Below are 57,671 nucleotides of genomic sequence, written 5' to 3'. Positions count from 1 at the left end.
GCTCGCTATTAGTTAGTTTTTGAGCACCTTCTAATTTTAAAATGTTCTTTAACATAATATGGTTTTTTGAATTTGTTAATATTATTAATTGATAGAAATCAATTAACTATAGCATACAAGCTGTTCCTTTAGGAACACATGAGCATCCTGTATCTGGACAACAAAGGATAACACATGCGCCACCATTAATACTTTTTTGCTCGCTATTAGTTAATTTTTGAGCACCTTCTAATTTTAAAATTGATTTTAACATAATTTGGTTTTTTGAATTTGTTAATACCTCAATCATTTCAAGACACTTGAGGATTATGTCCTTTTATATAAAATTGTATTATAAAACTTGAGCAGAATATTCTTCTTATATAACTATAAATAAAAAGATTATTGATAACAACAACCTCCTGAAGAAATAGGATACAATACAGGACATGGCTTACCACCTTTAAATATGGCTTCTCCACTAGCGATAGCATTAGCACACTCTTCAGTAATACCTCCTTTAATACTTTTTTGCTCATTATTTGTCAATTCTTGAGCACCTTCTAATTTTAAAATATTTTTTAACATAATTGATATTTTTAAAATTTAATTATTACATGGATATCAGTCCAAAATTTTAATTATACTGGTCTGCAATCTCCATCATTACCACTTGCAACATCTCTACCAACGCATACTGTATTACGAGGACAATACCCATCTGCACTACAACGTAATCCTCCCTTAACAACTTTTTGCTCGTTTTTAGACAATTCTTGAGCACCTTCCAGGTTTAAAATCTTCTTTAACATAATATGGTTTTTTTGAATTTGTTACTACCTCAATAACTTTAAGACACTTGAAGTTTTATGTCCAAACTATTATCTAAGTCAGCATACATGGTGTCCCTGCTGGAGCACATGCACATATACCATCAGGGCAGCAAATAAGGATATCAATACCATTACATACTATCCCTGATCCGTTAATAGATTTTTGTTCTTTTGCTGTAAGTTGTTGAGCGCCTTCTAATTTTAAAATATTCTTTAACATAATATGGTTTTTTTGATTTTGTTACTACTTCAAAATTTTTAAGACACTTGAAGTTTGTGTCTATATTTTAGAGCATTTCTACTTCTTAATCTTATTAAGATGTTAGTACATTAGCACTCAACATAACTAGATGGTCTGCACATACCTGAAAACCTACAATCTGTCACGCATTTACTAGTACCTGGACAATATCCATCAACACCACAGGCTAATCCGCCTTTAATGATTTTTTGCTCACTTCTGGTTAATTGCTGAGCACCTTCAAGTTTTAAAATTTTCTTTAACATAATTGGGGGATTTTTAATTTTGTTAATACTTCAATCATTTTAAGACACTCGAAGTTTTATGTCTAATTACTTAACAGAATTAAATACATTGATCAGATACTTTTCTGCAAGGCCCACCTTCATAATATTGACATGTTCCATTCGGGCAAAATCTACCTTCAGGTGGAATCCAAGATCCTTTAATTTCTTTTTGCTGTTTTTTTGTCAACTCTTCTGCGCCTTTTAGGCTTAAAATGCTTTTTAACATAATACGGTTTTTTGAATTTGTTAATACTTCAATCATTTTAAGACACTTGAAGCTTATGTCTATTCATACTAAAAATCGATTTTAAACTTGAGCTTCGATTTTTATATACTTTTATTTTATTAATTAGGTAAAGTCCTAAATGAGTTTACGGTTTTGTTTTAATCTGCAAAACAACAACCTCCACCAGCTAAAGGATATTCAGGAGGACATGGAGCCGATCCTTTTAATATTGCATATCCTGCAGCCAATGCTTTAGCACAAACTTCGGTAACGCCACCATTAATACCTTTTTGCTCTTTTTGGGTAAGTTTTTGAGCTCCTTTCAGACTTAAAATGTTTTTTAACATAATTAGGGGATTTTTTTATTAAGTTATTACTCCAATCATTTTAAGACACTTGAAGCTTATGTCTAAATACTTACCTAAATCGCCATACATATCGTATTTTTTGGGGCACACACGCATATTCCTTGATCTGGGCAGCAAACAATACTTTCTCCAGCTTGACATGTTGCTGCTCCTCCATTAATCGATTTTTGCTCTTTTTGCGTTAACACTTGAGCACCTTCTAATTTTAAAATTTTACTTAACATAATATGGTTTTTTGGTTTTATTAATCTTAAATTGAGCTATTAGTAAACTAACACTCAATGTAACTGTTTGGTCTACAAATCTCATCAAACCTACAATCAGATACACATTTACTTCCTGTTGGACACCATCCACCTTGATCACAAGCTCTTCCACCTTGGATAGTTTTTTGCTCACTTCTTGTTAATTCCTGAGCACCTTCTAGCTTTAAAATTTTCTTTAACATAATTGGGAAATTTTAATTTGGTTATTACTCCAATCATTTTAAGACACTTGAAGCTTATGTCTACTCTTGCAAGAATTTTATAAATACTTTACATATAGACAAGAGAATCCCTCTCTAACGTTTCGTTGCTTTCTAAAATATCATTAATAAAATATTTTAGTTCGCTTAATTCGTACTCGGTAGGATACAGCTTATTGTTAACAATTTTAACTGGTGTGTAATTAAATCCGTTTTGTGAGCACCAATCATATTGCTGCTGAATTTGTAAATTAACTTTCATAGAAATAGAATCAACTTTCCATTTTTCCTGCCATACTTCTAATGTCATTTTTTTAATATGCCAGTCAGATATTGCTTCTACAATGTTTTCAGGATTAGTATCATTAATCATCAACATTCTTTCTACGACAATTTTATAAGGATTTTGATTGTTATCTGGATTGATATTGAACAATACATTCAAAGATATTTTTTCGGGAAATTTCCAAACTAATTCAAAAGCTTCTTCAAAAGCTTTATGGCAATGTCCACAACTCGGGCTTATGATAATAGAAAGCTTGACAGCAGCAGCAGTATTTCCAAAATGCAATCCTGCCAATTTATCAAACCCTTCTTGTACAGTAACATCCTTAGATAAGAATTCAAAAAGAGTATAGTTTCTTCTGAACTTGGTTAAGTTCTTCACAGAACTTTCTGCTTTTAATTTATCCTCAATAACAGGTTTTATAGTAAACCATAACGAAGAAATAAGAATCAAAGAGAATAAATACTGAAAAAGGCTAGCCAACGTAATGCTTAACTTTAATTCAGATTCAAAAGCCCAACCTATTCCTTGAACTATCATTAAAAAAGAAATAACCAAACACAATACGCACCATTTTTTTATCTGGAATTTCTGAACCCAAATAGAATAGACAATTATTGGTATAGCTGCCAGACTAAGCAATCCTACAAGATTAGAATTTGCTGGTCCTATTAACATTGCCAGAACTGCTGTAACGAAGAAAATTAATGGTAAATCAGAAAAGCCAAACCACTTATTAACATCTACATTATCTGATTTAATAACTGATTCGCATGAAGTATTTGGATTGATATTACAAAACTTAGACACCATTTGGTTATCTATACCTAACTTTTCCTGAATTATGAAAACACTTACTATTAATCCCAATAAGGAGGTGATTAAAAAAGCATAATCGAATATCTTATAATCGTTATAAAAACTAGATAAGACAATTAGCGCCAAAAACAAAATACCATACTTAAGCCATTTTGGATTTTCACTTAAAACTTCTTCTTCCTGAGCTTCATTAGGCTCTATTGCAAGTACAACCCCACTCCAGTCTTTGGAGAAATCATCAACTGATAAAGTAACCTTCTTACTTTTTTCAGTCTCAATTGTAATTGAAGATTCTGTTTTTTGAACCAAAACTAAATCCTGATTATAAATTGCCAGGAAAGATTCAGGCAATTCGGGCAATTGTTCTTTTGGGACTTTTATTACAATATTCTCTATTGATAATGTATTCAATGAATCTGTAATAGCAAATAGACTTGGATAATTAGGATGAGAAAGGAATAACTCTTCGAACTCCTTTTTAGCATTTAAATAATTGTTTAAGTCAAGGTACTTGTTAACTAATTTAATCATAGGGACAATCTTAATTATTATGAAAAGGATTATCACAAATATTGATAATCTTTCACATAAAAAAAGTTAATTTTTTGGATTTTTAAAAAAAATGAATATATAATTTATAAATAGTTTAGCTCTTTTTCATATCGCAAAGCACTATTTATCAGCTGATTAAAAAAAACAACCAGTAAAAATATATTTCAAAATCGCAATCCAAATTATCGGTATTCCTTTTCTATAATTTTGGCATTCTAACAAATACAACTTATGAAAAAGACCTCGTTAACGCTCGAAGATTTTAAAAAAAATGAGCTCCCGAAAAAACATTACAAAATGATCATGGGAGGAGATGAACCAATAATAGATCCTAATACAGATCCTAAAATTATAGCAAATATTATCCCGCCAGGAACAGTAAGGCCACCTGGTCAGACTTAGTAGAGAAATAAATTAGAAACTACAGCTTTACCCTCAGAATTCTGTAGTTTCTAATTTTTTAGTAAACTGAGTTGGAGTTACTCCTGTTCTTTTGCTAAAGGATTTTGTAAAAGAAACAGCATTTTTAAAACCCACACTCTCGGCAAGTGCCTGAGTTGAGTACTTACGATATTTTGAATTCGTTATTAATTCGTTAATCACGTAATTAATCTTTAATTCATTAGAGTATTCGCTAAAAGTTTTACCAAATCTCTTATTTACAACATAAGACAAATAACTGGTATTTGTTTTAATTTTCTTAGCTACAGATTGTTGAGTGAAATCTGAATTTAGATAGTAATGCTTCTTTTCTAATTGCTTTAATTTTTCGAATATTTCTTCTTCCTTCTCTAAATCTAAATTCATTTTAACAGCCATTTTAGGCACACTGTCTACTACAACTGCTTCTTCATTTACTGTTTCTGGAATTGCATTGTTTAACGCTAATCTTTGTTTATACTCTTCAATTAAAGTATTCACTTTCTTATCCGTTTCTCTTTTTTTCTTAATGCTTTTTACATACAAAACAACCAAAACCACAACCAACCCAACAAGAATAAAAATCATCAAATTCCAAAATCTAATTTTATTCTGATTTTTAGACTGAAGGTCCTCCATCTCTTTTTTGACATTCACATTACCCAATCGAAAATTAACTTCTAAAGCTTCATTATCAATTTTTGACTGAATTGTCTCGAACTTATCAAAGTATTTTTCAGAATATTTTAATGCCTCTTGAGGTTCATTTTTGATGGTATAAATCTTGGCTAAATAATAATTAGAGTTGATATAATACAGATCATCAACCTTGGTAATGTTATATATAGAATCTACTTTTTTAAAAAAATACAATGACTTATCATATTCTTTCGTTTTAAAGAACAAACTTCCCAAATTATAACTAGCAGAAAACAACTCGGGAAGCAATTTATTCTCTTCACTAAACAACAAAACATCATAATATATTTTTTCGGCATTAGCCAAATCATTCTTCATATAATAAATATTCCCTAAACTCATTTTAGAGTTTAGTTTTGTATTTAAGTAATTATTAGAATATAAAATTGCTTTTGTATAGTAGTGTTTTGCAGAATCTAAAAGTTTAGGATTAGAATAGTTTTTCCCGTAAGCTTTCTCAAAGGCTCGTCCTAAATTAAAATTAATATTACTCTTATAATTGGTAAATTTCTCTTCAGAAAACGAGTATTTGATTCTATCCGTTATTTTATTTGACTCTTGCAGAGATAAAATTGCCGATTTATAATTACCTACTTCTATATTAATTAAAGAAATATTCATATAGAATTTCACCATTCTAATCTGGTCATTCTCCTTCTTAACAATGGTTAATCCTTTTTCGAATTTATCGAAAGCTGCAGTTAGATTGTTTTTTCTCCAATCAATAAGCCCACCATAATTTAACAGATCAGCATGTAGTATTCTTTTTTCTTTTGAATTTTTTACTTTCTCTAAAAAACTAAAAGCCTGATCATAAAACATTTTTGCTTTAATACTATCATCCTTAAGCTGATATAAATATGCTTTTGCACCACAAGCAAACGTTTTATGCAAATAATCTCTCGATTGCTCCATTTTGTTTACAAAAATAAAAGCGCTATCTACATTAGAATTTGTACACACTCTTATTTTATCTTGTAATAGAACATACTCTTTATCGCTTAATTGCGAATTTTTCTGAGAGAAAACAGTACTTGCAATAAAAAAAAATAGGAGGCATTTAACAAATTTCATTAACGATATAGTTTTGAATTATCCCAAATTTAGTTCATTAATACCAATAAGCAAACAATAATTTGCAATAGAAATCTTAACATTATCACAATTTAATTCTGATTATTATTTTTAAATCAATAAAAATTATAACAATTTACTTTTGTTTTGTTATATCTATATTGTGTAAATTTGTTCTAGAAAAAAAACATAAATTATGAAACCAGACCTATTTCAAGCACCAGATTATTATAACCTAGACGACTTATTAAGCGACGAGCACAAACTCGTTAGAGATTCTGCCCGAGCATGGGTAAAAAGAGAAGTTTCTCCTATTATTGAAGAGTATGCTCAAAAAGCAGAATTCCCAAAACAAATCATAAAAGGCTTAGGAGAAATAGGTGGTTTTGGCCCTTATATACCTGTTGAATACGGCGGAGCTGGATTAGATCAAATTTCTTATGGTTTAATCATGCAAGAAATCGAACGTGGAGATTCAGGAGTTCGCTCTACATCATCTGTTCAATCTTCATTAGTAATGTACCCAATATGGAAATACGGAAATGAAGAACAAAGAATGAAATATTTACCTAAGCTTGCTACTGGTGAGTTTATCGGATGTTTCGGTTTAACTGAACCAAATCATGGTTCTGACCCAGGCAGTATGATTACCAACTTTAAAGACATGGGAGATCATTACTTATTGAATGGAGCAAAAATGTGGATTTCGAATGCGCCATTTGCTGACATTGCAGTAGTTTGGGCTAAAAATGAAGAAGGAAGAATACACGGTTTAATCGTAGAGCGCGGTATGGAAGGCTTTACAACTCCAGAAACTCATAATAAATGGTCGCTTCGTGCATCATCTACAGGAGAATTGATTTTTGATAATGTAAAAATTCCTAAAGAAAATTTATTACCTAACAAATCTGGATTAGGAGCACCACTTGGTTGCTTAGATTCTGCTCGTTACGGAATCGCTTGGGGTGCAATTGGCGCTGCAATGGATTGTTACGATACAGCTTTAAGATATGCAAAAGAGAGAATTCAGTTTGACAAACCTATTGCAGGAACTCAATTGCAACAAAAAAAATTGGCCGAAATGATTACCGAAATCACAAAAGCACAATTATTAACTTGGCGTTTAGGAGTTTTAAGAAACGAAGGAAGAGCAACAACTGCTCAAATTTCGATGGCAAAAAGAAACAATGTCGATATGGCTATTAACATTGCTCGTGAAGCCAGACAAATATTAGGCGGAATGGGAATTACTGGTGAATACTCTATCATGCGCCACATGATGAACCTTGAAAGTGTAATCACTTATGAAGGAACTCACGATATTCATTTACTAATTACAGGAATGGATATTACTGGAATTCCAGCTTTTAAATAGAAATCATCTATTAAAATATTTATAAAAACGATTTAAAAGCTTCTTGTTACCAAGAAGCTTTTTTATATTTGCAAAAAAAATACCACCATGAATATTGAAACTATAAACAATAGCATTCAACCTCAGAAAGATCTTTTATTACAACACCCCCTATATAAAAAAATCCAAAACATCGATGATTTACATTGCTTCCTGGAAAGCCATGTTTACGCCGTTTGGGATTTTATGTCTTTACTAAAAGCTTTACAAGCAAAACTTACCTGTACAACTACACCATGGTTTGCTAGTAAAAACCCAGAGACTAGATATTTAATTAACGAAATTGTACTAGCCGAAGAAACTGATTTAAGTATTGATGGTCGTCGCCAAAGTCATTACGAAATGTATCTTGAGGCAATGGAAGATTGTGGAGCAAGCACAAAAAACATTCAAGGTTTTTTAAACGAAGTAAACTCTTTACAAAACATTTTTGTTGCAATAAAACAAAGTCAATTACACCCAAACATTAAAGCTTTTCTGGATTTTACTTTTAGAGTAATCGAAGAAGGAAAACCACATGAAATTGCAGCAGCTTTTACTTTTGGAAGAGAAGATTTGATTCCGAATATGTTTACTGCGATATTGAAAAATTTTCAAGAAAACTTACCTGATACAGATTTAAGAAAACTGATATATTATTTTGAACGTCATATAGAACTAGATGCAGATGAACATGGTCCTATGGCAATGAAAATGATTACCGATTTATGTGAAGACGACGCACAAAAATGGTCTGATGTTCAAGAAATTTCCATTCTGGCATTAGAAAAAAGAATTGGATTATGGGATGCTATCGAAGAAGAAATCAGCATAAAAATAGAAATGGTATAAAAACCAAAATTCTATTTTTAACGTAAGTATTATTGGGGAGATTACTAATGCCTTAATTATATATTATGAAACGTAAATTCAAAATAATACTTACATTTTTATTCGCAATTTCTACGATTAGTTGTAGTTCGGAAAACGAAACAAATGCACCAACTAAAACTATTGTTCCCCCAGTTACAATTACTCCTCCTCTTACTGCAAAAACGATAAACTACCTAGCTCTTGGCGATAGTTACACTATTGGACAAAGTGTATGTGAAACTTGCCGTTTTCCAGAGCAATTAAGACGCAACTTATCTAGCACCTATCCTGCAACCTCATTTTCGCTAAAAATCATCGCAAAAACAGGCTGGACAACATCTAACCTATTGTCAGCGATAAAAGCCGAAAATCCAGATTCTAATTATGACTTAGTGACATTGCTAATAGGAGTCAATAATCAATTTCAGAACGCACCTTTCACCTTATACGAAAATGAATTCCCGCAATTGGTAAACAATGCAATTTCTTTAGCAAAAGGAAAAAAATCAAATGTTATTGTAGTTTCCATACCAGATTATGCTTATACTCCTTTTGGTCAATCGGCTGTATACAATAGCAAAACAATTTCATCAGAGATAGATAAATACAATGCTTATGCAGAAAACTATTGCAAAGCAAATAATATCGAATTTATAACAATAACCGATATCACGCGACAAGGATTATCGAATCCGAGTTTGGTTACACAAGACGGATTACATCCATCAGAATCAGCATATTCTTTATTTGTACAGCGTATTTTACCAAAAGTGAAGTTTCAAGAATAAAAAAAAGCGAGAAAAATTTCTCGCTTTATACTTTATATTAATATTCTGGAGCTAATTCCAGTTCCAAACCTTCTAAACCTTCTGTGATAGGAATCTGACATCCTAAACGACTATTAGACATAACGTAAAACGCCTCCGAAAGCATTGCTTCTTCTTCGTCTCCCATTTCTGGTAACTCAACATCATTTAGCACGTAACACTGACAAGAAGCACACATTGCCATTCCGCCACAAGTTCCTTCTACAGGAAGCTCATAAGCTTTACACAACTCCATTACATTCATTGCCATATCAGTTGGAGCTTGTAGTTCATGAACAACTCCCTCTCTATCTTTAATCTTTATTAATACATCCATTTTTAACTTATCGGAATTTTGATTATTAACGCATTTTCAGATAGCAAAAATACATTATCTTTTACAAAATACTAATTGCTAGGTTTAAAACTAAATGCATATTCTTTTAAATTATCCTTTAAGTGCATTTTTAAGCCTATAATATTTCCTTTATCTAATATAGTAACCACTGCAATAACTGAATAATAATCATTCCCATTCTGAAAGATTAATGTTCCTTCATAAGTTGAATTCACAATACCTTGCTTATCCGTAGTAGTTTTAATTTTTCTTGGATGAGAAAACTCAGCAGTTGCGTAACTTTGTCTGTTTGAAAATTTGGCTCTTCCTTCTGAAAAATCATACAAAAAATCATAATTTGCAATTCTCAGACTTCCTTCTTCAGGTGTCGGTGAAATAATAATCTGACCTGTAAATTTAAAATCTGACCATTCTTCGAATTCATTCACCCATGCTTTATCAACATATAGATTATCTGTAGCCTGCTGACCATAGGTGGCAGAAGTAAAAAGCAACAAAACAATTAGCTTGTAAAAATTATTCATAAATGTAAGGTTTGAGGTTATATGGCAAATTTAAGTTAAATTTATATTAAATACCATTGCAAAACCCCTAATTCTTAACACTTTTTTTTGTCAAAATTACTTTATTAAGTTATTTTTCTGAATATTTGCTAATTTTAACACTATTTTCTTATTAATAAATTTAAATTCAAAAACAAAACAAGCGCATTTTTAACAATACAACATTCAGCATCCAAATTATCTAAACAAATACTAAAAAATTTTAATTAGCATTAGTAATAATTTTGTTTAATTCACAAAAAACAAATATTTCTCACCATAGCAAATCGCTATAATTACATAATGTTAACCACAGTTTCGATCTGCGGTGCAAACTTTTTAATTGTAGTTTCAACTCCTGCTTTAAGCGTCATTTGATTTACACTACAACTTGTACACGCTCCTTCAAGGCGAACCTTAACGTGTTTATCATCTTCTATAGAAACTAATGTTATATCACCTCCATCTGAATTCAGAAACGGTCTGATTTCATCTAGCGCCTTTAAAACATTGCTTGTTAATTCTTCTGTTGTCATAATTTTTATATTCAATTAGAGAATGTGTCGATTAGAGAATGTGTCAATTAGATAATTAGATAATTAAAGACTGTACAGATTGAAGCATAAATGCTTCGTTTTTACACAAACTACAATTATCTAATTATCTAATTTCCTAATTATCTAATTTGAATCATTATCTCAATTATCTAATTTATTTTTTCTTTACTGCAGAACATCCTGCCATTGTTGTAATTTTTATTGCTTCGGTAGCAGGCAAACTTTCGTTACGACTTACTACTTCCTGTACTACGTTTCTAGTAATTTCTTCAAAAACAGTTTCGATTGCCGATGCTGTTTGCAAAGCTGCCGGACGACCATAATCCCCTGCTTCACGAATAGACTGTACAATTGGAACTTCTCCTAAAAACGGAACTCCTAAATCTTCAGCTAAGTTCTTAGCACCTTCTTTACCAAAGATATAATATTTATTATCAGGCAACTCTTCAGGTGTAAAGTACGCCATATTTTCTATAATTCCTAAAACTGGTACATTGATGTTATCTTGCATAAACATCGAAACTCCTTTTTTAGCATCAGCCAAAGCTACTGCCTGTGGAGTACTTACTACAACTGCTCCAGTTATAGGAAGTGACTGCATGATTGAAAGATGAATATCTCCTGTTCCTGGAGGTAAATCAATTAACATGAAATCTAATTCTCCCCAATCAGCATCAAAAATCATTTGATTCAAAGCTTTAGAAGCCATTGGTCCTCTCCAGATTACTGCCTGACTGGGCGCTGTAAAAAATCCTATAGAAAGTATTTTAACTTCATAACTTTCAATAGGTTTCATTTTTGACTTTCCGTCAACTAATATCGAAACAGGCTTTTCTGCTTCTACATCAAACATAATTGGCATAGATGGTCCATAAATATCGGCATCTAAAACTCCAACTGCAAAACCCATTTTAGCTAATGTTACAGCTAAGTTTGCTGTAACAGTCGATTTACCAACTCCTCCCTTTCCAGAGGCTACAGCAATAATATTTTTAATTCCTGGAATTGCACGACCTTTAATTTCGTTTTTCTCCGGAGTTTCAACTTTAATATTTACTTTAATTTTAGCTTCTGGAGAAACTAACTCAAGTATTGTTTTTTTAATATCGTCTTCAGCACGTTTTTTTATGTGCATTGCAGGAGTATGCAAAACTAAATCTACTACAACTTCATCACCAAAAGTAATAACGTTTGCTACTGCTCCGCTTTCAACCATATTCTTACCTTCACCAGCTATAGTAATCGTTTCTAAAGCTTTAAGGATTTCTTTTCTGTCTAATTTCATTTTAACTTTACTATTTTCTATTGACAATAATCGCTTCAAAAACTATATTAATTTAAACCGATTTTAGATTACAAAGATAACTGATTAAGTTAAGATTCAAACTCTTTTAAATTGTATTTATTGATATTGAGATTACTCAAAATGATTCTAACTGTTAACATTCGCTTTTTAGACACAAAAACACAAACAATATTTTTGTCCCGATTACAATCTTAAAATGCTTTTTCAATTAAAATATACAAGTTTTGAGATGTTTTTTTTAGGATAATACACCATAAGTATCAATAATACTAACTATATTTGAGTACCTCAAACTTATACTTCCTACTACGCAAATAGAACTTAAAAACTTGATTTTAAGAAAATTATAAATATTTTTTATATGTTTTTCAATCGAATTCTATTTTTAAATTTAAATCTAAAAATATGCGGAATTTTACTTTATCATCTGTAATCATTGTTATTAGTTTTTTAATGGTTTCTTTTAAATCTTCATCTAAAGAAATCAATGCAAAAAACAAAACAATCGCTTTAGAGAACGTTTTTGTATCCAAAACCTCTATTGCCCCTGAGTTAATTAACGAGTTTTACAAAAAATATCCAAAATTAAAAAAATACCAAAGTGACGTTTTAGATCTTTATAAAAAGAAAGAATATAATTCAATTTGGTATGATGACAAGAACATTACCGAATTTGGATTTTTATTGTATCATAAAGTACAATTATTAAATGACCGTGATGGCATCAAAGCTACAATGCCTTATATGGATTTGGTAAATGATGTTTTTAATGAAAATGTATCCAATAAACTCCCTCAGATAGACACAGAACTTTTACTATCTAATATGTATGTCTTTTACGCAAGCAATGTCTATTCTGGTGTTGACCCTGCAACTTTAAAAAAGATTGGTTGGTTTTTACCTGCCAAAAGCGTTTCGTACACAAAAATACTAGATTCTCTAATGGTAGATCCCGGCCGATTAAACAAAGACGAGAACCTTTTATTTGCACAATATTACAAGCTTAAGGTGGTTTTAAAAAAATACCGAACAATCGAAAAAAACAATTTATGGACAAAAATAGATATCGATAGCGCCAATTTCAAAGATATAAGACCGCTTGATAGTGGTACTGTTATAAAACAAATTAGAGAGCGTTTATTTGTAGTTGGAGATTTAGCACAAAATTCTAATAGAGAAGTCTATGATCAAGAGATGATGGACGCCGTTTTAAAGTATAAAAAAAGATATGGTCTTAAATTAAACTATGCTTTGACTCTACAGCACATCAATCAAATGAATGAACCTATTGCTAAAAGAATCAAAACGATAATGCTAAACATGGAACGTTGTCGATGGATCCCTACAGATTTAGTACAGGCGAGTGAATACATAATGGTGAATATCCCGTCTTTCAAGCTAGTTTATGTTAAAAATGGTAAATACGAATTAGTATCAGATGTTTTTGTGGGAACACGTATGACCGAAACAGTAATTTTTAGTGGTAATATGGACAGAATTGTATTTAGCCCATACTGGTATGTTCCGCAGAGCATCATTAAAAATGAATTAAAATCTGAAATAGCCAGGGATAAAAACTATTTGGCTGATCATAATATGGAATGGAACGGAGGCAATGTAAGACAAAAACCCGGACCTCAAAACTCTCTAGGATTAGTTAAGTTTATGTTTCCAAACCCCAATGATATCTATTTACATGATACTCCAGCCAAAAGTTTGTTTGAATTTGAAAAACGCACTTTTAGTCACGGCTGTATAAACGTAAAAGAAGCTAAAGGGCTGGCACTTGCAATTTTAAAAGATGACCCTGACTGGCCAGTTGACAAAATAGACCAAGCAATGAGTGGTAAAAAAGAAACGCCTTGTAAATTAAAAACCAAAATCCCAATCTATATTGGCTATTTTACCGCTTGGGTAAACGAAGATGGAGAAATTGGTTTTTACCCAGATGTATATGACAGAGATCAAAAACTAGACAAATTACTTTATTCAGATTCTATCGTTGAACAATAAAAAAGGTTCTATATAAAAAGACCCGACTAGCTAATCGCTTGTCGGGTCTGGAACCAAAACTCAATTTTAATTAATTGCTCAGATTAATTATTCGTATTTAAGATATTTAAGAATATCGATTTTTGTTACTTGATATGCTTTTGCCAAAACAATTACCAAAGTTAAGAAAAGTAACACAAACAATGCAACAATAAATGGCAAGACTGGTACATCTATCCTAAAGGCAAAATTCTCCAGCCATTTGTTAAGCAAAATATAAGCTGGAAATATTCCGATTACAAAGCCTAGCAAACAAAATCCAACATATTGTTTCGACAATTCTTTAAGTAAAGCGTCTGTTTCTGCACCAAGTGTTTTTCTGATAGCAATTTCTTTTAATCTTCTTTCCATCGAAAATGATGCTAATGCAAACAATCCAAAAATAGCAATTACAATCACAACAATATTAAGTACAAAAAACAAATTCTTCTGTTTTACCTGTTCGCTATATGTTTTTGCAAAACTTTTATCTACAAATTCATAAGAAAAAGGAAAATCAGCATTGATGTTCTTTTTCCAATATGCTTCTAACTTCGGAATAGTTGTGGCAAGATCTTTCGGGTTTACCTTTACAAACACGTTATTAAAATTATTCCATTTCAATGTTTTAATACTAATAAAAATCATTGGCGGAACCTTGTTTTGTAATCCTGTAATATGAAAATCTTTTACTACACCTACAATTTTAAATTTCATATTCCCTTTTTCATTCCCCCAACCTGAACTGATTATTGTATTTATCGGATTTTTAAGATTTAACATCTTAGCACAAGTTTCATTTATCAACCAGTTACTTACCGTATCCGATGCATATTTAGGCGATAAATCACGCCCTTGAACAATTTTAATTTTCATCATTTCAAGAAAACCAAAATCCATATCAACATTACGAGGCTGTACAAAAACTCCTTTGTGTGTAAAGCCTGAACTAGAATTAGTCCCGTTACCAAAAGAACCTGCAAAAGTCGAAACGTTCTGAACGCCTTCTATTTTTAGTAATTCTTGTTTTGTTGTAAAATACTTTTCTAATCTTTTTTCACGATTTTTATGATTAAAAGAAATCTTAAGAACCTGATCTCCGCTAAAACCTAAGTCTTTATTCATCATGTAATTTACCTGAGAATACACAATCAGCGCACCAATAATAAAGAATGCTGCAATGGTAAACTGAAAAATCAACATCGAATTTCGTATCCAGATTCCGCTTTTACTTCTGGAGAAATTCCCCTTTAAAACCTTCAACGTTTCGAAATTAGCGATATAAACTGCAGGAAATATTCCGGCAAGAACGATTACAATAACAAAAATAATAATGATTTGTAGGTAAAACTCAGTCCCATTCATAGTTAAGTTTTTATCTAAAAACTCATTATAAAAAGGCAAAGAAAGCTCTACGATTGCCAATGCAAAAAGAATCGCCAGAACAACAATTATTGCTGTTTCTAATATAAACTGAGACACAATTTGCGATTTATTAGCTCCTACAATTTTTCGTACACCAACTTCTTTAGCTCTCTTAATTGCCGATGCTGTTGCCAGATTAATGTAGTTTACCAAAGACAAAGCAAGAATAAGAATAGATAATCCTACCATAATGTACAACAACTGTAAATTTCCTTTTCCTTCAGGATAACTACTTCCTGCGGTGGATTTTGTACCATGAAGTCGCCCTAATTTTAACTGATCTAAGATAACTTCCGTTTCTCCATTTTCTTTAATGTACTCTTCAACAGTTTGCCCACTTCCTTTAGCATCTTTCAGCGTTCTATTTACAAAATTCACATTTTGCATTTTCTTTAAAACACTTGCTGCGTCTGCTCCTTTTTTTAGTTTTACAAACAATCCATAATTAAAGTTCCCCCAACTACCCTCATCATTTTCCTTTAAAAGTCCGCCAAAAACATAATTAGGTTCAATAGACGATGGCTTGATAACTTTATAAACCGCTTTAATGATATACGATTTATCATCATTTGTAATGGTTTTACCAATAGGATCTTCATTTTTAAAAATCTTTTTAGCCTCATCTTCAGATATGGCTGCACTATTTTTCTCTTTCAGAATATCTTTTTTAGCTCCTTTAATAATTGGAAATGGAAAGGATTCAAAAAAATCACCATCGGCAACTAATATTTTTTTACCAATCCATTTTTGACCGTCAGACTTAATCACATCATCATAATACCAACTATCAATATAACAGATAGATTCTATTTCAGGAATTGTAGCTTTACATGTCTTTGCAAAAGGAATAGAACTCGAAGCCCAGATATCTCCTGTTGCACCTATTTTATTAAGAACCTGATATACATTCTCTTTTTCGGGATTCCACTGATCATAAGAGTTCTCATTGTTCCAATATAAAATCGCAAAAATAACACCTGCAATTCCTATGCTTAATCCTAAAACATTTAAAAACGAAAACAGTTTGTTTTGCTTTAAATGGTAAATAAATATTTTTATCCAGTTAAGTATCATTATCTTAATTTTTTAATTATAATTTGGTTTGGTTAGTTTGAGTACTATTTTATAAAAAAAGTGTTTTACAAAACTCTACTATCTCTATAATTACTATTGTTATCAAATTTATCATGACTCCTATACTTTAAAAACATCTACATTTCTTTGATTTAATCTTTCCGAAAAAATAACCCCATCTTTCATATGGATTGTTTTTTGCGAGAAAGATGCGTCGTAATCCGAATGCGTTACCATAAGTATCGTTGCACCTTTGGCATGCAAATCGGTTAAAAGTTCCATAACCTCATTTCCGTTTTTACTATCTAAATTTCCAGTTGGCTCATCGGCCAAAATGATTTTTGGATCATTAACTAAAGCTCTTGCTACAGCAACACGTTGTTGTTGTCCTCCAGAAAGCTGTTGCGGAAAATGTTTTAATCGATGAGAAATATTAAGTTTTTCGGCAATTGCCTCCACTTTCTGCTTTCTATCAGATGCCTTTACATTATTATAAATTAATGGCAACTCTATATTATCATAAACAGAAAGCTCATCGATAAGATTAAAATTCTGAAAAATAAAACCGATATTTTCTTTACGAACATTAGCTCTGCCTTTTTCCTTAAGACCAATCATTTCGTTATCTAGTAATTTATAACTTCCACCACTGGCACTATCTAAAAGTCCGATTATATTAAGCAAAGTAGATTTACCACAACCAGAAGGCCCCATTATAGTTAAAAAATCTCCTTTTTTTATTTTCAAATTAATACCACTTAATGCTGCAGTTTCTACTTCTTCTGTTCTAAAAACTCTAGTTAAATCTTGTATTGTTATCATATTTTTAAATATTAATTGTGTTGTTGATTGTGATTTTTTGATTGATGATTGAAACATTATTCTTTTGTGAAATGTGAAATGTGAATTGTAAAACGTAAACTAAAAACTGTTACTGCTACTGAACACTATTGCTTACTACTAATCGACAATTCCTCTACATCTTTATAATCTAAATAAGAAGATGTTATTACCGATTCTCCTTCTTTTAATCCTCCAAGAACCTCATAATATGCCGGATTTTCTCTTCCCAATTTAATTACTCTTTTCTCTGCTTTATTTCCGTTAACGACAAAAATCCATTTTCCTGCTGTTTCCTGATTAAAGGCTCCTTTAGATAAAACAAGAATTTTATTTCTTTCGGATAAAATTAATTTCACACCAAAACTTAATCCGTCTTGCAAAACTATTTTTTCTTTTGGATCAAAATTCAATTCAATAGAAAAACGACCACCTTTTACCTCAGGAATTACTTTGGTTACAAGCACATTTAGGATTTTTCCCTGATATTCGATTTCTCCTTTTAAACCTTCTCGCATTTTCTCCAAATAAAACTCATCTACTTCGGCCATTAATTTATAACCTTGTTTAGAATCTATTCTCCCTATGCTTTCTCCCGCCTGAAAAGTCTTTCCTAAAACGGGCTGAAAAGAAGTAAGTCTTCCTGATTCAGGTGCAGTTATCAAAAAGTTTTTCTTGTTGTTTCTCAAAATATCCAAACTCATTTCCATGGTCTGAATCGAACGATTAATTTGTGAAATTTGCAATTGATTCGTTTGCTTCTCCTTCTGGATACTTTGCTGAATCGTTTTTCTTCGTTCATCCTGAAAACGCAAACTCTCCTTAAATGTATTCCAATCATTTCTTGAGATTACATCTTTTTCATATAATTTAGAGTTCATATCATACAATCTTTTTGCATCATTATAATCGTGTTCTATTGCAACTAAATCTTTAGTCAAATTCAACTCTTGATTTCTAATGTTTAACTTACCCGTATTTAGATTATTTATCTGTTCGATAATTGCTGTTTCCTGTGTAAGGTAATTAAGTTCCGTATTCGGATTGTACAATCTTGCCAAAGGCTGCCCTTTTACAACTGTAGCTCCGTTCTCAACAAAAATCTCTTTAACCGAACCCCCTTCGGTTACGTTAACCAACATCACATTAAGAGGTTCTACTTTAGCCTGAAAAACCATAAAATCTTCAAAGAAAGCCATCTCAACTTTCTTTACGATTAATTCGTCTCCCTTTACATTCAGACTTCTTTTTTTATTGAAAGAAAAAAATACTACAATTGCCAAAGCTAAAAAAGCTACTATTCCTATTGTCAGATACCTAATTTTTTTACTTTTACGAGGAATTACTTTATCCATGTGTTCTAATAATTTACTGATAACCAATAGGTAAATATTGTGCCAAAAGAATTATAATTCATAAAGCATTGATTTATATAGCAGTTTCAAAACCACCAAAAAAAAGTAGTGTTCGATAATGAACAGTTGACCGTTCACAATCGAACAAAAAAATAGCTCATGCGAAAAAAACAAGCCAATATACTAGTTGTTGATGATCAGGAAGAAATTCTTTTTTCGGTAAAAATGATTCTGAAAAAGCATTTCGAATCCATTTTTACCACAAACGATCCAAAAAAAATCATCTCGCTTTTGTCCGAAAACCCCATTGATGTTGTTTTATTAGACATGAATTATCGCATTGGATTTGAAGATGGACGCGAAGGAATACATTGGCTCAAAGAAATCAAAACGTTATCTCCACAAACAATCGTTATTTTAATGACTGCTTTTGGCAAAATAGAAACTGCTGTAGAAGGCATAAAAATTGGCGCTTTTGATTACGTTCTGAAACCTTGGAACAATGAAAAATTACTAGCAACAATAGACAATGCTGTTGAAGAAAGCCGAAAAAAATCTAAAAAAGTAATTGCAAAACCCGAAGAAAAGAAATATTTCACTGGAACTTCAGCCAAAATAAAACAAGCTTATTCTATTGCCGAAAAGGTTGCCAAAACTGATGCTAACGTACTTATTTTAGGAGAAAACGGAACTGGTAAATTTGTCTTCGCACAACATATTCATCAAAACTCGCAACGAAAAGACAAACCTTTTGTACATGTCGATTTAGGTTCCTTAAGTGATAATTTATTCGAAAGTGAATTATTTGGCTATGCCAAAGGTGCCTTTACCGATGCTAAAACGGATACTCCGGGACGTTTTGAAGCTGCAACCAGCGGAACTATTTTTCTGGACGAAATTGGGAATATTCCGTTGCATTTACAATCGAAACTACTACATGTTTTACAAACAAAATCAGTAACACGCTTAGGCGAAAGCAAAGCAAGACCACTAAACGTAAGGATAATTTCCGCTACAAATAGTGATATAAAAGCCGAAGTAAAAAACAAAACATTCCGCGAAGATTTGCTATACCGAATCAACACTATGGAAATCACTTTGCCATCTTTACGAGAACGAAAAGATGATATTGTGCCAATGGCTGAATTCCTCCTTAACGAAATTGGAGAAAAATACAATCAAACCGATTTAACTTTCGATAGCAATGTTGCCAAACATCTGGAAAAATATCCTTGGAAAGGTAACGTTCGCGAAATGGAAAATAAGATTGAAAGAGCTTTAATCCTATCCGAAAACAACACCATTACTATAACTGATCTCGACATCCTGGATTTTGAAGATTTCCAGATTAATGACGAAAATCCTTTATCAGAGATAGAAAAGAGTGCTGTAGAGAAATCTTTACTTAAAAACAACGGAAACATTAGTAAAACAGCCGAAGAACTAGGATTATCAAGAGCTTCTTTATACAGAAGAATTGAAAAATACGGTTTAAAAAATATCGAATAATGAAAAACTGGAAATTTTATAACGCCTTATTTTTACGTGTTTTTATTGTCATAATAATTCTTTTTTCTTCATTATATCTTGCGCAAAAGGGATTATACTATAATAGCATTTTAGTAGCTGCTGTAGTTATTATTGCTTTGGCTGAAATGTATTTTTTCATCAAAAGTAAAATGAGTTTTTACGACAAAACCATTCTTTCTATTCTTCAGAATGATTACTCAACCAACTTTCCTGAAGAACAAAGAAAAGGCAGTTTTAAAAATCTCTCGCTTTTGTATGATACATTAAAAGAAAAGCAACAGGAACAAACATCCAAAGAGTTAATTTATCGCTCTATTTTAAACAATATCGACACTGCTATTTTAATTCTGGAAAAAGACAATGACAATTGGAATATATTCCTAATGAATGATTGTTTCTCTAGCACATTTGCGGTTCCTAAGGTAAGCCATTGGAATTATCTTAAAAATTATCTTCCATCACTTTGCGAAGAAATTGAGAATACCCAATTTAGCGAATTAAAAACTGCTATTGATGTCAAAATCGAGCAACAGGATTTACAAACTTTCATGCTTCAGACTTCATTAACAAAATCATTAAACAAAGAATATTTCATCATTTTATTAGATAGTATTCAGCGTGTAATTGATAAAAAAGAAAAAGAAGCCTGGATTACTTTAATGAAAATAATTTCGCATGAGCTGATGAATTCGTTGACGCCAATTCGTTCGCTTTCGCAAAATTTACTTCAGATAATAGATCAGGAAAAATTAGAAGAAGATGATTTTGATGATATAAAAAGTAGCATTTCGACTATTATAAACCGAAGCGACCATTTGCAAATTTTTGTAGAAAACTACCGAAAACTAGCCATGCTTCCTACACCAGACAAAAAACCGGTATCGATTAATGCTCTTTTTGAAGATTGCTTAAAGGTTATGGCACCAATCTTAAAAGAACAAGGTATTGAACTGATAAACAACATTAATAGTTCGCGTTCTATCCTAATTGATAAAAGCCAAATAGAACAGGTTATCATCAACTTGATTACCAATAGTATTTTTGCATTGAAAGAAAAACAGGAAAAGAGAATATACTTATCGACTCTGACTGAAAACAATCGTTTTTTTATCACAATTTCTGACACAGGAAAAGGAATTGAACCTGAAATAAGAGATAAAATATTCCTTCCTTTTTTCACAACCCGAAAAGAGGGTGCGGGAATCGGACTTACGCTTTCTAAGAATATTATCGAGGCTCACGGAGGTTATTTAAGCTACCAAACCGATGAAAACAGAACTAATTTTGTTATTTGCCTGATTTAAGTTTGTCGTTTTATCTTTGTCAAAGTTCGAACTTTGACAAAGATTACAGAATCTATAATTCTATTTCTGGTTGCCAAAAATGTTTTTCGAAATCTACAACCTGATTGTCTTTAACCTCTATTCCTTCGTTTTCAAGTAATTGTTGCATTAGGTTTGTACCATCAAAATGATGCTTACCGCTAAGTAAACCTTTTCTGTTTACCACACGATGCGCAGGAACATCATCCATATTATGGCACGCATTCATTGCCCAACCAACCATTCTTGCTGAACGTGCCGTACCCAATGCTTTTGCAATAGCGCCATACGAGGTAACTTTCCCATACGGAATCTGTCTTGCAATCACATAAACCCTTTCGAAAAAATTATCTTCTGCCATGGCTTTATTTTCAAGTAAAAATTAAGCGAAATAATATCGTATGATATTAAAAAGTGTGATTATCGAAATTACTCCTGTAATGCTTCCGATAATGATATTCATGTTCTTAAGTATGTAATCAGTTTTCTGTTCTATCTTCTGAAAAAAAGCGATATAACAGTAAAAAACGGTAAACGATCCCAAAACTGATCCTGCTACAAACACGGATATAAAATGGTTTTCGAATAAAAATAATTTATAAGAAGCCAGCGTAACACTGACAAAAACGTAATATGGGATTGGAAAAAAATTAAGTGCAGAAAGTAGCATTCCTAAAAAGAAACGGCTTTTCTTGCTCTGATTTTTAATCTTGTTTTTTTTCTTTTTTGGCTCTTTTGCAATCCACAGAAAGTAAACCGTTAAGACTGCAAAAATTCCAAAGCCAATTTCTCGTAATAAAATGACAACATCTGGTCGTTGATCAATAATCCTAGCCGACAAAATCGCCAAATATACCTGACAGAATATAATAAGTACTGCTCCGGCAACAAACCATAACGCATTCTTTTTCCCTTCTTTTAAGTTCACTTTGGCTGCCGTCATGTTGATTAATCCTGGCGGAATAATACCAATAAAAGCCGTAATAAAGCCTAAAAGCAAAGGAATAATAAATGTCATGCGCTGCGAATCATGTATTAAAGAATGGGGAAACTGGAATTAAAGAGAAAACTACGCTTTAATTTTAAAACGAATATACGTAATTGCCTTATTAATTTCTAAATATTGTTTCTCGTAAAATGTCTGAAAAGCAGTAACCTCTTCTGGGCTTCCTTCATTTACATACACATTATGATTGGCATATAAAACCTCATGGCCTTCACCATGCAACAATCCTAGTGTATAACCGTGCATAAATTCGCTATCAGTCTTTAAGTTTACAACACCATCTTTCTTAAGGATTTTTTTATACAATTGTAAAAATTCCGAATTGGTCATACGGTGTTTAGTACGTTTGTATTTTATTTGCGGATCTGGAAAAGTAATCCAGATTTCATCTACTTCATTCTCAGCAAAAATATGGTTGATTAATTCGATTTGAGTACGAATAAAAGCAACGTTATGTAATCCTGTTTCAACAGCAGTTTTGGCACCTCGCCAAAAACGAGCCCCTTTAATATCGATTCCAATAAAGTTTTTATTTGGATATCTTTCAGCCAATCCTACAGAATACTCTCCTTTTCCACAACCTAGTTCAAGTACCAACGGATTATCATTCTTAAAGAAGTCTTTGTTCCATTTCCCTTTATGCGGAAATAAATCGCCTACAACTTCTTCTCTCGTTGGTTGAAAAACGTTATCAAATGTTTCGTTTTCCTTGAATCTCTTTAGTTTATTTTTACTTCCCACTTTTTTACAAATATTTCGGCAAAATTAAGGAATATATACGAATGAATGGCATCGGATTTCAAAAATGAAAAAAACCATCTCTAATAGCTTTTTTCCACCAAAATATTGAGTGTGGTTTTCTGTATAAAAGAGAACTAAACTTTGCGTTCTTTGCGTATTCCTTTGCGAACTTTGCGGTTAATTTTTCTACCACAAATTACTCAAATTAGCACAAATTTTAAAACTTTGCGCCCTTTGCGTAAACCCTTGCGCTCTTCGCGGTTAATCTTTCTACCACAAATTTTAAAAGCTTCGTGCCCTTTGCGTATCCCGACGCTTCGGGATTGCGACCTTTGCGGTTAAATCCGTGTTTCTTTATAGCCAATTTTAATTAGCCAATTTTAATTAGCCGTTTTTATTTTAGGCTCTAGAGTTTCGTCATGTTGCGATAAATCTAACCCAATGTGTTCAGACTCCTCTGACACTCGCATTGGGATAATTACATTGGTAAGTTTAAATAAAAGATAAGCTCCGAAAAAAGTAAATATCGAAACCAGAACTAAAGCCATCATATGGTGTGCAAAAACCATCCATCCGCCATGAAGCAAACTCGCTTTATCGCCATGTGCAAATATTGCAGTAAGAATCATTCCCATAATTCCGCCAACTCCATGGCAGGCAAAAACATCTAATGTATCATCAATCTTCTTTAAGAAATTAGCATTTACAACCATGTTCGAAACCAAAGCAGCACTAAATCCAAAGAACATACTTTCTGGTACAGACACAAATCCCGCAGCTGGCGTAATCGAAACCAATCCTACAACAGCACCGATACAAGCTCCTAAAGCAGAAACCTTACGTCCGTTGATTCTATCATAAAACACCCAAGTTAACATCGCTGCCGCAGATGCTGTCGTTGTCGTAGCAAAAGCCATTGCCGCAACACCATTAGCTGCCAAAGCTGAACCTGCATTAAAGCCAAACCAACCAAACCATAACATTCCTGTTCCTAATAATACAAACGGAATATTGGTTGGTATATGTCGGCTATTTTTTCTTTTTCCTAAAACTAGTACTCCTGCCAGTGCTGCAAAACCTGCACTCATATGTACTACTGTTCCTCCTGCAAAATCTTTAACGCCAAAATAAGTTCCTAAAATTCCTGTAGGATACCAAACTGCGTGGCATAAAGGCGCGTAGATAAATATCGTGAACAAACATATAAAAAGCAGATAGGAAATAAATCGAACTCGTTCGGCAAATGAACCTGTAATTATCGCTGGCGCTATAACTGCAAACTTCATCTGGAATAATGCAAACAACATAAACGGAACTGTATTTGCTAATTGTTTGTGAGGCAAAACACCCACATAATCCATAAAAGCAAACGTAGTTGGATTACCTACGAAACTATAAAAATTTCCTCCCGAATGAATTCCTATTGGTTCACCAAAAGCAAGACTAAAACCAAGTACAACCCATAAAAGTGTTACTACACCAAGGCAGATAAAACTTTGGAGCATGGTCGAAATCACATTCTTTTTCCCAACCATTCCGCCATAAAAAAAGGAAAGTCCAGGCGTCATAATCAGAACCAAGCAACAAGAAGTAAGCATCCAGGCAACATCGGCAGGAACAATTTGTTCTGTAGTTCCAAATTCCGAAAGAATATAATCTGTACTGTTAACAGCTGGCCAAAATGCACCCGTTATACACACAATACTTATAACAATAAAGGATATAATCCAGCGCTTTTCTATTTTCATTTTTAAAATACTTTACTTTAACCCTATTTTTATAGGGGTCAAAGTTATAAAAAAATGAATCTTTTAATTTTCAAGGGTTAAAAAAATAGCACTTAACATTAAATTATCATCGATATTGCATTTTTCAGCACTCTTTTTTGAGAGTATACCATTTTGAGGTTCCAATTAAGTTATGAATTTGCCAATTATATTATAACGAAATTGAAACCTCAACTTTTAAAAGACTAAAAACAAAGTCTTTACTTACTTTTTCTTAAGTTTAGTAATTATAACATCCTCTAATGGTGCTTTTATTTTAACAACTTCATCTACATTGTGGTTTGGAACAGTCATAGACAAAACATAGTGCTTTACTTTCCATTCTTTTCCTACTTTTACCATAACTCCAGATCCACGGCAAATTTTCATTTGTGTATCAAGTAATTCATCAAACCAAGCTGTTTTTCCAGTTGCATCAAAAAAGATGTGACGTTCTAATGCTGTAAAATTCCAAGCTTTCCCTTTATCAAAAAATGGCTTCGCCCAAACTTTAAAATCGGCTTTGTTCCAATTTTCTGTAGCGTCAGTTCCAATAAAAATAGCGTCATCGGCCATTAAAGCGAAGTACGGTTCAAAACTAGCATCGGCTGCAGCTTTATGCCAAGCGTCAAGCGTTTTATTAATTTTATCTTTATCAGATGTTTGTGCTTGCGCAAAAGAAGTAATGAATAACAGCAATAAGATTGATTTTTTCATGGTATATGGTTATTTGTTTTTTAAAGCAGAAATATAGAGAATTTACCGCAAAATGCATAAAATTTGTGCTAATTCGAGAAATCTGTGACAGAAAAAAATTAACCGCAAAGAGTGCAAAGATTTACGCAAAGAACGCAAAGTTTTGAAATCTGTCTAATCCTTTTAATCTGTGGCGATAATTTAACCGCAAAGTTTCTCCAACTCTTTGCCAAAGGAACGCGGATTAAACAGATTCGCTAAAGCGAAAACACAGATTAAACGGATTTTCTCCCTTTCCGACGGTTCGAGGTTTGAATTATTTTTTAAAATCCGTTTTCAATCCGCGTCTTTACTTTTGTAAATCCGTATCATCCGCCTCCCATTGCGGTAAAAAGGCAAGCTAAAAACCCCTTTTAACAAATATGGACTACAAAAATCAATCAAAAACGAGTATATTTGAGAACTTTAAAATTATGCAACCATGAATCCGAAAATCCTTATAAGTTCGTTAGTTATTTCCTCAATCCTTTTTATTTCTTGCAAAAAAGAATTAGAACCTCAGGAAAGTACACCAGCCTCAGAATTGGTAAAATTAGGATTAGCACAAGATACTACCAAAGCAAATTCGACAGTTCAAACCCCAGCACCTGCTGCAAACCCAAATACAGTAATGGGCGCTACAGGAGGAGTTAATCCTGCACACGGGCAACCTGGTCATCGTTGCGATGTTGCAGTTGGAGCGCCTTTAAATTCACCTTCTTCTCAGCCTGTACAACAAGTTACAACACAAACGCAAGCCGCACCTACAACTGCCGTAGTTACAAATACTACACCACAGCCAACAACTAAAACTCCTAAAGGAATGAATCCTCCTCACGGACAAGCAGGACATCGTTGTGATATTGCTGTTGGAGCACCATTAAATTCTGCAGCTGCAAAAACAACTACAACACAAACTACTACTGCACAACCTGCATCGGGCACCGTTAGTCAGCAAGTAACTGTACCTCCTCCTCCAGCAGGTTCAACTAATTATGCTGTAACTGCTCCTGGAATGAATCCACCACACGGACAAGAAGGGCACCGTTGCGATATTGCTGTTGGTGCAGCATTACCAAAATCATAAAACCAACGAATTCGTTCGATTAACATAAAATAAAAACCCGAATACATTCAGAATGTATTCGGGTTTTTGTTTTTTTAGTATAGGAGATACTTTATTCTATTTCAAAAATAGCTTGAATTTCCACAACCGAGTTTATTGGTAACGAAGCCGCTCCAATTGTAGCTCTTGCATGTTTTCCTTTTTCTCCAAAAACCAATGCCGTTAAATTAGAAGCTGAGTTCATAATCCCTGCGTGTTGTGTATAATCTGGAGTTGTATTAAAATATCCTGTTAACTGAACGCATTGCTTTACTTTATTCAAATCACCACCACAAGCTTCTTTTAAAACTGCAATAACATTAAGCATCGTCTGATAAGTTGCTTCTTTAGCTTGCTCCTCTGTAACCGTTGCGCCAACTTTACCTGGATTTAATATTTTACCATCTTTTAAAGCTACCTGATTAATGTATACTTTATTGTTCGAAATTGTATAAGGCACATAGTTCCCAACTGGTTTAGGAGCTTCTGGAAGCACAATATTATTATCTTTTAATGTTTTATTGACATCGATATTCCCTTTACTTTCTACCAAAGTTGTTTTTACCTCTTTTGCACTTTCTGTATTTTTTAATCCCGAAGCCACTCTTGCCAAGGCTTTTCCTTGTTCTTTAGCTAAATTCAATTCGCTGGCAGATGGTCGTGCACCAACAGAACCGGCCAATGAAGTTGCTCCAAAAGGAGTATTTCCTTGAGGAACTGATTTATCCAACGTAGCTGTACCCATAATTCCTGTAGGTACAATTACCATTCCGTGGGAAGCAAGGATATTCCAAAAAGATAATATTGCTGCTTCTTTTCCTGCACCTGATCCTGCTGACATAAAAACAGTTGCTGGTTTTCCCTCTAAAGCTCTTGAAGTCCAAAGCGGAATACTCTTGCTGAAAAAGTAGTTCATATCGGCACTTATATTAGCAAAATGAACTGGACTCCCGAATGCGATTCCATCATAATTTGCTAATTCCTCAATAGTTGCTATTGGTAATTTCTCAACCTCAGCATTCAATTTTTCTTTCGAATTAATAGAAGCAACACGTTTTATTGTCGCTTTTGTATTTGGATATTCTTGGATTCCCTCTGCCATAGCTTTCGCCATTTTATATGTTCCTCCATTTTGAGAATGAATAAGAACCAGAACATTAGTTTCTGATGATTTTACTTGCGCATTTACACCAAAACCTATAAGAACTGCGGTTAAGAATGCGAGTAGTTGATTTTTCATGAATTTATTTTAAATGATTTATTATTTGATAACCCAAATCAAGTTCCTTTTCTTTTCATAAAGAACTAGTTTTTTGGGACTGCAAAATTACTTTTTACAATAGCGAAAAGAGTTATTATTATCTTAATTTTATTTTTTGGGGTTTCACAGAGATTCACAAAGAATCTGCAGAGTTCCACAAAGAGTCATGTACAAGAAAATCAAAAACACACACCAACAGAACCCCCATCGGGCTGACATATCGAATCGTGGTAAAAATCATATGTCGCTTTGCTGGAGCTCTAGATTAGAAAAAAATCAGCTCAATCTGCAAAATCTGCGTGAAACAAAAATACAAACCCTTATAAACATATAGTTATGTTGCTGGAGCTTTATATAAAAGCTAGAGAGTTATTTTTTTGCCACAGATTAAGGGATTAAAAAAGATTAATCATTCTAATCTGTGAAATCTGTGGCAAAAATTTCTAACTTACACAAAACAAATCACTCAATGTCATGAAAAAAGCAATTGTTTATGGAGCAAGCGGATTAGTTGGTTCTTATATTCTCGAAAACTTATTGAGTAATACTAATTACGAACAGATAATAATCGTTGTTCGGAAAGAGTTAGACATTAAACATCCAAAACTAAAAACTCTTATTGGTGATTTTCAATCTTTACCCAATGTCGTTAAAGATATCGCCATAGACGAAGTTTACATTGCCCTAGGAACTACACAAAAGAAAACGCCTGACAAAAAAATCTATTACCAAATAGACCATGATTATCCTGTATTGGCAGCAAAACTAGCTAAAGAAAATGGAGCAAAATCTGTCTTTTTAGTTTCTGCCGTTGGAGCAAGCTCAAGTTCATCGGTTTTTTACGTTAAAACAAAAGGAGAAACGGAACAAGATATTATTAACTTGAATTTTGACCATACTTATATCGTTCGCCCTTCGATGATTTTAGGAAACAGAAAAGAAAGCCGACCTCTGGAAAAAATATTCATAGAAATATTTAAATTAATCAATCCGTTATTCATAGGAAACCTAAGTAAATACAAAGGTATTGAAGCAAGTGATATAGCCAAGGCAATGGTTAACGCTGCTAATAACAGCAACGACAAAATCAAAATATTGCATTGGGAAGAAATGACTACTTTACTAAAATAAAAAAAGGCATTATCTCAAATTAGATAATGCCTTTTACATTTATTAGTATTTAGATTAATACTCTTTCATTTTTTCGAAAGTAGTAGTAAGTGATTTTTTGATTTTACCTAAAGCACCTTGGAAAGCTTTTTCAAGCGTATCGGCGTGGTCAGTAACTGTAATAGGTTGTAGTTTTACTGGACGAACTTCAATCACACACTTTTTATCGTTTACGCTGAATTTCTCTCCGTTTTCATCTCCAAAATGCACTTCGATACGAGTAATTTTGTTATCAAAACGTGCTAAAGACTTTTCTAATTCTCCAGAGAAATAAGCTTCTAATCTTTCGTGTCCATCAATGTTTTTGTCGGTGTTGATTTGAATTTTCATCTTACTATATGTTTAATGTTTGTTTCTCAAAGCTATCAAAAATTGAATTAAGAAACGAATAAGTTAATAAAACATTATGAAAATAATTGAGGCTATTTTTGATGCTTTTTGTCAGACTGAGCGAAGTCGAAGTCCAGCGACCATAAGCAACCCAAAATTATCCATAACTTTTTAGATTGATAAAGAAACTGTACTAATCGCAAGTGTTTTTTGGTATCTTTGCAATCCTAAACTTTAAGATTATGTACTTGACAAAACTTTTGCCCGTGTGGTATGCTGGCGGTATTGGAAACAACCGCAACGCTCTTAAAGGCGTAGGACAGCTAACCTATACGGGTTTTATATTTCCCTAAACTTTAAGATTATGAGTACAAACACACTTACAAAAGAAACCCAATTGCGGTTGACCGATTTCTTCAACAAATCAATCGACCCAATAAGTATGGCAAAAACAATTAGACAAGTAAATTACATACTTGCTTTAAGCCTAATGCGAGAATCAGAAACAGTGAAATTTGATAAAATAAGCCTTGAAAATGGTTTTTATTGGTTAAATGAATTAGCTGAAACTTTAAATCCTTATTTGGATGTTGAATAATTAAAAGATGAAAAGCCACTGTAATAGTGGCTTTTCAAGTTTATAAGATTATTTGTTTGTTGAAAATTGTGTCTAAATGATATTCAAGGAATTCTTTTCTAGGTAAATATTTTTGAGCAACATTAATTTTTTGATTTTCAAGTGAAGAAAAATATCTAATGTAAAATTCAGTTTCTTTTTTCTTTTTGATTGAATCAGAAAACATTATTTCATGGTTCGTATTTATTCCGATTAATCCTTTGTCAAAAGCTTTATCGTAAAGTGCAGAAAAACAAATTCCATTTTCAGGATTTAATCGATGCTCTTCACTTTTAGACCAAGGCATTATATGACTAGCTAACAAAAGTTCAGGAATATCAATTCCTGTGATTGCGCATTTATAATTATAATTAGACAAAACCATTTGCCTAAAAGCAGATTGATTTACTCTCGTCTTTACTGCTCTAATAACATCTTGTCCTTTTAAGTCTTTTATATCAAAAAGTACATCTTCAAATTTCTTTTCAATTGAAGTGTTCTCTTTTTGAGCAAGAATTTGTTCACTTAAAAAAATTAATTCTTCTTGGTTATTGAAAAACTCATCCCAAATAGGCTTAACTTGATTCATCCCGTTTTTCAAGCCACCAATTCCTCTGTTAATATGAAATGGGTCTACACTTGCAAAATTTCCCAATCTAAAGGATATTGAGTCTGGTGTTCTATCAATAAGACTAGCTAAGTCAATAATATCCTTATTTCTACTATGCATTTTCCCAAAAGGAATTTTTAAGTATAAATTAAATGTAAGTATTAGTTCTTCACGAGTCCAAAGTCTTATTGATGCCATATTATTATTTAGAAGATTACGTTCAAATATAAATATTTAAAATAAACCCTACTTATTCTTTTCTTCTTTCTTTCCCCATTTAATTTTAATTTTTCCGCCATCATCGACGGCTAATAAATGTAAAACGATTCCTCGGTTACGAACGGCATCTCGCTCGGCTTTGGAAGCTAGTTTTACATCATTTTTAGAGTTTCGGAGTGGAATCGTCAGGGCTAAATTGGTTTCATGACCTAGGGAATAGATTCCGGCAACGTCAAAATTAAGAACGCTTGAACTTACTCTTAAACTATTCACATCTATATTCTGCCCTCTCAAGATAACATCGCCAGATAAATTGCTAAACGTAATATTCTTTACATCACGAAACGGAAATGCAAATTTCCCGATTTTTACAATTGGTTCAAAATTAATTAAAGCCCCATTATTGACTTTGAAATTGACATTACCTGTCACAGAATTTTTAATTAAGTCTCCTTTGGAATCCATTATTCCGGCAACACTTGCTTTGGATGTTAGCTTTCCTTTAATGTCTTTGGCGTCAAATGATTTAATATCAAAATTATTGAATGAGGTTAAGAACTTTGTAATATCTACATTGGTAACCTCTGCATCTGATTTAAAATTATACTTATTCCCATTTGGGTTTAATACAGCCGAGAAAGCAATTGTTCCTCCTGCGGTTTGCAAGAATCCGTTTTGTACGGTTACATTAGAATTTGTTAACCTAATAGTTGCTTTTGCATTTGTCGCCGCTAGTTTGGCATAAACAAGCTTATCCATATTAAGCTGTAAGACTACTTGACATTTATTTATTACGGTATGAAGCTGATCTGAAAAACTCTGATGATTTGCTGGCTTTTTACTGACTTGCTTATTTTTTTGGGTTGCAGCAATAACTCCCAGAAATTGTTTTATATCAATACTTGGACTATAAATTTTCCAATCTACAAGCATTTTTTCTGGTGCATCATAATACAGATTCAGGAAATTATCGACTCTTCCTTCTACAAAAACAGTATTACGACGATCCTTGAATGCAAATTTTTTAATTACCAATGCCTGTTCGGTAAAGTCTAGCTGAATATCAGTTTTCTCGAAAGTAAGCCCTTTAGGAATATATTTTAAACTGGTGTTTGCAACCCGAACGCTTCCTATGAATTTTGGTTTTCGGAAGTATAAATCGACTATATCACATTCGAATTTAAAATTGACTTTGGCTTGACCGTTGGAAAAGCGCATTAAGTCGGCATTGATTATATTGTTGAGTTTTGTAACATCAAAATCGGCATTTAGAATTCCTGTTGCAACTGGTTTATCAAAATTATGAATCATTGCATCTGGAATTACAAAAGGAATTGTGTTATACGCTCCTTTAAATCCATGTATTATTACTGCTGAATTGGAATCATAACAGCCTAACTCTTCCTTGAGTATATTTGTGAATTTCCCATTGAAGGTGCAATCTGAAATTAATCCGTCGGGAATGCGTAATTCGTTGTTTTTAACTTCGGCTACTACATTAATCTTCGGGTCGCCTTCGGAATTTAAATCTCCATCGATTGTACAGGTTACACCGATTGGGTTTTTTAAATCATACCATTTTAACTTGGAACTAATATTATTGGCAAGCAAATAGGTGGCGTTTTTCCAGAGGATTCTGGTTTTGATTTCGATACCAAAATTGGAACTGGTTTTACCTACATCAAAATAGGATTTAACATTAAATTTATCTCCTCCTATTTCGAGTCCGTCAACATTGGCCGTGATTTTATTTTTGTCGGTATTATAAGTAACAGCAATAATTCCTCTGATTCGTTTGTCTTTGGCAAAGCTTCCTTTTTCGGTATTAAAAGCCATACTTTTTACATTGGTATCTACAAAAAGATTGGTGCTCCAATCGCTTCCGTCGTAATCTATTTTAGCTTTTAGTGCGGCTACTTCAAAATCGAAGAGTTTATTTCGTGGTTTGTTCTCGGAAATAAAATACACATTGGTCATACTAATTTCATCGACCAATGTGGTTTTTCCGCTTTCTTTTTTGTCTTTTTTAGGCTTTTTCCTGAAGATGTCCGAATTGGTTATTCCGTTTGGTCCTTTGTACAAATCTAGTTTGGCATCATTAATTTCGACTTTATGAAAGTCGATTTTATCGGATACTAAACTCCAGATATTTAACCGCACTTCTATTTCTTTTGCCGTAAGAAATGTTCGTTTATGTATTGCCCACAAACTGTCTTTTAGTTCGACATCTTTTAGCCCTAATGTAAGATTTGGAAATCCGGTTAGGAATTTATAATGGATATCGCCTATATGGATTGTTCCGCTAATGTTGTCGTTTATCTTATCGTTTATTTTTACAACGATTTTATCCTTGTTGTGATTAAAATAATAAGCTAATCCTCCCGATGCAAGTAGTAATAATGCGATAAGACTTAGGAAGAAAATACCAATGCGTTTGGCATATTTTTTAAAATTACTTGTTTGTACAAAGTATTTTATTTTATCAATAATTTGTTTCATGCTAAGTGATTTTAAGATGGGAATATTAAAGGTAATCTAAAATCATAAGAAATAGCAGTGTTTTTATACAGAAAAATGCCTTTATAGAAAACAAGTCCTACAAAGGCATTATATTATTACTCATTGGGTATTATTTATTTTAACGCATAGAAACATAGTTTTTGCACTCTATAAAAAGACGTTTCACTTATCTATAACACACATAGCTAGCTATGTGAGAGAAATGTATTTCCTTTTTGTTCTTTTTTCACACAGAAAACCTATGTTTCTATGTGTTTAATGAAATTTTATAAATTGTATCTACACATTCTACGGCTCTAGCCCTGATGGGAACGGCATCCTTTTTATAAGGCTTTTTTTGCCTTATAAAAAGATATAGTGGACAGCAGGAGATTGCTCCTAAAAAATTTTAAATTTATTTATTTTAATGAAAGCTGAACTATTCTGCTTCTCGCAAAGCCGCAGAGTCGCTAAGCTTTAGTGATATATTTACTTAACGGGATGCGCTTGTCTGAATTCTTTTAAAACCTCGTCGATAACCCAAGTAGTTCTTGCTGCCGAAACGCCACTGGACGGGCAAGCCGGAGTTCCTAGCAATTCTTGTACAATGGTTTCGATAAGGGGTTGCTGAATGTGTAACGGATTATCTATTGGGAAACTTTCTATTTTTCCGTCTTTATCCTCGAGTAATACTGGGTCGTTGCCAAAGGTTGAAAAGGAAATCTTGCCTTTATCGCCTACTATCTCGACAATATCATGGCGCTTGTGACTTGCAAAGTTCCACAATCCTGTGCCGTGAATTCCGTTTTCGAACAAGAATGACATCGAAACGCTATCTTCGGCTGGATATGCCATAAGTTGGGAAGTGGCGTGACCTCGAACGGATTTAATAGGTCCGAAAACAAAATCTAGAAAATCTAGTGTATGACAAGCCAAATCGACAAATATTCCGCCACCTGAAAGATGTGGTAAAACGGTCCATGGTAAGTTGATTTCGTCGTCGTATCTTTTTTCAAAGGAATGATACAAAACACAATTTACGTGTCTTGGTGTTCCGATAATTCCGTTATCGATTAGTTCTTTTATTTTTAGGAAACGTGGCAAACATCTTCTATAATAAGCCACAAATAATGGCACATTGTTTTCTTTGCAAGCACTTATCATTTCGTTGCATTCTTCGAAGTTTAGCGCCATTGGTTTTTCGACATAAACTGCTTTTCCTGCTTTGGCGCACAATACCGCATATTCTTTATGTGAAGATGGTGGCGTTGCAATATATACGGCATCGACATCGGGGTCATTTATTAAATCTATCGCATTAGAATACCATTTTGGTACATTATGGCGTTTGGCATAATCTTCCGCCAAGGCTGCATCTCTACGCATTACGGCAACTAATGCTGAGTTTTTTGTTTTCTGAAATGCTGGTCCACTTTTAACTTCGGTTACATTACCGCAGCCTATAATCCCCCATCTAACAATTTTCATTTTTATGTTTTTTAGTTGTTCCAAATTTAAGAGAAAAGAATTGCTTAAAAAAGTTGGCCACGAATTCGTAAAGCATTTTTTCACGCAGATCTAAAAAGATTTGAGCAGATGCCCACAGATTTTTCTCTTATTAAATCGGCTTAGATTTGTCTAAATCTGCTGAATCTGCGTGAAACAATAAAAATAAGCTACGAATTCGTAAAGTATTTTTTCACGCAGATTTAAAAAGATTTGAGCAGATGCACACAGATTTTTTCACTAATTAAATCGACTTAGATTTGCCTAAATTTGCTGAATCTGCGTGAAACAATAAAAATAAGCCACGAATTTCTCTAATTATTTTTTCACGCAGATCTAAAAAGATTTGAGCAGATTCGCACAGATTTTTCTCTTATTAAATCGGCTTAGATTTGTCTAAATCTGCTGAATCTGCGTGAAACAATAAAAATAAGCCCTGAATTTCTCTAATTATTTTTTCACGCAGATCTAAAAAGATTTGAGCAGATGCACACAGATTTTTCTCTAAAGTTTTATTGAGGGTAAAAACTACACCTGTAGTATTTAAACTCAAAACACAAACAAACCTCAATATTGTCACCCTGACGAAGGAAGGGTCTCATCAAGTAGCTCGACAAAGATTATGGAGTTTCTCACGGAGATTGCTTCGCCAGTTCGCTATCGCTCGTGTCTTCCTACGTCAGAAAGACAATATTTGGGGAAAACTTTGCGCTCTTTGCGTAAATCCTTGCGAACTTTGCGGTTAAAAAACCTTTATAATTAAATTTAATCCCATAAAAAAACAGGCTTCTCTAAGTTAGAAAAGCCTGTTTTAAATATTTTAATTCTTAAGTATTACTTTTTTGGCAATGCTTTAAAACCCATATTGTACAATGTAAATGCCTGAATATCGACATTTTCCTGAATTGTAGCTGCTACAGATTTTCCTGCTCCATGTCCTGCTTTTACATCGATACGAATTAAAACTGGATTGTCTCCTGTTTGTTTTTCTTGTAATTCGGCTGCAAATTTAAAACTATGTGCTGGTACTACTCTATCATCATGATCTCCTGTAGTTACCATAGTTGCTGGGTAATGAACTCCATTTTTTACATTATGAGCTGGTGAATATCCTTTGATGTATTCAAACATTTCTTTGCTATCCTGAGCTGTTCCGTAATCATATGCCCAACCTGCTCCTGCTGTAAATGTATGGTAACGCAACATATCCATAACTCCTACTGCTGGCAAAGCTACTTTCATTAATTCTGGACGTTGTGTCATTGTTGCTCCAACTAATAATCCTCCATTTGATCCTCCGCGAATTGCTAAGAAATCTGAAGATGTGTATTTTTGAGCAATAAGATATTCGGCTGCTGCAATGAAATCATCAAATACATTTTGTTTTTGCATTTTTGTTCCTGCATCATGCCATTTTTTACCGTACTCTCCTCCTCCACGAAGATTTGGAACTGCAAATACTCCACCATTTTCCATCCAAACTGCATTTGCAATACTAAATGATGGTGTTAAGCTTGCATTAAATCCTCCGTAACCATATAAAATAGTTGGGTTTTTACCGTCTAATTTTAATCCTTTTTTATAAGTGATCATCATCGGTACTTTTGTTCCATCTTTTGAAGTATAGAATACTTGTTTTGATTCGTAATCGGCACTTTTGAAATCAACTTTAGGTTGCTGATAAATTTCTGATTTTCCAGATTTAACATCAAATGAGTAAATAGTTCCTGGAGTTGTGTAATTTGTAAATGAGTAATACACTACTTTATCTGCTTTTTCTCCGCTAAATCCACCTGCTGTTCCTAACGCTGGAAGTTTTATTTCGCGAACTAATTTTCCTGTATAATCATATTGTTTTACTGCAGAAACGGCATCTTTCATGTAATTTGCAAAGAAATATCCTCCTCCTGTTGATGGCGAAAGTACATTCTCTGTTTCAGCGATGAAATTTTTCCAGTTTTCTGGTTTCGGATTACTTACATCAACTGTTACAATACGTTTGTTTGGCGCATTTAAATCAGTTTCAATAAATAATTTAGTTCCTTCGTTTTCGATAACATTATTATCGCTATTAAAGTTATCTACGATAGTTATAATTGGACTATTTTCTTTAGATAAATCTTTAATATATAACTCATTTCCGTAAGTTGAGTTTGCTGCTGTAATCACCAAATATTTCATATCATCGGTTACTGAACCTCCAACATATCTTCTTTTTTGATCAACTCCAAAAACAACTTTATCGTCTTTTTGTGGAGTTCCTAACTTATGGAAATACAATTTATGCTGATCTGTTTTAGCAGATAATTCGCTTCCTTTTGGTTTCTCATAACTAGAATAATAAAATCCTTCTTTTCCTTTCCAGGAAATTCCGCTAAATTTTACATCTACCAATGTATCTTCTAATACTTTGCGAGTTTGAGCATCTATGATAATTACTTTTCTCCAATCGCTTCCTCCTTCAGAAATAGAATAAGCAGCAAGAGAACCGTCTTTACTAAAATCTAATCCTCCTAAAGATGTTGTTCCGTCTTTTGAAAATGTATTTGGGTCAAGAAAAACTTCATCTTTTCCGTTTACTCCTTTTTTATAAATTACAGATTGATTTTGCAATCCGTTGTTTTTAGAATAATATGTTGATTTTCCTTTTACAAAAGGAGCTCCAATTTTTTCATAGTTCCATAATTTCTCCATGCGTTTTTTCAACTCATCACGAAAAGGAATTTGGTCTAAATAGGCATACGTAACTTTGTTTTCTGCTTTTACCCAAGCAGCAGTTTCAGCAGATTTATCATCTTCAAGCCAACGATATGGATCGTTTACTTTAGTGTCAAAATAGGTGTCAACTGTTTCTCCTTTTTTAGTATCAGGATACTTTATTGCATTTGATTTTTGACTTTGTCCAAACGCAACAGTTGTAGCGGTTATAGCCATTAGAATACTAATTTTTTTCATTGTTATAATATTACTGTTTAAAACAAAAATAGTTATTTTTTCATTGGTATTGTTATAAAAAGCGCCAACTACATCGTTGGCGCTTTTAGAGATATTTTTAAAACTTATTCTCTTACAAATTAAAGTTTACTCCTAAAACTACGTTGCGTCCTATGTTAGGAATTCCATCAGTTTTTAATCGGGATAAATGCGCGATGTACTTTTTATCGAATAGGTTGTTTCCGTTTATATTTACATCAAAAGCCGTTTTACCCAACTTTACTGTTCCTCCAAATCCTAAGTTAAGTAGCGAATATCCTTTTGAAGCTGTTTCGAAACCACTTACATTATCCTGATTAAAAGTTGAACTTACATTTAAAGTAGCAAATCCGTCTTGGAACCAGTTATTAATTTTAAACTCTGTTCTTATCGTATTGTTCCAGTTGTTAGCAGGAATTAATGGCAAGTAATCTCCATTTTGTTTTTTACCTGTTACGGTTTCAAAACTAGTTTCAAAATGCAACCAGTCTAAAGGATGTGGATGAAAGTGTAATCCGATTTCTCCACCATATAATTTGGCGTTATCCTGAACATAAGCAAACACATCATTCTCGTCTAAAACATCTCCTGTAGGTGAAGTATAAATGTAGTTGTTTACGTGATTATAAAACCCATTTACAAAGAACTCAAAATGACTGTTTTTATATTCTAAGTTTAAATCGGTTTGAACGTTTTGTTCTGTTTTTAAAGCACTATTTCCTATTTCGTAACGGTTTGTTCCTTCATGAACTCCGTTTGATGTTAGTTCTGCCAAGTTTGGCGCTCTAAATCCCGAAGCAACATTTAAACGCATAGTCAAGTTATCGGCAAGATTAGTTTTATAACCCAACGATGCGTTAAAACTATCAAACGATCTGTCTAATGCCTGGAAATATCCTTCTTCTCCCTCAACTCCGTGCGCGATTGAAGTTACATTACGATTATCAAAACGCAAACCTGCTTGCAATACATTGCTTTTCCACTCATAATTTGCCGTTCCAAAAACACCAAAATCATTTGTTGTTGCATCTGGAATTAAATATTCTTCTCCAGAATTTGCATTGGTTTGGCGCATTCCCTGAACTCCAACAATAGTTTCGATTTTACTCATTTTAGGCAAATGATATTTGGCATTATAATTAAATGTTTTCAGTTTCATGTGTAATGAAGCTTCATTACTATCCTCAAACTCACTTCGGTCATTTGTGATATAACCTAAATCAACATCTAGTTTTGAATTCTGAAAAAAGAAAACATTGTTTAAACTCAACAAATGATTAAATACTCCTTGTCTAGGAAACTCTGTATTTTTGCTTGTTGTTTGTTCTCCAAATCCTCCTTCTGGCATACCTAAATCCAGCTTGTTATAATTGTAACGCAAAACACTTGAGAAACTAGAATTACTATATCCGATTCCGGTTTTAAAATCGGTTTCGTTATAACGGGTATTTGTTACACGGTCACTATCTCCTGCTTGGTAATCAGAATGTGAATTGAAACTTCCGCGAACCAAGAATTTCCAATTTTCTGTAGATGTTTTTAATCCGATAGAAGAATTACTTCCTTGTGTATTGGTGAAATATTTCTGACTGAAATTAGCCTTAAAATCTCCTGCATCGGCAAATTTTTCTGGATTAAAATATAAAACTCCTCCTAAAGCATCTGAACCATATAATAAAGATGCTGGTCCTTTTATAACCTCAACACTTTCTACTCCTGCATCATTTAATCCTAAACCATGCTCATCACCAAATTGTTGGTTTTCTAATCGTACTCCTTGCGAATATACCAAAACACGGTTTCCGCTTAATCCTCGTATTACTGGTTTCCCTATAGAAGTTCCTGTAGAAATTTGAGAAACTCCAGGAATCGTCGCCAATCCTTCTATTAATGTCGAAGTTCCTTTTTGTTGCAATGTTTTAATCGTTTCATGTTCCACTTTCATTACATTTTGCGATTGCAATTTGCTAAAAGCGGTTGATACAATTACCTCATCCATTTCAAAAGCTGCTTGCGAAAGCAAAATATCGAGTGTATTCTCTTTTAATAGTTTTTCGATATTTTTATTTTGAGTTGTAAAACCTACAAACGTAAATGCAATACGTAATCCTCCATTCGGAAGATTATTCAAAGTATATTTTCCGTTTTCGTCAGTTGTAGTTCCTTTATGTAATTCGGGAGCATAAACCGAAACTCCTGGAACTGGTTGATTTTGTAAATCGGTTACGGTTCCAGAAACTGTATTTTGGGCATTAATCAAGCCCGAAAACCCTAAAATTAGGGCAATTATTATTTTTTTCATTGAAAATGATGCTATAGTTAGATTATTTCTTCCTTTAAAAACAATCCAAAAAACAATGTATTAATACGCTCAATAACTCCGATAACTATCAGAATTAGTAAACCATTTTTACTATTTTGAATTGTATAAATAAAGATTGTTTTTGATTTTAAAGAAAACCAAAACAGGGTAAAACGTTGTATTCCGAAACTATTCGGATACTAAAAATCTAAACTATGGGCGGACCTCGGAGCGAGTACAGACTTCCGGAAAATGAAATTGCTGTTTCCGAAAAGGTAAAGGAATAAGGGATTTCATCATGAAAAACAGGCAACTGAAAAGTAAATTTTTCAGGTGTAATATAACTGCTTATCGCAAAATGACATACATAGCAATAATCGAAATTATGATGCTGATGCGTTATTTCGGTATTTGTTACGTTATACTCGTGATGACATTGTTTTTTTGAAAACTCTTGTACAATATGCTCATAACTATGGAATGACTGAAACAGCATTGAGAACAATACCGTCATCGTCAAAGAAATACTTATTATGAGTTGTTTTCTTTTCATGCCCTGCAAAGGTATAAAAAACATATAAGCGAAATGAAATCTACATGAGAAGAATTATTTAACCGCAAAGGTCGCAGTTCCGAAATTTCGAGATGAAATTGCTTCGCCTGTTCGCACTTTCAGGCTCGGGTCGTAGCTTATTTTCATTGTTTCACGCAGATTTTACAGATTTAGGCAAATCTAAGCCGATTTAATTAGTGAAAAATCTGTGCAGATCTGCTCAAATCTTTTTAGATCTGCGTGAAACAAGAATTTGTGAATTCGTGACTAACTTTTTTAAATCCATTTAATCCCTAAAATCTATGGCTAAAATTAACCACAATCAAACCACAACCGATACACTCAATATCTTATATTTGTAAAGTGAATATCAAAATGCAAAAACTACCTATACTCTTGGAACAATCATTAAAACCAAAATCCAAAATGCGATTATTTTTTAGTTGTTTATTTTTAGTATCGTTTCTGAATGTCTTTTCTCAGGAAGAGAAAGCTCCTGCTACAGAAACTCCAAAAGTTAAAATTGATTCTCTGTATCGAGAAGATCAGTTTTATTTTGCAATTACCTATAATGCATTAGCAAATGCTCCAGAAGGATTATCGCAAAAGAAATTTTCGGCAGGACTTAATTTTGGTTTTTTAAGAGATATGCCTATTAATAAAAATCGTAACGTATCTATCGCCACAGGTTTAGGATTTAGCTATAAAAATTACTTTCAAAATCTTGCCATAACTGGTACAAACGACGCTCCTGTTTATAATGTTGTTAACTATTCGGATGTTAATACAAACAAATTCACTCAGTATTTAATTGATTTACCGATTGAGTTTAGATGGCGAACTTCTACTTTTGAGAGTTATAAATTTTGGAGAATTTACGGTGGTGTAAAATTTAGTTATCTTTTATTCGATCGCTCTGTTTACAAAGACTCTGAGCAAAAAGTGGTCATTAAAAACAATAAAGATTTCGAAAAAATACAATACGGAGTTTATATTTCATCTGGTTTTAATACTTGGAATATATATGCTTATTATGGTTTAAACTCTTTATTTAAATCGGCAAAAACGCCTACGGAAGATATCGATATGCGAACAATGAATATTGGTGTAATTTTCTATATTCTATAACCAGAAAAACGCAAACATCAATTGTGGAATTATCCCAATAAGTAATCCTATAACAAGTTCTTTATTGGTATGCGCATTCATTTCCAGTCGTGATGATGCCACAAAACCATTCATTAAAATAAAGAAAGCAACCCAATACATCATATTTGGCACTTGAAGGTGTCGGTACAAACCAATTGCAAAAACGGTTAATCCGCTAATGGCTATCATGTGCAAACTGGCTTTTATTTTGCAAAAAGATAAAATCAACGCAATTATTGTACTAAATAATGCGCCTAAAAAAAAGAAATGCAACTCTGGATAACGCATAATTACTACACTGCGTTTTACTAACAAAATGATTAAAAAACAATGAAGCACCAACGGAATCTTACGTTGTGAGGTTTCATTAATCATAATCGAATCGACATTTCCTGTAGAACGAAGCAACAAGAAAAACAACATAGGAACAAAAACCGTGATAATTAATATCTGAAAAAGAATAAAGATTTTCTCCTCATTTACAAATATATCTCCTTTAAAGAAAAGGTAAAACATACTCGCATATATCGAAATAAATAATGGATGAAATACATAAGAAAATATCGGAAGAATCTTTTTCAACGGCTTGGATTTATTGTCTTGAACAAATATAAAAAAATATATGACTTTGTATAAAATGCTCAAAATTTTAACAGCAACTAAAAAGGGAACGCGGATGACGCGGATTCGCTAAGGCGAAAACACGGATTAAAACAGATTTTTTTCAATTGTTTTAAAAAATCCGTTTTTATCGGCGTCTTTACTTTGTAAATCCGTTTAATCCGCGTTCCATTATAGACAAACTTTATAACCTGAATAAATTTATTTTTAAGAAAATATTAAAAACTCTTTTTTACCTTTAATGTTTCAAACAACAATATGTTTTTCTAACTCATCACAATAAACATCCAACATAAAATACCTCACAATATAATGCCTGTAAATCTTAAAAGTCTAATTCAAATACTTCATGCCAAATGGATTGGAGGAAATTCAGATATCAATATCGACCATATTTCTATCGATAGTCGCTCTTTACAAAACGGACCTAAAACTTTATTTTTCGCTTTAAGCGGACCTAACAATAATGCTCACGATTACATTCCTGACTTAATAGAGAAAGGCGTTCATAATTTTGTAGTAACACAAATTCCCGAAAACTATACACAAAGAGCCAATTATATAGTTGTCGAAAATTCATTGTCGGCTTTGCAGGCAGTTGCAGGTTATTATCGTAGCCTTTTCCATTTCCCTATTATCGGATTGACCGGAAGTAACGGTAAAACGATAGTAAAGGAATGGCTTAATTTCTTGCTAAGTCCTGACCACAATATTATAAGAAGTCCTAAAAGTTACAACTCACAAGTTGGCGTTCCGCTTTCGGTTATTGCAATAAATGAGAAACACAATCTGGGGATTTTTGAAGCAGGGATTTCAACGGTTTCTGAAATGGACAAACTAGAAAAAATCATCAAACCTACTATCGGACTTCTTACCAATATAGGTTCGGCACATGATGAAGGTTTCTTAAATCTTGTACAAAAGATAGATGAGAAACTCCTTTTGTTTAAAGAAACTCCTGTAATTATTTATCAGAAAACTGAGGTTGTTCATTCTTGTTTAACTCAATTTGCTGCCGAATATTTACTGGATTCCAGGAAGTTATTTTCTTGGAGTTTTACCGATAAAAATGCCGATGTTTTAGTTTCTACAAAAGAAACTCATGACGAGAATACACGAATTCGATATGAATACAAGGATGAATTAAACGAATTTACCATTCCGTTTCAGGATGATGCTTCGATAGAAAATGCCATTTCTTGCCTAATGGTTTTGTTGTATTTAAAATACGATTCGGCTACAATCCAGAATCGCATGCATTTATTGTATCCCGTAGAAATGCGTTTGGAAGTAAAAAACGGAATCAACAACTGTAGCATAATCGATGATAGTTATAGTTCGGATTTTCAATCGTTAAAAATTGCATTAGACTTTTTAGAAAGTCAAAATAAATTCAAAAAGAAAACCGTGATTTTGTCGGATATTCTTCAGAGCGGATTTACTAATGATGAATTATATTCGAAAGTGGCTCAACTTATTGAGTCTAATAAAATAAGTCGTGTTATTGGTATTGGCTCGACCATTTCGGCTTATAAAGATAAATTTACCAATTGTATTATATTCCCTAATACAGCCGAATTTATTGCACATTATGAATCATTGGATTTTGAGAATGAAACCATTCTTATAAAAGGAGCACGTTCGTTTCAGTTTGAAGAAATTGTCGCATTACTCGAAGAGAAAACTCATGAAACGATTCTTGAGATTAATCTCAACGCTATTGGTCATAATCTTAATTTCTTTAAATCTAAAATAAATCCAAACACCAAAATGATGGTGATGGTAAAAGCATATAGTTATGGTAATGGCGGACTAGAAATAGCCAAATTACTTGAACATCATAAGGTAGATTATTTGGGTGTGGCTTTCGCCGATGAAGGAATCTCGCTTAAAAACGGCGGTATCAAACTACCAATTATGGTGCTTAATCCCGAAACAACCTCTTTTTCGGCTATTATTCAGCATCAATTAGAACCTGAAATTTATAGTTTAAAAGGGTTGAATGCTTTTTTGAAAATTGCAAAGGAGAAGAAACTACACCATTTTCCGATTCATATAAAACTAGATACCGGCATGCATCGATTGGGTTTTGAAGACAATACCCTCGATGAATTAATCGCTACTCTAAAAGGAAATACAAACGTTGAGGTAAAAAGTGTTTTATCGCATTTGGCAACAAGTGATGAACAAAAACATTTTGATTTTGTTCTTTCTCAAATTGATTTATTCGAAAAACTATCTTCTAAATTAGTAAAGGAATTAGACATTAACCCAATTCGTCATATCCTAAATACTTCCGGAATTAGTAATTTTCCGCAAGCACAATACAATATGGTGCGTTTAGGGATTGGTTTATATGGAGTTTCTAATGATCCTGCAGAACAAAAATACCTGGAAAACGTAAGCACATTAAAATCAATAATTTCGCAAGTAAGAACTATTCCTGCTGATGACAGCGTAGGTTACGGACGTCGTTTTATGGCCGAAAAAGAAACCCGAATCGCGACAATACCAATTGGCTATGCTGATGGTATTGCCAGACTTTGGGGTAACGGAGTAGGTTTTGTAACTATCAAAAATCAAAAGGCTCGAATAGTAGGAAACATTTGCATGGATATGCTTATGGTCGATGTAAGTGCTATTGACTGTAAGGAAGGTGATGATGTAATTATCTTTGGCGAAAGCCCAACTGTTATAGAAATGGCACAAGAATTACGCACGATTCCGTATGAAATCCTAACCAGTATTTCGCAACGAGTTAAACGTGTGTTTTTCCGTCAGTAAATTAGTACTATTTATTTTATAGAATTATTATTATCTTTGAATACTTAAATTAATAACAAATAAAAAAGAACGAGTATGGGATTTTTTGCAGATTTTAAAGCTTCTTTATTGAAAGGTGATGTACTGAGTTTAGCTACTGCTGTAGTTATTGGTGGTGCATTTGGAAAAATTGTTGGTTCTGCTGTAGATGATATTATTATGCCAATTGTTGGTCTACTTACTGGTGGGATAGATTTTACTCAAAAATTTATTACTCTGGATGGAAATTCATATACAACTTTAGCTGCTGCTAAAACCGCTGGTGCTGCTGTAATTACTTACGGAAATCTGGTTCAAGCAATAATTAATTTTGTAATTATATCATTTTTTGTTTTTATAGTTTTAAGAGCTGCAGAAAAAGCAAAGAAAAAAGATGTTGCTCCTGCTGCACCAGCTGGACCAACTCAAGAAGAATTACTTACACAAATTAGAGATTTATTAAAAAAATAATCCGCTACACTATTGTCTAACTAAACCGTTCAAAATCTGAACGGTTTTTCTTTTTTGTTGCAAATGTAACATTTTGTTATTTTTTGTGAACCCGCTTGTTTTCAACTTCATTATACCTATTTTTGCACTTCAAATAACAAACATTCACAATAAAAAATATAAAAATGAGAATAGCGATTGTAGGCGCTACCGGTATGGTTGGCGAAGTAATGCTAAAAGTGTTGGCAGAAAGAAATTTCCCTGTTACAGAATTAATTTTGGTTGCATCTGAGAAATCAGTTGGAAAGCAAATCGAATATAAAGGAACTAATTATACGGTTGTTGGATTGCAAACCGCAGTAGATTTGAAAGCTGATATTGCTATTTTCTCTGCAGGAGGTGAAACTTCATTAGAGTGGGCTCCAAAATTTGCAGCAGCAGGAACTACAGTTATCGATAACTCATCGGCATGGAGAATGGATCCAACAAAAAAATTGATTGTTCCAGAAATCAATGCTTCTACTTTAACTAAAGAAGATAAAATTATAGCAAACCCAAACTGTTCGACTATACAAATGGTCTTAACATTGGCTCCTTTGCACAAAAAATACGACATTAAAAGAATCGTTGTTTCTACTTACCAATCTATCACAGGAACTGGAGTAAAAGCTGTGAAACAATTAGAGAATGAATACGCTGGTGTAAAAGGCGAAATGGTTTATAAATACCCTATTCACAGAAATGCAATTCCACATTGTGATAGCTTTGAAGAAAACGGATACACCAAAGAAGAAATGAAATTGGTTCGTGAAACACAAAAAATTCTAGGTGATAACACTATCGCTGTAACAGCAACTGCGGTTCGTGTTCCTGTTGTTGGTGGTCATAGCGAAGCGGTAAACGTTGAGTTTACAAATGATTTTGATGTAAATGAAGTACGTGAAATTTTACATCATACTGATGGTGTTGTAGTTCAGGATAACCTAGACACATTTACATACCCAATGCCACTTTATGCCGAAGGTAAAAATGATGTTTTTGTAGGTCGTATTCGTCGTGACGAAAGCCAGCCAAATACTTTAAATATGTGGATTGTTGCCGATAACCTAAGAAAAGGTGCTGCGACTAATACAATCCAGATTGCTGAATATCTTGTAGCTGCAAAACTGGTTTAAAACCTAAAATTATATCTTAACAAAAGCCGTAATCACGATTTGTGACTGCGGCTTTTTCTATTAGAAAACATTATTCTCAACAATAAAAAAGCCATATCTTAGCTATAATAAATAATAAACACATGAACTTCGAGAATTATAAAATAATCCCAAACTATAACACAAACAAAACCGACTTGTTTCTTGCCGAAGAAGAAGATATTGAAGCTTGCGAACAAACACTAAACGTCAGTTTTGATGATGATTATAAAGAATATGTTCTAACGTACGGAAGCGGAATCCTTGGCGGAACGTATGTAAGGATATATCTTCCCGAAACAATTGTCATGACTATCGCTGATTGGAAAAGTCGAATTACCGAATATTGGTTTTGGGATGAAGGAAAAGATGTCCTGACGAAAGAGGAAGTTTTATCCCGAGACTTCGGGACCGTAAGAATTGGAGATACATTTGATGGAGATGAAATTATTCTGTATAAAAGTGAATATTACATTTTGCCAAGAAATAGCGAAATGATATACAAAGCAGGAAAAACGCTCGAAGAAACTATAACATGGCTGTGCTCTTCAGGAATTTTGACCGAAGCATTTACCGAAAGAGAATTTGAACCTTTTGACCCAAGCGAATGGGGAGATAAATTATAATAAAAACAATAGCATTTAAATAAAATGGCAGAAGAACAAGACAAATATGTCAAAATACTTTTTAGATTTTTCAGTGAAATCCTTAACGAATCAGCTGTAGAAACTATATGGGCAACAGTAATCAATGCCGAAAAAGGATTATATAAGCTAGATAACATTCCGTTTTACGCACCTGTTTCTTGCGAAGATGTAGTACTTGCAGAGTTTGATGAGAATGAGCAAAAATTAACCTATAGACAAACAATAGAACATTCAGGAAATTCGACTATTCAGGTTGTTGTATTGGATAAAACTATTTCTACAGACGACATCCGTATGATATTTAACCATTTGGGATGCGAATCTGAAAAGTTCAATGAAGGATATTTTGTAATGGAAGTTTTATCAACCGTAAAATATGAGCCAATCCGAGAGAAACTAAATGAGTTACAAAACGATGGTATTATAGATTACGCCGAACCGAATTTATCTAATAATCATTGGTATTAAGAGTAGTAAAATGAGAAACGTTGAAGAATTAATAAATAAAGAAGATCCAGGTTGGCCAATTGTAACGGAATGGATTAATGATGCCAAAAACAAGATAGAAATCCTAGCCGTTGATAATGCAAAAGCAGAAGAAGCGTTGTATAAAACACAGGTTTCTACACGTTCCCCAATGGGCGCTATTATCTTCAGCACTGGTGGAATATTAGTTGATAATGGCTGGATTAGAATCCTTGGCTCAGGAAATGAGAAACTAAATCGTTCGTTACCCGATTGGAATATTGGAAAATTCACAGAAGAGTTTGGAGAAAATCCGAGATTATTATTAGTTGCAGATGATGCTATTGGTGGCTTTTTTATTTTGAATGGAGGTGATCTAGGAAGTGATTTAGGGAATATATATTATTTCGCTCCAGACACTCTGGAATACGAACCACTAGAAATAACATACAGTGAGTTTTTATCCTTTTGCTTTAATAATGATTTGGATGAATTTTATAGAAATCAAAGGTGGGAAAACTGGAAAACTGAAGTTTCTAAATTAGATGGGAATAAGGTTTTTAATTTCGTCCCATTTCTTTGGAGTAAAGAAGGCAAAGACATAAACAAGAATAGCCGTAAAGAAATTCCAGTTGAAGAACAATTCAGTTTTAATATTGAAATGAAAAAGCAATTGGCAGAATAAAAAATAGAATTGCAACTATAATCAAATTTAATCATAGCTGTATATCTTCTAAACAATAGAGAATCATGTCAAAGGTTATACTAATTATCTGTTTATTTGTTTCCGTTTCTATTTGGGGACAAAACCAAGATACTATCTATAATAAAGCAACTGAATATTTAAAAGCGAATGAAATTCAGAAAGCAATTAGACTCTACCAGTTTGCAAATGATATTCATCCTAGAACTGAATTAGGTCAATGCGCACTAGAAAAAGTAGACTCATTAAGACCCATCGTAAGAAAAAGGCTAACAGATAAACTCATTGGTAATTGGAAGATGGCAGATTCCGAATCTAATTGGATAATAAGAGAAGATAACTTAGTTGCTAAAATGATGACTATAGATTCAGAAGAAATTAAATTTCTTGAATTATATAAAAATTCAAAAGAATGGACTCTAATCAAAACTGAAAAACTAAGATTTCTAGACAAAGCAGGAATCGATTTAATGTATACAGAAGTAGTATACTCAAACAAGGAAATATGGGATTATACCATAGATGACGATTCCGGACTATTATCCATTAGTTATACAGGTGAAGAGACAGATACAGGAAGAACTGAAATGGTATGTGGAATTACTCGTACAAATTACTTCCAACTCCAATAATTCGATTAAATAAACATTAACAATTATTTATTTTGACCTGATTCTAAAAGGAATTAATTTAGTAGAAACTTATTTATTACCAATCCATGGAATCTATTATACTCGAAAAAGTAACAATCGCAGATATTGAAAAACTGCAAAATATCGGAAGGCAAACTTTTTTAGAAACTTTTTCATTGCCTAATACTGAGGAAAACATGAACAATTATTTGTCCAGTAGTTTTGCCTTTGATAAACTTAAAAAAGAAATTGAAAATCCAGATTCCAAATTCTTCTTTGCAGTATTGAATAATGAAGTTATTGGATATTTAAAGGTGAATTCTGGAAAAGCACAAACTGAATTAGGAGATAATAATGCCTTAGAAATAGAACGTATTTATGTTTCAAAAGAATTCTTAGGTAAAAAGGTCGGGCAACTTTTATATGACAAAGCGTTACAAATTGCCAAAGAAAAAAACGTAGGTTATGTATGGCTTGGCGTTTGGGAAGAAAATCATAGAGCATTAGCTTTTTATAAAAAAAATGGCTTTGTCGAATTTGACAAACACATATTTAAATTAGGAAATGACCCTCAAACGGATATAATGATGAAGCTGACCTTAAATCGTCTATAGAGGAACGCAGATTAAACAGATTCGCTAAGGCGAAAACACAGATTAAACGGATTTTCTATCTATTATTTTTTAAAATCCGTTTTAATCCGCGTTTTTACTTTTGTAAATCCGTCCCGACGCTTCGGGATCGCGTTCCTTTCGCAAAGAGGTAGATAGACTATTTACATTATTAATAAATGAAAAGATGAGTTTAGAACTTGATAATTTCTACCTAAAACAAGAAGAACCTAATAAAGGTTGTTTGCTTGCATTACGACAAATTATTCTTTCGCAAGATTCTGAAATCACTCATACATTAAAATATAGTATGCCTTTTTTCTGTTACAAAGGAAAGATGTTTTGCTATTTGTGGGTTCATAAAACAAATAACAAACCCTATCTAGGCATCGTCGAGGGAAAACACTTTGATAATCCCGAGTTAATATTCGAAAAACGCTCACGGATGAAAACAATGTTATTTGACCCAAACGAAGATTTACCTATTGATACCATAAAAGCAATAATTGAGAAAGCAATTGGTCTTTATAAAAGTGGAGAAATCAAAATAAAATAAATTAGATTGAAATGATACATATTGATGATTATATAAACGATTTTTCTTTACTTTTCTCTAACCTAATCAACTTACAACCTTGGAACATTACCGATAATCTTAAGGAAATTATACAAAAAACAATTCTAACTCTTGACGATAATTACACCATAAAAGACAACGTTGCTATTCATAAAACCGCAACAATCGAAAATGGTGTTACAATAAAATCGCCAGCAATTATTGGTGAAAATTGTTATGTAGGTGCCCATGCCTATTCTTAGAGAAGGCGTTTATCTTGGGAATTCAGTGAAAATAGGTCCCGGTTGCGAGATTAAAAATAGTATTATATGCTCGTTAACAGCTATTGCGCATTTTAATTATATCGGGAATAGTATCATTGGTAGCAATATCAATTTTGAAGCTGGTTCTATCGCTGCCAATCATTATAACGAAAGAGTTATAAAGAAGATTTCGGTTTTACACAATGATGAAATTATCGAAACGGGAAGCGAAAAATTTGGTTCATTAGTTGGAGATAATTCCAAGATTGGAGCAAATGCGGTATTATCGCCCGGAACGATATTAAAAAGAAACACAATCGTAAAAAGACTCGAATTAATTGAACAAGTAAAAGGATAAGTATGCCATTTGTTAGAATAAGTTTACCCAAAAAATTATCGCAGGAAACCAAAGAGAACATTTCAATCTCGATACATGAATCTTTAATTCAGGAATTCAATATTCCGCAAGATGATTATTTTCATGTAATTGAAGAGCTGGAATCTAATCAAATTAAATTCCCAAAAAGTTATCTTGGAATTACCCATTCTGAAAACATTATTTATGTTCAAATAACCGCTGGACAAGGAAGAACAAAAGAGCAAAAAACAAAATTATATGCCCAGATTGCAACTAGAATTTCGAATACAACCGAAATTCTAAAAAGTGATATTATCATAATTTTACTGGAGAATAATGGAAGTGAGAACTGGTCGTTTGGAAACGGGGAAATTCAAGAACAAAAACATTTAAAACAATTAAAACAATTAAGTAACAATCAATAAAATGGACAATCACCTAAGACAATTAATTTCAATCGAATTTGAAGACAGAAAAGAAATATTTACTGGTTTTCTTATCGATTATACCGACGATTGGATTTTATTAAAAAACAATCCTGTTGACTTTATAATTGATGGTTATGTAATTTTAAAGAACAAAAACATACAATCTATTACTCGAGATAGCGATAATGTATTTACAGAAAGTGTGATTAGACTGAAAGGCTTAAAAACCAACTCAGACGAAATAATTCCGCTAAGAGATTTATCTTCTATTCTTACCTTTATAACAAACAAATATGAAATTTTCCAGATTGCCAAAAAATCGGAGAAAGCTGTTTATCTTGGTAAGTTAATAAAACTGGATGATGAAGAACTGGTTATAGATTTTCTTGAAACAAGAGGTAAATTTGGTGGTGAACTAAGTTTTAATCCAAATAAAATAAGAGTGATCGAATTTGATACTGATTATATCAATTCATTAAAACTTCTTGTTAATGAAGGAAGGAAGTAATTTGTTGTAGACATAAAACAAAATCAATCATGGCAATTATAAGACCTATTTTTAGAATTTTTGATTATAAAAAAGCAGTCGAATTTTATGTTGATTGGCTTGGTTTTGAAATTCTTGACGAACATACTTTTGAAGAAAATTCACCATTGTATATTCGCATTTTACTCGAAGGAATCGAAATTCATTTGAGTGAACATCACGGAGATTGTTCGCCTGGAGCAAAAATAATTATTGAAGGTTTTGTTGGTTTAAAAGACTATCATCAAAAACTGATTCAGAAAAACTATAAATACAACAAACCAGGAATTGAAAAAGCTTTCTGGAACGAAAAAATCTACTGTGTAGAAGTTATTGACCCATTTGGTAACAAAATAATATTTATTGGAGAGTAAATACTCAATGCCTTTAATTTTTAACCCCGTTTGTAATGAAATTAAACTTATATCAAATAGACGCATTCACAGATAAAATCTTCGGAGGAAATCCTGCTTGTGTTGTTCCATTAGAAAGTTGGTTGCCTGATGAAATCCTTTTAAAAATTGCACAAGAAAATGCCGTTCCTGAAACTGCTTTTTATGTTGTTAATGATAAAAGAGTTCACTTGCGCTGGTTTACTCCCGAAATTGAAATGGATTTATGCGGTCATGCAACTTTGGCAACTGCACACACTTTAAAATCGATTCTTAATTATCCCGAAAACACCATCGTATTTGATACTTTAAGCGGTGAACTAATTGTAACTGTTGATAAAGATGTATATACTTTGAATTTTCCGTCTAGAAAACCTGTTCCAGCTGAACTTCCAGAGATTATAAGAGATTCGTTAAACATTCAGCCTAAAGCGGTTTTAAAATCCAGAGATTATGTCTTAGTTTATGAAACCGAACAAGAAATTAAAGACATCGTAATCGACAGACAAACTTTTGATAAATTAAACCTTGATCCAGGCGGAGTTATAGTAACTGCAAAAGGAACTCATTGCGATTTTGTTTCGCGATTTTTCACCTCACAAGCATCTATCCTCGAAGACCCCGTTACTGGCTCAGCACATTGTTCGCTAATACCTTATTGGAGCGAGCAACTTGGCAAAAAGGAAATGCATGCCAAACAACTATCGGAACGAGAAGGCACATTGTATTGTGTCGATAATGGAGATAGAGTTTTAATAAGCGGAAAAGCTAAAACCTATTCTACAGGAACATGCTGGATAGAATAATAAAACAATTATGGAAATTATAATACGACAAGAAAACAAAAATGACTACCCAAAGGTTTTTGAAATCATAGAGGAGGCATTTAAAGATGTAGAATACAGCGACCATAAAGAACAATTTCTAGTCGAAAAACTAAGAAACTCGGATGCTTTTATCCCAGAATTATCGCTTGTTGCCGAAGTTGATAATGAAATAGTAGGTCATATTTTGCTAACCAAATTACAAATCGAGAATGAAGATCAAACATTTGATTCTCTTGCTTTGGCTCCAGTTTCGGTTAAACCAGAATTTCAAGGAAAAGGAATTGGTGCAAAATTGATTATGGAAAGTCACGCAATAGCAAAAAAGCTAGGCTACAAATCGATAATCCTTTTGGGACACGAAAACTATTATCCAAGATTTGGATATGAACTAACAAACAAATACAATATCGAAATGCCATTTGATGTTCCTGCAGAAAACTGTATGGTTATTTCGTTAACCCAAAACGGATTAGATGGCGTAAGCGGAAAAGTGAAATATCCCGCAGCTTTCATGGAATAATTTTAAACGCCATAAAACTATAAAACCAAATGAAATGAAAGATTTAAATTTAAAATACATTTCAGAAAATTATATTGAACTCGAAGAGATATCAAGAACAATGCGTCTTTCCCTAGATAAATTACATCAGCTTATTGATGCTAAACTCATACCTGAACCTTCATACACGATAAATTCAGAAATAACGATAAGTTCTTCTTTAAATGATAGCTATAAAACTACTATCATTAGAAAATACTTTCCTAAGAATATTTTGAAACTTATAGAACAGAATGCTGAAAAAGCAAATGCTGACGAATTCAAAACAAAGTTCAAGGAAAACCTATTATCACATTTAAAAAACCACGACCATAAAACGTTTGCTTATGGGAATATTTTTGATGAAAATAAAAAAATAGACAGCAATAAAGCCGAAGAAGCTCTGGAAGAAGAATGGGATTATTACTGCAAAGGTGTTTATGGAATTTGTACTATAAACAATAACGAAAATGCCATAATCGAAAAAGAGATTGCCGTAAAAAGAATTCTCGATTTTATCGAAAATAAATCTCCATTATTAACTCCTGAAGAAAAGATAAAACTAGAAGAACTAAATGCTGAATTTAATAACACGGCAAGTTCCTTTGCTCCATATCAACGAGAATCAAGTAGCAGAGGTAAATATCTAGACAAGCTCCTAAAAGAATTTTCTCTGGACGAATTAATTAAAAAATACGATTAATTAAAACTTATAACGAGATGACAAAACACGCAAAATCAAACCCGATAGATTCAGACAATTTTGTTTTACAAGATTATTTGGATAGAATTCTTTTTGTTGGCGATGTTAAATCAAATATCAAAAGCATAAGTAAATTAATGCAATGTCAGTTATTCAGTATTCCTTTTGAGGACTTAGATGTTCAGGCGGGAAAAACTATTTCTCTGACAGGAAACGATATTGTCGATAAACTCATTAATCGTAAACGTGGTGGGTATTGTTATGAACTTAATGGTTTGTTTGCTCTCGTGCTCCAAAAAATGGATATTTCGTATCGTTTTGTTGCTGCTCGTCCATTGGTAAATCCTGGCGAGAATCCTAAAACGCATATGGCAATTATTGTTACGCTAGAAGGAGAAGAATATCTGGTCGATTTAGGCTTTGGTGGTAACGGAATAAGAGAACCTCTAAAACTAAATGATACAACGGCTGCACAACAAGGTACAGAAACATTTGCTTTAGCAAAAGCAGAAAATGGCGATTACCTATTGCAAACTTTATTGCGTGATGAATGGAAAAACCTCTATTCCTTTGATTTATCTCATCAAGACTGGATTGATTTTAAACCCGCCAATCATTATAACTCAACACATCCGGATTCTTTTTTTACGCAAAATCTTGTTGTTGTTTTACAAAATCCTTTGGGCAAGAAAATACTATTTAGAAACACATTCAAATCTATAGAAAACGGAGAAACTAAAAGTTATACTTTCGAACCAGAAAAACTAAAAGACATTCTGGCAACTGAGTTTAATTTGGAGAAGTTATAGTGATTTAAAAAAACAGAAACTGTATGAAAATTTGCGTAGCACAAACAAAACCAGTTAAAGGTGATATTTCGGTAAATATTAAAAACCACAAAACGCTAATAGATTTTGCTATTTCTCATAAAGCCGATGCAATATTCTTTCCCGAACTGTCTATAACAAGCTATGAACCTGAGTTGGTGCAAAATTTAGGAACAAATCTAGACGACAAAAGATTTGATGCTTTTCAGGAAATAAGTAATGCAAATAATATAACTATTGGTATTGGCGTTCCAACAAAATCAAACGAGGGAATTTTAATCAGTATGATTGTTTTTCAGCCTAATAAATCCAGACAAATATATTCAAAACAACAATTACATTCAGATGAACTTCCTTATTTTGTCTGTGGCAATAATCAACTTATTTTAACCATCGACGGAATCCGAATTGCTCCTGCCATTTGTTATGAGTCATTACAATCCAGCCATTCCGAAGAAGTTAATAGACTTGGTGCAGACATCTATATTGCAAGCGTTGCTAAATCTCAAAATGGTGTAAACAAAGCTGCTGTACATTATCCCGAAGTTGCAAAAAAATACAATATGACCGTTTTAATGTCTAACTCAGTCGGCCCTTGTGATGATTTTGAATGCGTTGGAAATTCTGCTGTTTGGAACACTAAGGGAGAATTACTTGCTCAACTTAACCAAACTCAGGAAGGAATACTTGTTTTTGATACCGAAACAGAAAACACAAATAAACTTTACTTCTAACATTTTCTACAATATTCAAAAGCAAAAGAAGCCGAAAAACCATAGTTCGGAAATTATAGTTAATTTTGCATCAGGCTATGGCTCATAACGTGCTGCAATTACAAAACCATGCAAGTTTTACCTCCAAAGGAATTATCACCTTATATCAAACACTATCTTTTTTTAGAAAATAAAGGTAATGATACTCAGAAACTACGTTTGTTTTCTGATGGTAATACTGGCGTTGTGTTCTCTTTAAAAAGTAAACTTATTTCGGGTTTCAACAATTATGAAGCGCAAAACTACTTGCCAAGCTCATTTATATATGGGCAACTAAATGGTTTTAAAGACATTTATTCGGGTAGCGAAATGTCGATTGTAATTGTCGTTTTCCAACCAAACGGAATCAACCAATTATTAGGAATTACAAGTAGCGAACTCCGTGATACTATAATCACCATAGATGATATTTTTGGATTGGAAGGAATTGAACTTCAGGAAAAATTATCCGAACAATCGACTATTCAGGAGAAGTTAAGCCTCTTAAATCATTTTTTTAAAACGCTTGAAGCGAAAAAACCAATGTCTAACCAATTGATTGCTGCAGCATCATTAGATTACATTTTTAAAAGCAAAGGGCAGTTTTCACTCAAACAATTAGTTGATTATACAGGTTATACCGAAAGACATATCGAAAGAAAATTTACAGAATGCGTTGGATTAAATCCAAAGAAGTTTGGCAATATTGTAAAGATTCATGGCTTTTTAAAACTACTCAAGAATAAATCGGAAGATACAAATCTCACCACGATTTCTTATGACGCAGGATTCTCAGACCAATCTCATCTTATAAGAGAATTTAAAAAACATACCGGAATGACTCCCAGAGAATATTTGTATAATGCAGGGAAACTAACCAATAACTTTATAGAAACTGTTACTGCTAAAAATTCATAGACCACTTTGCGATTAATTTCTTAGCCACAGATTAAAGGATTAAATGAATTTAAAAAAATTAACCACAACCCGAGCCTGAAAGTGCGAACAGGCGAAGCAATTACTCAAATTAACACAAGTTAAAAACTTTGCGCCCTTTGCGTAAATCCTTGCGCCCTTTGCGGTTAATTTTTTCGTCACAGATTAAAATGTCGGTTTTATACAATTTGTAAATTCTCGGCAACGCTATTTTTGTCTAAAATTAATAGCGTATAAT

At 32.8% G+C, this 57,671-nt stretch carries 62 protein-coding genes (1 of these 62 running past the window's edge); 31 read left to right on the top strand and 31 right to left on the bottom strand.

The window, feature by feature from the left end; translation table 11 throughout:
* The 10 genes from OA93_RS25060 to OA93_RS13190 all read right to left on the bottom strand — a co-directional run.
* On the bottom strand, positions 1-55 hold the 5' end (the start) of the coding sequence (locus OA93_RS25060) for a hypothetical protein (RefSeq protein WP_165572104.1). The gene continues 107 nt to the left of window position 1, outside the view; the window shows 55 of its 162 coding nt (coding positions 1-55); its start codon is at positions 53-55; the stop codon falls past the left edge of the window.
* Between the two features lie 51 nt (positions 56-106).
* Positions 107-289, bottom strand: coding sequence for a hypothetical protein (locus tag OA93_RS13210; protein ID WP_039113791.1), 183 nt, complete (start codon positions 287-289; stop codon positions 107-109).
* Between the two features lie 92 nt (positions 290-381).
* Positions 382-567 (bottom strand): hypothetical protein, encoded by a 186-nt coding sequence (locus tag OA93_RS13205; protein ID WP_039113790.1) that lies wholly within the window; start codon positions 565-567, stop codon positions 382-384.
* A 53-nt stretch (positions 568-620) separates the two neighbouring features.
* Complete coding sequence (locus OA93_RS25055; RefSeq protein ID WP_165572103.1) at positions 621-791, bottom strand: hypothetical protein; 171 nt, start codon at positions 789-791, stop codon at positions 621-623.
* Between the two features lie 73 nt (positions 792-864).
* Positions 865-1,032 carry a hypothetical protein gene (locus OA93_RS25050; protein WP_165572102.1) on the bottom strand — a complete coding sequence of 56 codons (168 nt, stop codon included), beginning with the start codon at positions 1,030-1,032 and terminating at the stop codon, positions 865-867.
* A gap of 110 nt (positions 1,033-1,142) precedes the next feature.
* Entirely contained in the window at positions 1,143-1,319 is a 177-nt protein-coding gene (locus OA93_RS25045; protein WP_165572101.1) for a hypothetical protein, read from the bottom strand.
* 79 nt (positions 1,320-1,398) lie between these two features.
* Positions 1,399-1,602: a hypothetical protein gene (locus OA93_RS13200; RefSeq protein WP_035621991.1), complete on the bottom strand. Its 204-nt coding sequence runs from the start codon at positions 1,600-1,602 to the stop codon at positions 1,399-1,401.
* Positions 1,603-1,724: 122 nt separating this feature from the next.
* A complete protein-coding gene (locus OA93_RS13195) occupies positions 1,725-1,913 on the bottom strand; it encodes a hypothetical protein (RefSeq protein ID WP_039113789.1) in 189 nt (62 codons plus the stop codon).
* 74 nt (positions 1,914-1,987) lie between these two features.
* Positions 1,988-2,158 carry a hypothetical protein gene (locus OA93_RS25040; protein WP_165572100.1) on the bottom strand — a complete coding sequence of 57 codons (171 nt, stop codon included), beginning with the start codon at positions 2,156-2,158 and terminating at the stop codon, positions 1,988-1,990.
* A gap of 312 nt (positions 2,159-2,470) precedes the next feature.
* Positions 2,471-4,036, bottom strand: a complete 1,566-nt coding sequence (locus OA93_RS13190) for a vitamin K epoxide reductase family protein (protein ID WP_039113787.1) — start codon at positions 4,034-4,036, stop codon at positions 2,471-2,473.
* 252 nt (positions 4,037-4,288) lie between these two features.
* On the opposite strand from OA93_RS13190, the gene OA93_RS25035 reads away from it, so the two are divergent.
* On the top strand, positions 4,289-4,459 hold the full coding sequence (locus OA93_RS25035) for a hypothetical protein (RefSeq protein ID WP_165572099.1): 171 nt from the start codon (positions 4,289-4,291) through the stop codon (positions 4,457-4,459).
* A gap of 33 nt (positions 4,460-4,492) precedes the next feature.
* On the opposite strand, the gene OA93_RS13185 is transcribed toward OA93_RS25035, so the two are convergent.
* Entirely contained in the window at positions 4,493-6,250 is a 1,758-nt protein-coding gene (locus OA93_RS13185; RefSeq protein ID WP_039113786.1) for a helix-turn-helix domain-containing protein, read from the bottom strand.
* Positions 6,251-6,446: 196 nt separating this feature from the next.
* On the opposite strand from OA93_RS13185, the gene OA93_RS13180 reads away from it, so the two are divergent.
* The 3 genes from OA93_RS13180 to OA93_RS13170 all read left to right on the top strand — a co-directional run bounded on the left by OA93_RS13180 (position 6,447) and on the right by OA93_RS13170 (position 9,304).
* Positions 6,447-7,625 carry an acyl-CoA dehydrogenase family protein gene (locus OA93_RS13180; RefSeq protein ID WP_039113784.1) on the top strand — a complete coding sequence of 393 codons (1,179 nt, stop codon included), beginning with the start codon at positions 6,447-6,449 and terminating at the stop codon, positions 7,623-7,625.
* An 87-nt stretch (positions 7,626-7,712) separates the two neighbouring features.
* Complete coding sequence (locus tag OA93_RS13175) at positions 7,713-8,495, top strand: DUF3050 domain-containing protein (protein ID WP_039113783.1); 783 nt, start codon at positions 7,713-7,715, stop codon at positions 8,493-8,495.
* Between the two features lie 65 nt (positions 8,496-8,560).
* On the top strand, positions 8,561-9,304 hold the full coding sequence (locus OA93_RS13170) for an SGNH/GDSL hydrolase family protein (RefSeq protein ID WP_039113781.1): 744 nt from the start codon (positions 8,561-8,563) through the stop codon (positions 9,302-9,304).
* Between the two features lie 37 nt (positions 9,305-9,341).
* Here OA93_RS13170 and OA93_RS13165 read toward each other — a convergent pair whose 3' ends face one another.
* The 4 genes from OA93_RS13165 to OA93_RS13150 all read right to left on the bottom strand — a co-directional run bounded on the left by OA93_RS13165 (position 9,342) and on the right by OA93_RS13150 (position 12,064).
* Positions 9,342-9,659 (bottom strand): 2Fe-2S iron-sulfur cluster-binding protein, encoded by a 318-nt coding sequence (locus OA93_RS13165; RefSeq protein ID WP_039113779.1) that lies wholly within the window; start codon positions 9,657-9,659, stop codon positions 9,342-9,344.
* 71 nt (positions 9,660-9,730) lie between these two features.
* Positions 9,731-10,204 (bottom strand): hypothetical protein, encoded by a 474-nt coding sequence (locus tag OA93_RS13160; RefSeq protein ID WP_039113778.1) that lies wholly within the window; start codon positions 10,202-10,204, stop codon positions 9,731-9,733.
* A 314-nt stretch (positions 10,205-10,518) separates the two neighbouring features.
* Positions 10,519-10,758 carry a NifU family protein gene (locus tag OA93_RS13155; protein WP_039113776.1) on the bottom strand — a complete coding sequence of 80 codons (240 nt, stop codon included), beginning with the start codon at positions 10,756-10,758 and terminating at the stop codon, positions 10,519-10,521.
* 175 nt (positions 10,759-10,933) lie between these two features.
* On the bottom strand, positions 10,934-12,064 hold the full coding sequence (locus OA93_RS13150; protein ID WP_039113774.1) for an Mrp/NBP35 family ATP-binding protein: 1,131 nt from the start codon (positions 12,062-12,064) through the stop codon (positions 10,934-10,936).
* Positions 12,065-12,490: 426 nt separating this feature from the next.
* Here OA93_RS13150 and OA93_RS13145 point away from each other — a divergent pair, with 426 nt between their 5' ends.
* On the top strand, positions 12,491-14,098 hold the full coding sequence (locus tag OA93_RS13145; protein WP_039113773.1) for a L,D-transpeptidase family protein: 1,608 nt from the start codon (positions 12,491-12,493) through the stop codon (positions 14,096-14,098).
* Between the two features lie 87 nt (positions 14,099-14,185).
* Here the strand turns inward: OA93_RS13145 and OA93_RS13140 are convergent, their stop codons facing one another.
* The 3 genes from OA93_RS13140 to OA93_RS13130 form a co-directional block, all read right to left on the bottom strand.
* Positions 14,186-16,615, bottom strand: coding sequence for an ABC transporter permease (locus tag OA93_RS13140; protein ID WP_039113772.1), 2,430 nt, complete (start codon positions 16,613-16,615; stop codon positions 14,186-14,188).
* Between the two features lie 120 nt (positions 16,616-16,735).
* Entirely contained in the window at positions 16,736-17,437 is a 702-nt protein-coding gene (locus OA93_RS13135) for an ABC transporter ATP-binding protein (protein ID WP_039113857.1), read from the bottom strand.
* Positions 17,438-17,562: 125 nt separating this feature from the next.
* Positions 17,563-18,810, bottom strand: a complete 1,248-nt coding sequence (locus OA93_RS13130; RefSeq protein ID WP_039113770.1) for an efflux RND transporter periplasmic adaptor subunit — start codon at positions 18,808-18,810, stop codon at positions 17,563-17,565.
* Positions 18,811-18,969: 159 nt separating this feature from the next.
* On the opposite strand from OA93_RS13130, the gene OA93_RS13125 reads away from it, so the two are divergent.
* Entirely contained in the window at positions 18,970-20,319 is a 1,350-nt protein-coding gene (locus OA93_RS13125) for a sigma-54 dependent transcriptional regulator (protein WP_039113769.1), read from the top strand.
* Positions 20,319-21,644 carry a HAMP domain-containing sensor histidine kinase gene (locus OA93_RS13120; RefSeq protein WP_039113768.1) on the top strand — a complete coding sequence of 442 codons (1,326 nt, stop codon included), beginning with the start codon at positions 20,319-20,321 and terminating at the stop codon, positions 21,642-21,644. Before OA93_RS13125 ends, OA93_RS13120 begins: the two co-directional genes overlap by 1 nt.
* A gap of 52 nt (positions 21,645-21,696) precedes the next feature.
* Here the strand turns inward: OA93_RS13120 and OA93_RS13115 are convergent, their stop codons facing one another.
* The 5 genes from OA93_RS13115 to OA93_RS13095 all read right to left on the bottom strand — a co-directional run bounded on the left by OA93_RS13115 (position 21,697) and on the right by OA93_RS13095 (position 25,892).
* Positions 21,697-22,023: an MGMT family protein gene (locus OA93_RS13115; protein ID WP_039113767.1), complete on the bottom strand. Its 327-nt coding sequence runs from the start codon at positions 22,021-22,023 to the stop codon at positions 21,697-21,699.
* A gap of 21 nt (positions 22,024-22,044) precedes the next feature.
* The gene (locus OA93_RS13110) at positions 22,045-22,680 is read right to left on the bottom strand and encodes a LysE family transporter (protein ID WP_039113766.1); all 636 of its coding nucleotides are present in this window, start codon (positions 22,678-22,680) and stop codon (positions 22,045-22,047) included.
* A 51-nt stretch (positions 22,681-22,731) separates the two neighbouring features.
* On the bottom strand, positions 22,732-23,409 hold the full coding sequence (trmB, locus tag OA93_RS13105; protein WP_039113764.1) for a tRNA (guanosine(46)-N7)-methyltransferase TrmB: 678 nt from the start codon (positions 23,407-23,409) through the stop codon (positions 22,732-22,734).
* A gap of 380 nt (positions 23,410-23,789) precedes the next feature.
* Positions 23,790-25,157, bottom strand: coding sequence for an ammonium transporter (locus OA93_RS13100; RefSeq protein ID WP_039113763.1), 1,368 nt, complete (start codon positions 25,155-25,157; stop codon positions 23,790-23,792).
* A gap of 243 nt (positions 25,158-25,400) precedes the next feature.
* A complete protein-coding gene (locus OA93_RS13095) occupies positions 25,401-25,892 on the bottom strand; it encodes a nuclear transport factor 2 family protein (protein ID WP_039113762.1) in 492 nt (163 codons plus the stop codon).
* 460 nt (positions 25,893-26,352) lie between these two features.
* Between OA93_RS13095 and OA93_RS13090 the strand changes: the two genes are divergently transcribed.
* The gene (locus OA93_RS13090; RefSeq protein WP_039113760.1) at positions 26,353-26,997 is read left to right on the top strand and encodes a hypothetical protein; all 645 of its coding nucleotides are present in this window, start codon (positions 26,353-26,355) and stop codon (positions 26,995-26,997) included.
* A 91-nt stretch (positions 26,998-27,088) separates the two neighbouring features.
* Here OA93_RS13090 and wrbA read toward each other — a convergent pair whose 3' ends face one another.
* A complete protein-coding gene (wrbA, locus tag OA93_RS13085; RefSeq protein ID WP_039113759.1) occupies positions 27,089-28,255 on the bottom strand; it encodes an NAD(P)H:quinone oxidoreductase in 1,167 nt (388 codons plus the stop codon).
* Positions 28,256-28,750: 495 nt separating this feature from the next.
* Between wrbA and OA93_RS13080 the strand changes: the two genes are divergently transcribed.
* Positions 28,751-29,407 (top strand): NAD(P)H-binding protein, encoded by a 657-nt coding sequence (locus OA93_RS13080; RefSeq protein ID WP_039113758.1) that lies wholly within the window; start codon positions 28,751-28,753, stop codon positions 29,405-29,407.
* Between the two features lie 54 nt (positions 29,408-29,461).
* On the opposite strand, the gene OA93_RS13075 is transcribed toward OA93_RS13080, so the two are convergent.
* Positions 29,462-29,776 (bottom strand): HPF/RaiA family ribosome-associated protein, encoded by a 315-nt coding sequence (locus OA93_RS13075; RefSeq protein WP_035622048.1) that lies wholly within the window; start codon positions 29,774-29,776, stop codon positions 29,462-29,464.
* A 364-nt stretch (positions 29,777-30,140) separates the two neighbouring features.
* Between OA93_RS13075 and OA93_RS13070 the strand changes: the two genes are divergently transcribed.
* A complete protein-coding gene (locus OA93_RS13070) occupies positions 30,141-30,374 on the top strand; it encodes a hypothetical protein (protein ID WP_039113756.1) in 234 nt (77 codons plus the stop codon).
* Positions 30,375-30,414: 40 nt separating this feature from the next.
* On the opposite strand, the gene OA93_RS13065 is transcribed toward OA93_RS13070, so the two are convergent.
* The 5 genes from OA93_RS13065 to OA93_RS13045 all read right to left on the bottom strand — a co-directional run bounded on the left by OA93_RS13065 (position 30,415) and on the right by OA93_RS13045 (position 40,501).
* Positions 30,415-31,200 (bottom strand): HNH endonuclease, encoded by a 786-nt coding sequence (locus OA93_RS13065; RefSeq protein WP_039113755.1) that lies wholly within the window; start codon positions 31,198-31,200, stop codon positions 30,415-30,417.
* A gap of 48 nt (positions 31,201-31,248) precedes the next feature.
* The gene (locus tag OA93_RS13060; protein WP_039113754.1) at positions 31,249-33,720 is read right to left on the bottom strand and encodes an AsmA family protein; all 2,472 of its coding nucleotides are present in this window, start codon (positions 33,718-33,720) and stop codon (positions 31,249-31,251) included.
* A gap of 489 nt (positions 33,721-34,209) precedes the next feature.
* Positions 34,210-35,208, bottom strand: a complete 999-nt coding sequence (locus tag OA93_RS13055; RefSeq protein ID WP_039113753.1) for a Gfo/Idh/MocA family oxidoreductase — start codon at positions 35,206-35,208, stop codon at positions 34,210-34,212.
* Between the two features lie 852 nt (positions 35,209-36,060).
* Positions 36,061-38,181: a prolyl oligopeptidase family serine peptidase gene (locus OA93_RS13050; protein ID WP_039113752.1), complete on the bottom strand. Its 2,121-nt coding sequence runs from the start codon at positions 38,179-38,181 to the stop codon at positions 36,061-36,063.
* A 112-nt stretch (positions 38,182-38,293) separates the two neighbouring features.
* Complete coding sequence (locus OA93_RS13045) at positions 38,294-40,501, bottom strand: TonB-dependent receptor (protein ID WP_039113750.1); 2,208 nt, start codon at positions 40,499-40,501, stop codon at positions 38,294-38,296.
* A 928-nt stretch (positions 40,502-41,429) separates the two neighbouring features.
* Here OA93_RS13045 and OA93_RS13040 point away from each other — a divergent pair.
* Positions 41,430-42,182, top strand: coding sequence for a porin family protein (locus OA93_RS13040; RefSeq protein ID WP_240474728.1), 753 nt, complete (start codon positions 41,430-41,432; stop codon positions 42,180-42,182).
* On the opposite strand, the gene OA93_RS13035 is transcribed toward OA93_RS13040, so the two are convergent.
* The gene (locus tag OA93_RS13035) at positions 42,177-42,785 is read right to left on the bottom strand and encodes a hypothetical protein (protein WP_039113749.1); all 609 of its coding nucleotides are present in this window, start codon (positions 42,783-42,785) and stop codon (positions 42,177-42,179) included. The two genes, OA93_RS13040 and OA93_RS13035, sit on opposite strands and share 6 nt — an antisense overlap.
* A 351-nt stretch (positions 42,786-43,136) precedes the next feature.
* On the opposite strand from OA93_RS13035, the gene OA93_RS13030 reads away from it, so the two are divergent.
* The 20 genes from OA93_RS13030 (at position 43,137) to OA93_RS12940 (ending at position 57,415) form a co-directional block, all read left to right on the top strand.
* Positions 43,137-45,608, top strand: a complete 2,472-nt coding sequence (locus OA93_RS13030; protein ID WP_039113748.1) for a bifunctional UDP-N-acetylmuramoyl-tripeptide:D-alanyl-D-alanine ligase/alanine racemase — start codon at positions 43,137-43,139, stop codon at positions 45,606-45,608.
* Between the two features lie 75 nt (positions 45,609-45,683).
* Complete coding sequence (gene mscL, locus OA93_RS13025) at positions 45,684-46,097, top strand: large conductance mechanosensitive channel protein MscL (RefSeq protein WP_039113747.1); 414 nt, start codon at positions 45,684-45,686, stop codon at positions 46,095-46,097.
* Between the two features lie 164 nt (positions 46,098-46,261).
* Entirely contained in the window at positions 46,262-47,251 is a 990-nt protein-coding gene (locus OA93_RS13020) for an aspartate-semialdehyde dehydrogenase (RefSeq protein ID WP_039113746.1), read from the top strand.
* Between the two features lie 122 nt (positions 47,252-47,373).
* A complete protein-coding gene (locus OA93_RS13015; RefSeq protein WP_039113745.1) occupies positions 47,374-47,895 on the top strand; it encodes an SMI1/KNR4 family protein in 522 nt (173 codons plus the stop codon).
* A 24-nt stretch (positions 47,896-47,919) separates the two neighbouring features.
* Positions 47,920-48,384, top strand: a complete 465-nt coding sequence (locus OA93_RS13010) for a DUF4265 domain-containing protein (RefSeq protein WP_039113743.1) — start codon at positions 47,920-47,922, stop codon at positions 48,382-48,384.
* Positions 48,385-48,394: 10 nt separating this feature from the next.
* Complete coding sequence (locus tag OA93_RS13005; protein ID WP_039113742.1) at positions 48,395-49,066, top strand: DUF2625 domain-containing protein; 672 nt, start codon at positions 48,395-48,397, stop codon at positions 49,064-49,066.
* A 65-nt stretch (positions 49,067-49,131) separates the two neighbouring features.
* Positions 49,132-49,716: a hypothetical protein gene (locus OA93_RS13000; protein WP_052259447.1), complete on the top strand. Its 585-nt coding sequence runs from the start codon at positions 49,132-49,134 to the stop codon at positions 49,714-49,716.
* An 86-nt stretch (positions 49,717-49,802) separates the two neighbouring features.
* Entirely contained in the window at positions 49,803-50,330 is a 528-nt protein-coding gene (locus OA93_RS12995) for a GNAT family N-acetyltransferase (RefSeq protein ID WP_039113741.1), read from the top strand.
* 184 nt (positions 50,331-50,514) lie between these two features.
* On the top strand, positions 50,515-50,883 hold the full coding sequence (locus OA93_RS12990; RefSeq protein WP_039113739.1) for a DUF1801 domain-containing protein: 369 nt from the start codon (positions 50,515-50,517) through the stop codon (positions 50,881-50,883).
* Between the two features lie 11 nt (positions 50,884-50,894).
* Positions 50,895-51,146 carry a hypothetical protein gene (locus OA93_RS25370; protein WP_240474727.1) on the top strand — a complete coding sequence of 84 codons (252 nt, stop codon included), beginning with the start codon at positions 50,895-50,897 and terminating at the stop codon, positions 51,144-51,146.
* A gap of 25 nt (positions 51,147-51,171) precedes the next feature.
* Positions 51,172-51,504, top strand: a complete 333-nt coding sequence (locus OA93_RS25365; RefSeq protein WP_240474726.1) for a hypothetical protein — start codon at positions 51,172-51,174, stop codon at positions 51,502-51,504.
* A gap of 2 nt (positions 51,505-51,506) precedes the next feature.
* Positions 51,507-51,929 (top strand): tautomerase family protein, encoded by a 423-nt coding sequence (locus OA93_RS12980; RefSeq protein ID WP_039113738.1) that lies wholly within the window; start codon positions 51,507-51,509, stop codon positions 51,927-51,929.
* Between the two features lies 1 nt (position 51,930).
* Complete coding sequence (locus OA93_RS12975; protein WP_039113737.1) at positions 51,931-52,440, top strand: hypothetical protein; 510 nt, start codon at positions 51,931-51,933, stop codon at positions 52,438-52,440.
* Between the two features lie 29 nt (positions 52,441-52,469).
* On the top strand, positions 52,470-52,832 hold the full coding sequence (locus OA93_RS12970) for a glyoxalase/bleomycin resistance/extradiol dioxygenase family protein (RefSeq protein WP_039113735.1): 363 nt from the start codon (positions 52,470-52,472) through the stop codon (positions 52,830-52,832).
* A gap of 35 nt (positions 52,833-52,867) precedes the next feature.
* The gene (locus OA93_RS12965) at positions 52,868-53,656 is read left to right on the top strand and encodes a PhzF family phenazine biosynthesis protein (protein ID WP_039113733.1); all 789 of its coding nucleotides are present in this window, start codon (positions 52,868-52,870) and stop codon (positions 53,654-53,656) included.
* A 10-nt stretch (positions 53,657-53,666) separates the two neighbouring features.
* Positions 53,667-54,197, top strand: a complete 531-nt coding sequence (locus OA93_RS12960; RefSeq protein ID WP_082001814.1) for an N-acetyltransferase — start codon at positions 53,667-53,669, stop codon at positions 54,195-54,197.
* Between the two features lie 34 nt (positions 54,198-54,231).
* On the top strand, positions 54,232-54,918 hold the full coding sequence (locus OA93_RS12955; protein WP_039113732.1) for a DUF6058 family natural product biosynthesis protein: 687 nt from the start codon (positions 54,232-54,234) through the stop codon (positions 54,916-54,918).
* Between the two features lie 17 nt (positions 54,919-54,935).
* Entirely contained in the window at positions 54,936-55,727 is a 792-nt protein-coding gene (locus OA93_RS12950; RefSeq protein WP_205625779.1) for an arylamine N-acetyltransferase, read from the top strand.
* 23 nt (positions 55,728-55,750) lie between these two features.
* Positions 55,751-56,479: a nitrilase-related carbon-nitrogen hydrolase gene (locus OA93_RS12945; RefSeq protein ID WP_039113731.1), complete on the top strand. Its 729-nt coding sequence runs from the start codon at positions 55,751-55,753 to the stop codon at positions 56,477-56,479.
* A gap of 108 nt (positions 56,480-56,587) precedes the next feature.
* The gene (locus OA93_RS12940; protein ID WP_039113730.1) at positions 56,588-57,415 is read left to right on the top strand and encodes an AraC family transcriptional regulator; all 828 of its coding nucleotides are present in this window, start codon (positions 56,588-56,590) and stop codon (positions 57,413-57,415) included.
* Positions 57,416-57,671 lie beyond the last annotated feature (256 nt).

Origin of the sequence: Flavobacterium sp. KMS (assembly GCF_000813005.1) — a bacterium.
GTDB lineage: Bacteria > Bacteroidota > Bacteroidia > Flavobacteriales > Flavobacteriaceae > Flavobacterium.
This window is presented reverse-complemented; position numbering and strand designations above follow the sequence as displayed.

Bases quoted from the DNA above. Each gene is read 5' to 3' on its own strand.
- OA93_RS13210 (WP_039113791.1), bottom strand. From the start codon at position 289: ATGATTGAGGTATTAACAAATTCAAAAAACCAAATTATGTTAAAATCA.
- OA93_RS13205 (WP_039113790.1), bottom strand. From the start codon at position 567: ATGTTAAAAAATATTTTAAAATTAGAAGGTGCTCAAGAATTGACAAAT.
- OA93_RS25055 (WP_165572103.1), bottom strand. From the start codon at position 791: ATGTTAAAGAAGATTTTAAACCTGGAAGGTGCTCAAGAATTGTCTAAA.
- OA93_RS25050 (WP_165572102.1), bottom strand. From the start codon at position 1,032: ATGTTAAAGAATATTTTAAAATTAGAAGGCGCTCAACAACTTACAGCA.
- OA93_RS25045 (WP_165572101.1), bottom strand. From the start codon at position 1,319: ATGTTAAAGAAAATTTTAAAACTTGAAGGTGCTCAGCAATTAACCAGA.
- OA93_RS13200 (WP_035621991.1), bottom strand. From the start codon at position 1,602: ATGATTGAAGTATTAACAAATTCAAAAAACCGTATTATGTTAAAAAGC.
- OA93_RS13195 (WP_039113789.1), bottom strand. From the start codon at position 1,913: ATGTTAAAAAACATTTTAAGTCTGAAAGGAGCTCAAAAACTTACCCAA.
- OA93_RS25040 (WP_165572100.1), bottom strand. From the start codon at position 2,158: ATGTTAAGTAAAATTTTAAAATTAGAAGGTGCTCAAGTGTTAACGCAA.
- OA93_RS13190 (WP_039113787.1), bottom strand. From the start codon at position 4,036: ATGATTAAATTAGTTAACAAGTACCTTGACTTAAACAATTATTTAAAT.
- OA93_RS25035 (WP_165572099.1), top strand. From the start codon at position 4,289: ATGAAAAAGACCTCGTTAACGCTCGAAGATTTTAAAAAAAATGAGCTC.
- OA93_RS13185 (WP_039113786.1), bottom strand. From the start codon at position 6,250: ATGAAATTTGTTAAATGCCTCCTATTTTTTTTTATTGCAAGTACTGTT.
- OA93_RS13180 (WP_039113784.1), top strand. From the start codon at position 6,447: ATGAAACCAGACCTATTTCAAGCACCAGATTATTATAACCTAGACGAC.
- OA93_RS13175 (WP_039113783.1), top strand. From the start codon at position 7,713: ATGAATATTGAAACTATAAACAATAGCATTCAACCTCAGAAAGATCTT.
- OA93_RS13170 (WP_039113781.1), top strand. From the start codon at position 8,561: ATGAAACGTAAATTCAAAATAATACTTACATTTTTATTCGCAATTTCT.
- OA93_RS13165 (WP_039113779.1), bottom strand. From the start codon at position 9,659: ATGGATGTATTAATAAAGATTAAAGATAGAGAGGGAGTTGTTCATGAA.
- OA93_RS13160 (WP_039113778.1), bottom strand. From the start codon at position 10,204: ATGAATAATTTTTACAAGCTAATTGTTTTGTTGCTTTTTACTTCTGCC.
- OA93_RS13155 (WP_039113776.1), bottom strand. From the start codon at position 10,758: ATGACAACAGAAGAATTAACAAGCAATGTTTTAAAGGCGCTAGATGAA.
- OA93_RS13150 (WP_039113774.1), bottom strand. From the start codon at position 12,064: ATGAAATTAGACAGAAAAGAAATCCTTAAAGCTTTAGAAACGATTACT.
- OA93_RS13145 (WP_039113773.1), top strand. From the start codon at position 12,491: ATGCGGAATTTTACTTTATCATCTGTAATCATTGTTATTAGTTTTTTA.
- OA93_RS13140 (WP_039113772.1), bottom strand. From the start codon at position 16,615: ATGATACTTAACTGGATAAAAATATTTATTTACCATTTAAAGCAAAAC.
- OA93_RS13135 (WP_039113857.1), bottom strand. From the start codon at position 17,437: ATGATAACAATACAAGATTTAACTAGAGTTTTTAGAACAGAAGAAGTA.
- OA93_RS13130 (WP_039113770.1), bottom strand. From the start codon at position 18,810: ATGGATAAAGTAATTCCTCGTAAAAGTAAAAAAATTAGGTATCTGACA.
- OA93_RS13125 (WP_039113769.1), top strand. From the start codon at position 18,970: ATGCGAAAAAAACAAGCCAATATACTAGTTGTTGATGATCAGGAAGAA.
- OA93_RS13120 (WP_039113768.1), top strand. From the start codon at position 20,319: ATGAAAAACTGGAAATTTTATAACGCCTTATTTTTACGTGTTTTTATT.
- OA93_RS13115 (WP_039113767.1), bottom strand. From the start codon at position 22,023: ATGGCAGAAGATAATTTTTTCGAAAGGGTTTATGTGATTGCAAGACAG.
- OA93_RS13110 (WP_039113766.1), bottom strand. From the start codon at position 22,680: ATGACATTTATTATTCCTTTGCTTTTAGGCTTTATTACGGCTTTTATT.
- OA93_RS13100 (WP_039113763.1), bottom strand. From the start codon at position 25,157: ATGAAAATAGAAAAGCGCTGGATTATATCCTTTATTGTTATAAGTATT.
- OA93_RS13095 (WP_039113762.1), bottom strand. From the start codon at position 25,892: ATGAAAAAATCAATCTTATTGCTGTTATTCATTACTTCTTTTGCGCAA.
- OA93_RS13090 (WP_039113760.1), top strand. From the start codon at position 26,353: ATGAATCCGAAAATCCTTATAAGTTCGTTAGTTATTTCCTCAATCCTT.
- wrbA (WP_039113759.1), bottom strand. From the start codon at position 28,255: ATGAAAAATCAACTACTCGCATTCTTAACCGCAGTTCTTATAGGTTTT.
- OA93_RS13080 (WP_039113758.1), top strand. From the start codon at position 28,751: ATGAAAAAAGCAATTGTTTATGGAGCAAGCGGATTAGTTGGTTCTTAT.
- OA93_RS13075 (WP_035622048.1), bottom strand. From the start codon at position 29,776: ATGAAAATTCAAATCAACACCGACAAAAACATTGATGGACACGAAAGA.
- OA93_RS13070 (WP_039113756.1), top strand. From the start codon at position 30,141: ATGAGTACAAACACACTTACAAAAGAAACCCAATTGCGGTTGACCGAT.
- OA93_RS13065 (WP_039113755.1), bottom strand. From the start codon at position 31,200: ATGGCATCAATAAGACTTTGGACTCGTGAAGAACTAATACTTACATTT.
- OA93_RS13060 (WP_039113754.1), bottom strand. From the start codon at position 33,720: ATGAAACAAATTATTGATAAAATAAAATACTTTGTACAAACAAGTAAT.
- OA93_RS13055 (WP_039113753.1), bottom strand. From the start codon at position 35,208: ATGAAAATTGTTAGATGGGGGATTATAGGCTGCGGTAATGTAACCGAA.
- OA93_RS13050 (WP_039113752.1), bottom strand. From the start codon at position 38,181: ATGAAAAAAATTAGTATTCTAATGGCTATAACCGCTACAACTGTTGCG.
- OA93_RS13045 (WP_039113750.1), bottom strand. From the start codon at position 40,501: ATGAAAAAAATAATAATTGCCCTAATTTTAGGGTTTTCGGGCTTGATT.
- OA93_RS13040 (WP_240474728.1), top strand. From the start codon at position 41,430: ATGCAAAAACTACCTATACTCTTGGAACAATCATTAAAACCAAAATCC.
- OA93_RS13030 (WP_039113748.1), top strand. From the start codon at position 43,137: ATGCCTGTAAATCTTAAAAGTCTAATTCAAATACTTCATGCCAAATGG.
- mscL (WP_039113747.1), top strand. From the start codon at position 45,684: ATGGGATTTTTTGCAGATTTTAAAGCTTCTTTATTGAAAGGTGATGTA.
- OA93_RS13020 (WP_039113746.1), top strand. From the start codon at position 46,262: ATGAGAATAGCGATTGTAGGCGCTACCGGTATGGTTGGCGAAGTAATG.
- OA93_RS13015 (WP_039113745.1), top strand. From the start codon at position 47,374: ATGAACTTCGAGAATTATAAAATAATCCCAAACTATAACACAAACAAA.
- OA93_RS13010 (WP_039113743.1), top strand. From the start codon at position 47,920: ATGGCAGAAGAACAAGACAAATATGTCAAAATACTTTTTAGATTTTTC.
- OA93_RS13005 (WP_039113742.1), top strand. From the start codon at position 48,395: ATGAGAAACGTTGAAGAATTAATAAATAAAGAAGATCCAGGTTGGCCA.
- OA93_RS13000 (WP_052259447.1), top strand. From the start codon at position 49,132: ATGTCAAAGGTTATACTAATTATCTGTTTATTTGTTTCCGTTTCTATT.
- OA93_RS12995 (WP_039113741.1), top strand. From the start codon at position 49,803: ATGGAATCTATTATACTCGAAAAAGTAACAATCGCAGATATTGAAAAA.
- OA93_RS12990 (WP_039113739.1), top strand. From the start codon at position 50,515: ATGAGTTTAGAACTTGATAATTTCTACCTAAAACAAGAAGAACCTAAT.
- OA93_RS25370 (WP_240474727.1), top strand. From the start codon at position 50,895: ATGATACATATTGATGATTATATAAACGATTTTTCTTTACTTTTCTCT.
- OA93_RS12980 (WP_039113738.1), top strand. From the start codon at position 51,507: ATGCCATTTGTTAGAATAAGTTTACCCAAAAAATTATCGCAGGAAACC.
- OA93_RS12975 (WP_039113737.1), top strand. From the start codon at position 51,931: ATGGACAATCACCTAAGACAATTAATTTCAATCGAATTTGAAGACAGA.
- OA93_RS12970 (WP_039113735.1), top strand. From the start codon at position 52,470: ATGGCAATTATAAGACCTATTTTTAGAATTTTTGATTATAAAAAAGCA.
- OA93_RS12965 (WP_039113733.1), top strand. From the start codon at position 52,868: ATGAAATTAAACTTATATCAAATAGACGCATTCACAGATAAAATCTTC.
- OA93_RS12960 (WP_082001814.1), top strand. From the start codon at position 53,667: ATGGAAATTATAATACGACAAGAAAACAAAAATGACTACCCAAAGGTT.
- OA93_RS12955 (WP_039113732.1), top strand. From the start codon at position 54,232: ATGAAAGATTTAAATTTAAAATACATTTCAGAAAATTATATTGAACTC.
- OA93_RS12950 (WP_205625779.1), top strand. From the start codon at position 54,936: ATGACAAAACACGCAAAATCAAACCCGATAGATTCAGACAATTTTGTT.
- OA93_RS12945 (WP_039113731.1), top strand. From the start codon at position 55,751: ATGAAAATTTGCGTAGCACAAACAAAACCAGTTAAAGGTGATATTTCG.
- OA93_RS12940 (WP_039113730.1), top strand. From the start codon at position 56,588: ATGCAAGTTTTACCTCCAAAGGAATTATCACCTTATATCAAACACTAT.